Below are 43,740 nucleotides of genomic sequence, written 5' to 3'. Positions count from 1 at the left end.
GGGTTAGGTCAGTGAGACCCAGAAAGTGAACCTAGAAAGTGAACACTAGTAGATGTAGATCCGGTCGCCGACGTTCAGTGCGTTGAAGAAGTTCTGAGCGTGCGGGGCAGCGAGGTGGATGCAGCCGTGGGACATCACGTTCGGGGAGCCCTGGTGGAAGGCGTGGCCGTTGTTGGTGAAGTACACGGAGTATGGCATCGGGGCGTTGCCGTAGGTACGGGAGACCTCGTTCTTCACCTTGCGGGTGATGACGTGCCAGCCCTTCGGGGTCTCGTAGCCACGCTTACCGGTGGAGACCTTCACCGGGCCGTAGCTGGTCTTGCCGCCGCGCTGCAGCCAAGCGGTCTGGTCGCGCAGGCTCACGCAACCGCGGGCGTTAGCTGGGCAGGGGTTGTTGCGAGGAGCCGGTGCGGGGCGCTTCTTCGGCGGAGCTGGACGGGGAGCGGGCTTGTTTGCGCGCTCGCGGGCTGCTAGAGCGCCGGGAGCCAGGAAGTTGGTAGCGTCATCCGCTGCGCGGTTGATGGAGCCACGGATGGGCTCAGGCAGGCCGCGGGTTCCGTTGTGAATGCTGTCGTGTGCGCCCAGTACGACCCTGTTGATGTCCTGTTGGGAGGAGCCGAGCGGGGCAGCGGAGGCAGCGCCGGTGCCCAGGGAAGCGGCCATCATGGTTGCGGCGCCGAGCGCGACGAAGCGACGGCGAAGGGAGCGAGAGTGAGAATTAGAGTTCGTCATAGGCACAGCTTAATGGGTGTAAAGCAAAAATGGTGCACTGAGTCACGATTTAATTCGCATGTCGCATTGCACACTGGCAGGTTGGGTTCCTGTTGAGGGCTTGTTGCGGTAGCGGCAATCCTCGAGGGGGTTCACAGCTAACACCCAGCTATCATGCAGATAGACGCCAACACTATGCAGCACAATGAGGTGCATGACCATGCCAAATGCCCAACCGGTGAAGGTACTCGTTGTTGATGACGAGGCCAATATCTCAGACCTCCTTAAAGTCAGCCTGAAGTTCCAAGGCTTCGACGTTGAAACGGCAGACAACGGCCAGGACGCGCTGGCTCTGGCGGATACCTACAAGCCGGATGCTTTCATCCTGGACGTCATGATGCCCAGCATGGACGGCTTCACCCTGCTAAATAAGCTCCGCGCCGCTGGGCACGAGGCGCCAGTTCTCTTCCTGACCGCCAAGGACGGCGTGGAGGATCGCATTCACGGACTGACCATCGGTGCCGATGATTATGTGACGAAGCCCTTTAGCCTGGAGGAAGTTATTACCCGCCTGCGGGTAATCCTGCGCCGCGTTACCCCGGAAGAAGAGCAGGAATCCAGCCTGATTACCTATGAGGACATCACCCTCGACGACGACATGCACGAAGTCACCAAAGCCGGTGAAGTTGTCGAACTATCGCCCACTGAGTTCAAGCTGCTCCGCTATTTGCTGGTCAACGCAGAGGTCGTGTTGAGCAAGTCCAAGATTCTGGACCACGTGTGGAACTACGACTTCGGTGGCGACGGCAACGTCGTTGAATCCTACGTCTCCTACCTGCGCCGCAAGATCGACAAGGAAGAGCCTCATCTGATCCAGACCGTTCGCGGTGTGGGGTATGTACTGCGCAAGCCCCGCGTTTAACCTCGCGTGAGCCACATTTCCGTCTATGTTTCCTTCCGCCTCGTCACCGTCGTCGCCTAATCAGACCCCGCCGTCTGTGTCTGCACAGCGCGAGCCCGAACAGCTCGAGCAGCCCGAACCGCCGGTGAAATCGAATGATGCCCACGGATCCGCAGTCGCCGTCACAACGAGCCATCCGGGGCACTTTCTTTCCCACTATCCGCTGCGGGTTTCCCTGGTCGTGGTCATTGCGGTGCTGGTGGCCATGGGATTGTCCGTATCTGGCGTATCCGTCACCACCACTCTGCAGCGCTTCCTGATCCAGCGCGTGGACGAACAACTGGATGAGGCAACCAATGGCTGGGCCCACCGCTCGGGCTTGGTCGATGGCACTCAGAACGATGGCGATGATTCCGGTTCCGGAGGTTTGAGTGGTTCCTCCGACACTCTTGGGCTAAGTGGCCTAGACGTGCTAGGTAAGCAGCAGCCACCGAACCCTGTCACCGGTGTCACGCGCCCACCCAGCGACTTCTATGTTCTGGTGGTCGACGAGCAGATCTCCTACGAGTACTTCAACTCGCCCATGACTGCCCGCCCGGAGATCCGCGGCTTGGGCAAGCCGACCTTGCCCGTCACCGTCGGCTCTCGGGAAGGCTCGGGTGCGAACATTAGCTGGCGTGCCACCAGCTTCCGCAATGACGATGGCACGATCACCATCGTTGCGTTGCCTTTGGAGGAAGAAGAGCACATCATTTCGCGCCTTGTCCTCCTCCAAGTCATTATTGGCCTGACGGTCGTCGGGCTCGTCATTCTGGCATCGATGTATCTGGTTCGTCGTGCGTTGCGCCCGTTGAATGAGGTGGAGCTGACGGCGTCCAAAATTTCGAACGGCGACCTGGGGCAGCGCGTGCCGAACTGGCGGCCCAATACCGAGGTCGGTCGACTGTCGTTGGCGCTCAACAAGATGCTGGCGCAGATCCAATCGGCCTTCGTCGCTATCGGTGCCTCGGAGAGGCAAGCGCGCAGGTCGGAAGCGTCAATGCGCCGCTTCATCGGAGATGCTTCGCACGAGCTGCGCACGCCGTTGACCTCTGTGCGCGGCTATGCGGAGCTGTACCAATCGGGTGCTACTGATGACGCCCCCATGGTCATCGACCGCATTTCTGAAGAGGCCAGTCGCATGAGTCTGCTGGTCGAGGACCTCCTAGCCCTGGTCCGCATGGACGAGGGGCGCCCGCTGGCGAAGAAGCGTGTCGACATGCTGGAGCTGGTGCTGGAATCGGCAGAGTCGGCGCGCGCCGGGTTCCCGAATCGCACGGTGCAGGTCGTAAACGAAACCGGTGAGGTGCCGATCGTCGTCGGAGATGTGAACCGCCTGCACCAGGTCTTTAGCAATCTGCTGACCAATGCTCTGCGACACGCCGGCGATGACGCAGAGGTGACCCTGCGCCTAGACAAGACCGACGACCGAGTGATCGTGGACGTGGAGGACAACGGCCAAGGGATCCCGGCCAAGGACCTGCCGCACCTGTTTGAGAGGTTCTACCGCCCGGATGTCTCGCGTTCGCGCATGTCCGGCGGCTCCGGGCTGGGGCTATCGATTGTGAAGGGGCTGGTGGAGGCCCACGGGGGTTCCATTTCAGTGCACAGCGTGGAAGGCGAGGGGACGCGTTTCCGGATCGAACTGCCGGAGGCATCCGAAACGGAGTAGCTCGGGGCAAGCGTGGTCAGGCCCACGAGCTGACGCGCTAGACCTCCGTATCGTGCTCTTCCAGCCCATCCAACAGCGCTAGGTGGACTATGTCCTGGACGTCGGGGTTCGTCGGCAACTCCTCGTGCTTGCACTTGGATACGCCAAGGTCCTGCAGGAAGTAATTGGTGACGATCGCCTCGCCCGAGTCGCCGTCCGAAGTGCTGTCGGCAAGGCGTTCCCCCTCGTCGTCGCCGGGAATCAACGGCTTGCGGTCACCGAGGAAAGCGTTTTCATGGGGCACCACCGTCGCATCATTGCGGGTTGCGTAGCAGGTGTAGCGGATGTGGTTACGGGTTTCGGGGGAGGCTGCCAGGGTTTCCAGAAGTGGCGAGCCGATCACCTGCTGCATACCGGCCGCGCCGAACACTCGGCGGATCGTGGCGGCTGCCACCCGTTGGCTCATGTCCGTGGTGAGCATGCTGCCGAGCATGCCCAGCAGCGTGGTGCCCTGGTGCGGGGTTCCCAGGGTGATGAGGTGATGGACGTAATCCTCGCCGCCGAGTTCATTGATCCAATAGCGCGCCAGCAACCCGCCCTGGGAGTGACCGACGATGTCCACGGCCTCCGCGCCAGTCGCGGCCAGCACTTGCTCGATATAAGCGCCGATATCCTGGGCCGAAGTCGGGATGTCCTGCGTGCCGTGTACGCCGTAGTCGGGGCTGAATACTACGAAATCGTCCTCGCGCAGACGCAGCACCAGGTTCTGCCATACGTTCTTTGAGCTGATCGTGCCGTGGATCAGGATCACCGGATACGGCCGATCGATGGTGGGGCGCGCCTGCCACAGGTCGTCGGCGTAGCCGGGGGAGACCTGGCGGGCGCCGAGAGGCGGATCGGGGATTGCCCCGCGTAGCTGCGGCATTTGGGGGCGGCTGACACGCGACGGTATATCCCACAGGAAGCGACCGGTGCTGGAGATTCCGCTGGAGATTCCGCTGGCCATCCCGCTGCCCAAGCGGCTAAGCCAACCGCGGGAGTCGGGCGCACCACCGATGACGTCGCCCGCGTTGGCGGGGTCGTATGGTTCTTCTGCTAGTTCTTCTTCCACGGCCGTGCCCGCCGGAGGGTCGACCTCCGCGAGCTCGTCCAGCTCAAGTTCCATCGGATCTAATTTGTCGTTGTCCACTGTTCAGAAACGTCCACTGATCTGAGATCGGATAGGTGCTTGCAGGTGGTGACCTGAGAGGGGCTTTTAGGCGTTGGGAACCTTCGCCTCATCGACCCCTTGCTTCAGAAGCGCCGCGCGGATCTTCGCGGCGGAATCGTCCATCTTTTCCGGATCGGTCTCGTCCATACGCATTACGTTCTGCAGGCTGAAGCCGGACATATCGGATGCGGGGAATACGTGGATGTGAGCGTGCGGCACCTCGAATCCACCGATCAGGTAGCCGGCGCGTGGGGCGTCAAAAGTATCGACGATAGCCTTGCCGACCAGTTGGGCGACCTCGTTGCAGTGAGCCCACGTCGCCGGATCCATGTCCGTCCAACGGTCGACTTCCTCGATGGGAACGACCAGCGTGTGGCCGTATGCAGCAGGTTCGATGGTCAGAAACGCCACTACCTTTTCGTCGCGGTAGACGAAGCGCCCCGGGATCTCGCCGTTGATGATTTTCGTGAATACCGTAGCCATGGTGCCGATGTTAGCGCGTTAAACGTTGCTGTTGTGGGGGCTTGGGATGCAGGCTGCCGGTGGTGGTCTGTGGCTTCGCTAGACTGGGGAACCATGCGCATTCTTGTTATCGGCAGCGGTGCTCGTGAGCACGCATTGGCCTATTCCCTGTCCCAGGATCCGACCGTCGAGCAGGTTCACGTCAGCCCGGGCAACGCCGGCATGGCGGCCGTGGCTACCCTCCACCCGGATGGTGATCCGGTGGCGCTGGCCCAGGAGGTCCAGGCGGACCTGGTTGTGATTGGCCCGGAGATTCCCCTGGTGGCGGGCGTTGCCGATGAGCTGCGCGCCGCTGGCTTCGCCGTGTTCGGCCCGTCTGCAGCAGCGGCCCAGATTGAGGGTTCGAAGGCCTTCGCCAAGGACATCATGGCCAAGGCAAAGGTCCGCACAGCAGAGGCCGTCGCTGTTCCTGTCGGGTCTAGCGATTCTTTTATTGACGCCACCCTCGACAAATTCGGTCCCACCTACGTTGTCAAAGACGATGGTCTGGCTGGCGGCAAGGGCGTGGTGGTCACGGCCGACCGCGCAGAAGCTCTGGAGCACATCCACGCCGTGCACGCCGGCGGCAACCCAGTGCTGCTGGAAAGCTTCCTGGACGGCCCCGAGGTTTCCCTGTTCTGCCTAGTGGATGGGGAGACGGTGGTTCCGCTGCTGCCCGCGCAGGATCACAAGCGAGTGGACGACAACGACGAAGGGCCGAACACCGGCGGTATGGGCGCATACACCCCGCTGCCCTGGCTGCCAGAAGACGGAGTGCAGCGAATCGTCGAGGACGTTGTGAAGCCGGTGGCTCAGCAGATGGTAGCCGAGGGCGTGCCTTTCAATGGCCTGCTGTACGCGGGCCTGGCATGGAGTAGCGAAGGTCCGGCGGTGGTGGAGTTCAACTGCCGCTTCGGCGACCCGGAGACCCAGGCCGTGCTGCGCCTGCTGAAGACCCCGCTGGGTGGGGTGCTGAACGCCGTGGCTACCGGCACCCTGGATCAGCTGCCGCCGCTGGAGTGGGAGGACGGCTATGCGCTGACCGTCGTCCTGGCTGCCGAGAACTACCCGGCCAGCCCCGTCACCGGCCAGCCGATCACCGGCGCGGAGCCAGGCAGCGAGGCTCGCGGCATCCTGGCCGCGGGTGTGGCGGACAAGGACGGCCAGCTGGTCAGCGCTGGTGGGCGCGTACTGAACGTCATCGGCTCCGGGGCTACGCTGGCGGAGGCTCGCGAACAGGCCTATGCGACCCTGCAGGGAATCGAGCTGGAGGGCTCGCACTACCGCTCCGACATTGCCCTTCGCGCAGTTGAGGGGCGCATCTCCATTTAGTTTCCGGCGCAGCAGTGTGAGCCAAAACTCGGGTGTCAAGATTGTGTAAGGGTTTCGCATAAGGAGCAAGAGGTTTAAGGTAACCCCTTGTGATTGCACACTCAGGCGAACGTCGCCAGCGAAGCCGGCAAGGCTTCAGCCCTGCGCAGCTGGTGTCCGTGAGCTTCCTGTTACTTATCCTCGCCGGTACTGCGCTGCTGCTGTTGCCGTTTTCTCGCAGCGGGCCGGAGAGCCCGGAGTTTACTACCGCCCTGTTCACCGCTACCTCGGCCACGTGCCTGACCGGCCTTACTGTCGTGGATACCGCGACCTACTGGTCTCATTTCGGGCAGGTCGTCATCATGCTGCTGATTCAGGTCGGAGGCCTTGGCATCATGACGCTCGCCACGGTGGTGAGCTTTGTTCTGGCTGGACAGATGGGCGTCAAAGGGCGCCTGCGAGCTGCCGCGGAACAACGCGGAAGGGACCTGGGCGAGATCCGCACCATCATCTTCGGCACCATCGGCTTCTCGCTGGCGACCGAGCTGGTCATCGCGATCGTGCTGACCTTCCGCTTCGCTGCGGAATACGGCTACGGTTTCCTGCCTGCCGTGTGGGAGGGAGTATTCCACTCCATTTCGGCGTTCAACAACGCGGGCTTCGGCCTGCGCTCCAACAACCTGGTGCCCTACGTCAACGATGCGGGGATCATCCTGCCGATCGCACTCGGCATTATCGTCGGTGGCCTGGGCTTCCCCGTGCTGCTGGAACTGCGGGCGAGGTGGCGATCGAAGGTGAAGCACCCACCGTCGCTGACGTTGATCTTCACCCTCGTAGGAACCTCGATCCTGCTGGCGGTGGGCACTATCGGCTTCGCCCTGATGGAGTGGACCAACACGCTGCGGGACCTATCGCCATGGTCGGCCGTTCAGGCGGCGTTTTTCCACTCCGTGTCCTCGCGCACCGCGGGGTTCAACTCGGTGGATCTTTCGGACTTGCGGCCATCATCCCTGATGCTGACGGACTTCCTGATGTTCATCGGCGGTGGCTCGGGCGGCACAGCGGGTGGCGTGAAGGTCACCACCGCCGCGGTGCTAGTTGCCGTTTTGATCGCGGAGGTGCGTGGCGATGAACAGCTGCTGGTCGCGGGCAGGCGCATCCCGGGGCGCATCGTGCGCCAGGCGATGGCTGTGTTCATGATGGCTTTCCTCATCGTCGGCGGTTCTATCATGGCGCTGCAGCTGTTGCTGCCGCAGTTCCACTCCCACCAGATCGCCTTCGAAACCATCTCCGCGTTCGCCACCGTCGGCCTGACCACCGGCATCACCCCGGAGCTGCCCGATTTCGCCCGCATATGGCTGGTGGTGCTGATGTACCTCGGCCGTATTGGCCCCATCACCGTGGTGGCGGCGTTGGCCGCCCGTACTAATCGACGCCTCTATTCCTTCCCAGTAGAAAGGCCGTTCATTGGCTAAGTTCTTTTCCCACCCGACCAATCCTCCCGTCGTCATCATCGGCCTGGGCCGTTTCGGCATGGCGCTAGGCGAAGAGCTCGTGCAGTCCGGAGTGGAAGTTCTGGGTATCGACGTGGATGAAGTAGTGGTGGCCAAGGCCGCCCCGCTGCTGACCCACGCAGTGATCGCGGAAACCACGGACCAGGACGTGCTGCGCCAGCTTGGTGTACAGGATGCACACCGTGTTGTGATCGGTATCGGCTCCGACATGGGGGCGTCACTGCTTACTGCCTCAGCCGTGATGGATCTCGGGGTGCCCAACGTCTGGGCAAAGGCCGACAACCAGCAGCACGCGAAGATCCTCACGCAGATCGGCGTGCACCACGTGGTGCGGCCAGAGCGCGATACGGGACGGCGCGTGGCGCACCTTATCGCAGGTCACGTGCAGGAATACATCGAGTTCGACCGCGACTTCGCCATGGCGAAGCTGGCGCCTCCGCTGCACATGCACGGGCGGAAGGTGGAGGAAACCCCGCGGGGGATCGCGATCGTAGCGGTGCGCTCCGCGGAGGGGCACTTCTCCACACCACCAGCGGGGTACGTGATCCGCTCTGGCGACCTGGTGATTGCAGCGGGGCGGATTAAGGACTTGGATAAGTTCGCAGATTCCTAAAAGCCAGCGCTGCGCATAAACTCGGGGGCGTGCCTGCTAAGAAAAATATTTCCAACGTCCTTGCCAACCGCTACGCCTCCCCGGAGATGACCGCCATCTGGTCGCCGGAGGACAAGATCATTATGGAGCGCAAGCTCTGGATCTCTGTGATGAAGGCCCAGGCCGCCCTAGGGGTGGATGTGCCCGCCGAGGCCATCGAGGCCTACGAAAAGGTCATCGAGAACGTCAATCTGGATTCCATCGCTGAGCGCGAAAAGGTCACGCGCCACGACGTGAAGGCCCGCATCGAGGAATTCAATGCGTTGGCTGGTCAGGAGCACATTCACAAGGGGATGACCTCCCGCGACCTGACGGAGAACGTGGAGCAGCTGCAGATCTTTAGCTCCCTGCAGTTGGCTCGCGATAAGGCCGTTGCCGTGCTGGCGCGCATCGGTCGCCGTGCGGCGGAGAACCAGTCGCTAGTGATGGCCGGGCGTTCCCACAACGTTGCCGCCCAGGCCACGACGTTGGGCAAGCGCTTTGCCTCCGCCGCCGACGAGCTGCTGGTGGGACTGGAGCGCATCGAGGATCTGTTGGGCCGCTACCCGCTGCGCGGCATCAAGGGGCCGATGGGCACCAGCCAGGACATGCTGGATCTGGTCGGCGGCGACGAGTCCAAGCTGGCGGAGCTGGAGAACACGATCGCGGAGAACCTGGGCTTCTCCCGCGTCTTTGACTCCGTCGGCCAGGTTTATCCGCGCAGCCTGGATATGGATGCGCTGAGTGCCCTGGTGCAGGTGGGTGCCGCGTTGTCTTCGCTGTCGATGACGATCCGCCTCATGGCGGGCAACGAGACCGTGACCGAGGGCTTCAAGGAAGGCCAGGTCGGTTCCTCCGCCATGCCGCACAAGATGAACGCCCGCTCCTGCGAGCGCGTCGGCGGCATGCAGATCCTGCTGCGCGGCTACCTGACCATGGCCGCGGATCTGGCGGGTGCGCAGTGGAACGAGGGCGACGTGTTCTGCTCTGTGGTTCGTCGCGTTGCTCTTCCGGACGCCTTCTTCACCTTCGACGGCATGTGTGAGACCTTCCTGACCGTCCTGGACGAGTTCGGGGTTTTCCCGGCGATGATCGACCGAGAGTTGGAACGCTACTTGCCGTTCCTGGCCACCACCCGCATCCTGATGGCGGCCGTGCGCGCCGGGGTAGGGCGCGAGACCGCCCACGAGCTGATCAAGGAGCACGCCGTGGCGGTGGCGCTGAACATGCGCGAGAACGGCGGCGATCAGGATCTGGTTCAGCGTCTGGCCGGCGACGACCGCTTCCCGCTGGACGAGGCACAGCTGAAGGAGGCCTTGGCAGACCGTCACGCCTTCATCGGCGCGGCCGAGTCCCAGGTTTCCCGGGTACTGGAGCGCATCGAGGGCGTCACCAGCCGTCACGCGGAGGCCGCTGCCTACGCGCCGGGCGAGATTCTGTAGTGCCCCAGTGATTCTGTAGTACCCCAGCACCGCGGTCGTGAGGTGGGTCACGACCGCGGTTTAGCAGCGCAAACACAATAATCTCGCAGGGCTTTCGTCATGAATAGTCAAAAGCCGGGGACAGGGCTACACTAGCTACTCATGCGTCCAGAACTGTGCGAGTACGAGCATCATTCCGCAGGAAAAGTGCGGGAGATCTACGAGGTCGACGAAGACAACCTGTTGATGGTTGTCAGTGACCGGATTAGTGCTTATGACTACGTCCTTGATACGGAGATCCCAGACAAGGGTCGAGTGCTCACTGCCGTGAGCGCCTTTTTCTTTGACGAGATCGACTTTCCCAACCACCTGGCCGGTGCGCTGGACGATGAGCGGATCCCCGAGTACGTCCTCGGCCGCGCCATGCTGTGCAAGAAGCTGGACATGATCCCGTTCGAGTGCGTGGCCCGTGGCTACCTGACGGGCTCCGGCTTGAAGGAATACGAGGAGACCGGCAGCGTGTGTGGCGTGGAGCTGCCCGAGGGGCTGGTTGAGGCTTCCCGCCTGCCAGAGCCGATCTTCACCCCGGCGACCAAGGCTGAGTTGGGCGATCACGACGAGAATGTGAGCTTCGACGTGGTTGTCGAGGAACTGGGGGAGGAGCTCGCCAACAAGCTGCGCGATGCCACCCTGGCCATCTACAAAAAGGCCGCTGCCATCGCCGAGGAAAAGGGCCTGATCCTGGCCGATACCAAGTTCGAGTTCGGGCTGGATGCAGACGGCACCCTAGTGCTGGCCGACGAGGTGCTGACCCCGGATTCCTCCCGCTACTGGCCCGCCGAGGGCTACGAGGAGGGCAAGGTGCAGCCCAGCTTCGATAAGCAGTACGTGCGCAACTGGCTGACCGGCCCGAAGTCCGGCTGGGACAAGTCCGAGGGCACGCCCCCGCCGCCGCTGCCGGGTTCCGTGGTGGAGGCCACCCGTTCCCGCTACATTGAGGCCTACGAGAAGCTATCCGGCAAGCGCTTCTCCGACTGGATCGGCCAGTGCGTCTAGGGACTGTCTGCCCCAAGCATTAGGTCTTAGTAGCATGGCGCGTATGCCTAATAACGACGCGCCCCAGACAGCCAACAACCCGATTGCGGCTCCGCCGACTGCGAAGAAGGTGCCGCACACACGCACCTTCCACGGTCGCGAATTCGTTGATAACTACGAGTGGCTGCGCGACAAAGACAACTCCGAGGTGCGCCAGCACCTAGAGGCGGAGAACGCCTGGACCCTCCAGCAGACGGAGCACCTCAAGCCCCTGCAGGAACGCCTCTTCGAGGAAGTTAAGGCACGCGTGCAGGAAACGGACATGTCCCTGCCCGTCCGCTCCGAGGGCTGGTGGTACTTCTCCCGCACCGAGGAAGGCAAAAGCTACGGCACAATGTGCCGCCTGCCCATCGCCAACGAGGACGACTGGACCCCGCCGACCATCGAACCCGGCACCCCCGCACCGGGCGAAGAGACCTTCCTGGACTGCAACGCTTTAGCCGAAGGCAAGGAGTTTTTCAGCCTAGGCGCGGCCAGCGTGACCCAGGACGGCACGCGGCTGGCGTATTCGGTGGACGAGACCGGCTCGGAGCGCTTCACCCTGCGCATCCGCGACCTCACCACGGGGGAGGACCTGGAGGATGTCATCGAGGACGTCTTCTACGGCGCCACCTGGGTCGGCAGGAATACCGTGTACTACCAGCGCGTGGATGAAGCATGGCGACCGCACGAGGTCTGGCGCCACACAGTCGGTGAGGGCGTCGATAAAGACGAGCTGGTGTACCGCGAAGACGACGAGCGCTTTTGGGCGGGCGTGGCGACGACCCGTTCGGAGCGTTACCTGTTGATCCACACGGGCTCGAAGGTGACCAGCGAGGTATGGTACCTCGATCTGGAGGATCCGAATGCCGAGCTGACCTGTGTAATCCCGCGCGAGGCCAATGTGGAATACGGGGTGGATCACGCTGTTGTGGGCGGCCAGGACCTGTGGCTGGTGCTGCACAACAAGACAGGTGTAAACAGCGAGCTGGGCTACCACCCGACCGGCCAGATCGCCGCGTGGGACGATGTGCAGGCGCTGGTACCGCACCGCGACGACGTGCGCCTGGAGGGTGTGGATGTTTTCAGCGACCACATTGTCCTCGAAGCTCGGGAGAATGCGCTGGAGACCAGTTACATCATGAAGCTTGGGGACGCCGACACGTCGGCCGGAACCGCTTCCGCCCCGGCCTTCGGCGAGTTCGAGCGGATCGAGTTCCCCGGGGAGCTTTGCGGGGTCGGCGCCGTCGGCAACAGCGAGTGGGACAGCCCGGTTCTGCGGGTGGCCTACAGTGCCTTCACCACCCCGCCGCGGATCTATGACATCGACCTGGCGACGGGGGAGAAGATCCTGCGCAAGGAGCAGCAGGTGCTGCCCGACCCGGACGGCCGGGAGTTCGACCCCGCTTTGTACACCTCGCAGCGGCTATGGGTGACAGCCGAGGACGGGGCGCGGATTCCGGTTTCCCTGATTCACCGCACCGACGTGGACATCACGCAGGCAAACCCGGTGCTGCTGTACGGCTACGGTTCCTATGAAAACTGCATCGACCCGGGCTTTTCCCTGTTCCGTCTGTCCATGCTGGACCGTGGCGTGGTGTACGCCATCGCGCACGTCCGCGGCGGCGGCGAGATGGGCCGACTGTGGTACGACCACGGCAAGGGGCTGGAAAAACGCAACACGTTCACGGACTTCGTGGCAGTGGCCGACCACCTGCTGCGCGAAGGCATGACTACCCGCGAGCAGATGGTGGCCGAGGGCGGCTCCGCCGGTGGAATGCTAATGGGGGCGGTGGCTAACATGGCGGGCGATCGTTTCGCAGGCATTGAGGCAGTGGTTCCCTTCGTCGACCCGCTGACCAGCATGCTGATGCCGGAGCTACCGCTGACCGTGACCGAGTGGGACGAGTGGGGCGACCCCTTCCACGACCCGGAGGTCTACGACTACATGGCCAGCTACGCGCCCTATGAGAATGTCTCCGCCGACTTGAACTACCCGCCGATTCTGGCAGTGACCAGCCTGAACGACACGCGTGTGCTGTACGTGGAGCCTGCGAAGTGGGTGGCCAAGCTGCGCGAGGTCGGCACGGACAACACGCTGCTGCGCATCGACATGGAGGCCGGGCACGGCGGTGTATCCGGCCGCTACGCGAAGTGGCGCCAGGCGGCTTTTGAAACCGCGTGGGAGCTCGACAAGATGGGGGCCACTGAGCTGCTGTAACACGGCCGGGGCTTGCCGGGAGGGTCTTGCCGTAGCTTTTAACAAGTAGACAGCCAGAAGTCGGCCAAAAGTCGGCCGGGCGTTACCTGCCGTTCACCTGCGTGGGGCAGTGTACTCAGGTATGAGTCCCGCACAGTCCACCCCCGGCACGCAGCGCGCCCCCCGAATGCTGTTGACCATCACGGGGTTGCGCCAGGGCACGGTAACGGCGGCTGAGAAGATGCGCGATGCAGCCCGGGCGTTGGATATCCATGCGGGTCTGGTGCTCACGGTTCAGGGACCGGATTGGCGGTTGAAGGACGACCGGGCGACGTTGGAGCTGGTCCACGATTCCGCTGCACGCGGGCACGAGCTCCTGCTCGGCGGGCTCGGGCCCCTGGGCGGAACGCACGGCAAGGGGGAGTTCCACCGGCTCGGCCGGCACGAGGCTACGCTGCGCCTCTCCGCAGCCACCCGTCAGCTGGACGCGCTGGGATTGGCGCCGAAGGTGTTCGCGCCGACCCGCTGGTTGGCGTCGGAAGACGCTCTAGAAGCTGCCGCCAAGGTTGGCCTGGAGGTGGCGGCGGATGCCTACACCATCCGTGACCTCACTAATGACAACCGCCACCAGGTGCGCGTGCTCGCTTTTGGGGATGGGTTTGGTTCGGTGAAGTGGTGGCGTCGTAACGTACTCAACAGCGTGCGACGGGGCGCGGCGAAGGGCAAAGACATCCGCTTGTCGATCAGCGCAGCAAAGGCAGATAAGGACGACGTAGCGGGCGATATGCTGCGCATTCTCGAGCTGCTGCGGGACAGTGGCTACCAGCCAGCGAACTACTGTGACTACGTCGATCGGCAGCAGGTATCTGTGGCTTAAAAACCTGCCACTTCGCAGTGTTACCATGGGGCGGTAAATACCTTCCGAAAAATACCGTAAAGCTGGGAGAATATAGAAGCCATGGCTCGTGTAGTCGTCAACGTCATGCCCAAGAAGGAAATCCTCGACCCGCAGGGTCAGGCCGTTGTCCGTGCGCTGGGTCGCATCGGTATCAGTGGGGTAGAGGACGTGCGCCAGGGGAAGCGCTTTGAGCTGGAGGTCAGCGAGGCTGTCTCGCGCGAAGACCTGGAAAAGATCGCCTCCGACCTGCTGGCCAACACCGTGATCGAGGACTACGAGGTAGTCGTAGAGGGTGCAGAAGCCGTGGCAGGCGGCGCGGATGTGGAGGCAAAGTAAGTGACCAGCCGCATCGGAGTAATCACCTTCCCTGGCACCTTGGATGACGTCGATGCCGTGCGCGCCGTGCGCCTGGCGGGGGCGGAGCCAGTGGAGCTGTGGCACGCTGACGAGGATCTGAAGAACGTTGACGCCGTAGTCGTACCCGGCGGTTTTTCCTACGGCGACTACCTGCGCGCCGGCGCCATCGCTTCCATCGCCCCGGCCATGAAGTCCGTAGTGGCTGCCGCGGAGCGGGGCACCCCAGTGCTGGGCATCTGCAATGGCTTCCAGATTCTGCAGGAAGCCGGCCTGCTGCCCGGCGCCCTGACTCGTAACGAGGGCCTGCACTTTGTGTGCCGCGATGTTTACCTAGAGGTCGAAAACACTTCCACCGCGTGGACCAACCAGTTCGCCGAGGGATCCAAGATCCTGGTGCCGTCTAAGCACGGCGAGGGGCGCTTCCAGGCCAGCGAGGAGACCCTGGAGCGCCTCGAAGGCGAAGGTCGCGTGGTGTTCCGCTACGCCGTGAACCACAACGGATCCCGCAACTCGATCGCCGGTGTGTGCAGCGAAAACGGCCGCGTAGTTGGCCTGATGCCACACCCAGAGCACGCAGTGGAAACGCTGACGGGCCCGTCCCTTGACGGACTGGGTCTGTTCCAGTCGGTTCTGTCCACGCTCGTTTCCTAAATTTTCTTCTTACAAGGAGCACCCGATCCCCATGATTCACAACGACACGGTCGCCGACGCTAAGGCCAACCCGGATCTGGAGCAGCCGTACCACGAGCTGGGCCTGAAGGACGACGAGTACGCACGCATCAAGGAACTCTTGGGCCGTCGCCCAACCGATGCGGAGCTGGCGATGTATTCCGTGATGTGGTCCGAGCACTGTTCGTACAAGTCCTCGAAGACGCACCTGCGCTACTTCGGCGAGACCACGACGGACGAGATGAAGTCCAAGATGCTCGCCGGCATCGGCGAGAACGCCGGCGTGATCGACATCGGCGATGGCCACGCCGTGACCTTCAAGGTCGAATCCCACAACCACCCGTCCTACGTGGAGCCCTACCAAGGCGCAGCCACCGGCGTGGGCGGCATCGTCCGCGACATCATGGCAATGGGCGCGCGCCCGGTGGCCGTGATGGATCAGCTGCGCTTCGGCCCGGCCGACCTGCCGGATACTCAGCGCGTGCTGCCCGGCGTGGTCGCGGGTGTGGGTGGTTACGGCAACTCTCTGGGGCTGCCGAACATCGGCGGTGAGACTGTTTTTGACGCCACCTACGCGGGTAACCCGCTGGTCAATGCACTGTGCGTGGGCACTTTGAAGACCGAAGATCTGAAGTTGGCCTTCGCCTCTGGCAAGGGCAACCGAGTGATTCTTTTCGGCTCCCGCACGGGCCTGGATGGCATCGGTGGCGTATCCGTGCTGGCCTCCGACACCTTCGAGGAGGGTGCGGAGCGCAAGCTGCCCGCCGTGCAGGTGGGCGACCCCTTCGCGGAGAAGGTACTGATTGAGTGCTGCCTGGACCTGTACCGCGCTGGCGTGGTCGTCGGCATTCAGGATCTCGGTGGCGCTGGTCTTTCCTGCGCCACTGCAGAGCTGGCCTCCGCCGGTGACGGCGGCATGCACATCAACCTGGACAACGTTCACCTGCGCGCCGAGGGCATGACCGCCGCGGAGATCCTGTCTTCCGAGTCCCAGGAGCGCATGTGCGCCGTCGTGACCCCGGAGAACGTGGATGCGTTCATGGAGATCTGCCGCAAGTGGGACGTCCTGGCCTCCGACATCGGCTGCGTGACCGACGGCGAGCACCTGGTCATCGAGCACCGTGGCGAGATTGTGGTGGACGCGTCCGCGCACACCATGGCCGAGGAGGGCCCGGTATACGAGCGCCCCTACGAGCGCCCGGCCGAGCAGGATCAATTGAACGAAACCCGCGGTGTGGACTTGCCGGAGACCGCACAGGAAGTGCGTAGCCAGATCCTGGATCTGGCGGCCTCCCCGGCGCTGTGCTCCCGCGAGTTCATCACCGAGCAGTACGACCGCTACGTACGCGGCAACACTGTCTCCGCCAAGGATGCGGACGCAGGCGTGCTGCGCATCGACGAGGAGACCGGGCGCGGCATCGCCGTGTCTACTGACGCCTCCGGCCGTTACACCCGCCTGGACCCGCGCACCGGCGCACAGTTGGCGCTGGCCGAGGCATACCGCAATGTCTCCGTCACGGGTGCGACCCCCGTGGCGGTCTCCAACTGCCTGAACTTCGGCTCCCCGGAGGACCCGGGCGTGATGTGGCAGTTCCGTGAGGCTGTGCATGGCTTGGCCGATGGCTGTAAGGAAATGGGCATCCCGGTGACGGGCGGCAACGTTTCGTTCTACAACCAGACCGGCGATACCGCTATCCTGCCGACCCCGGTTATCGCAGTGCTGGGCACCATCGACGATTGTGCTCGCCGCATCCCGCAGCAGCTGCCGAAGCAGGCTGGTGCTGGCGCCGAGGCCGGCGGCGACGAGAGCCAGGAACAGTACCACCTGGTTCTGGTGGGCGCGGAGACCCGCGAGGAGCTCGGCGGTTCCATCTGGCAGCAGGTTGTTCACGACGAGCTGGCCGGCCTGCCCCCGCAGGTTGACCTGTCCGTGGAACAGCGCCTGGGCGCCTTCATCACTGACCAGCGCGACAAGATAGTCGCCGCCCACGACCTTTCCGAGGGCGGCTTGTCGCAGGCCGTTGTGGAGCTGGCAATCCAGTCCGGTCGGGGAATGGCTGTGAACCCGATGCTCAGCCAGCACGAATCTGCTGTCGCGCAGGGCCGCACGCTGGCACAGCAGGCGGCGGTTGGCCTGTTCTCCGAGACCGCGTCCCGCGTCCTGCTGGCCGTGCGCAGCGAGGACTACGGCGATCTGATGCGCGACCTGGCCGAGACCGGCCTGACCGGCGGGTGGATCGGCCTGACCGGTGTCAGTGACGCAGCTGGTCAGCCGATCATCCGTTTCGGCTCCGGCGTGTACCCGGTGCTGCCGTTCGGCGGGGAGATCGAGCTCGACCCGGCCAAGCAGCATGATGATGACTTCGACATCGTCATCTCGCTGGAAGAGGCCGAGACGGCGTGGAAGTCCACCCTGCCCACGTTGTTTAGCCACGCGGCCGGCAACAATTCTGTGATCTAGGTAGCCGCGACAAGTAATCAAGGGGCCCACGACCAAATGGTTGCGGGCCCCTTGACTTGTGCTGTGGCGTTTTGCCGCCGCGCTTTACTCTACGAAGCGGAAGTCGCGGTTGCTGGGGCTCACCAGCGGTCGCGGCAGGAATTCCTTACGCAGGTTGCGCAGCGTTGCTGCGTGCTCCTCCAGGCGCTTGTCCTCGTTGGTTACCGGCGTGTACTGGCGGGCCTGCAGAGGGTTTCCGTCCAGGTCGATCGCGATATACGTCATAGAGGCGTGGATGGCGACCGGCAGGTTGCCCTTGCCCTCGCGCGGATCGCCTGCACGCAGGTGCACCATCACCGTCATGGAGCGTTCGTCGGTTCGCACCAGGCGCGCGTCCACTTCCACGAGGTCGCCGATGTGCACGGGACGGTAGAAGCGAATGCCGCCGGCGTAGACCGCGGTGGTGCGCTCGCCCGTCCACTGCATGGTGCAGGCCGTGGCGGCTTCGTCGATCCACTCCATTGCCGTGCCACCGTGGACGTTGCCGCCCCAGTTCACGTCGGTCGGCTTGGCCAGGAAGCGGTTCACCAGCTCCGGCGCAGTCGACTTGTCGGTGTAGGTCTGGCGCAGCATTTCCTCTTCGATGGCCTTGCGCAGCTGAATGCGGGACAGCGCAGCGTCTTCCACACGCTTTTCTTCGTCGGTGGTGGGAACGTAGGTGGGGATCTGCTTGGACTTGCCGTTTTCGTCCAGCGCCACGAAGATCACCAGGCAGTCGCAGGCGCGGGTGAATACGCCTTCGCGCGGGTCCGCGGACAGCACCTCGTTGACGATGTGCATGGAGCTACGACCGGTGTAGGCGATACGGCTGCGCACCTCCACCATGTGGCCCGAGGGGATCGGACGGGTGAAGTGAATGTGCCCCACGTAAGCGGTCACGCAGTAGGACTGTGCCCAGCCCACGGCGCACGCATAGGCTGCCTTATCGATCCACTCCAGCACGCGACCACCGTGCACGCCCATGGCGCCGGCCATCAGCACGTCTGTCGGGGCGGCTAGGAAGCGCAGCGTCACCTTTGGGCTGCGCTCTTGTGGTGCCTCTGCCGTGTTGTCCGTGCTGTTCGTGCTATCCGTCACGTCGCTACCTTCCTCTTGTTCCTTTGGTTCCTCGCGCTGCGCGGCCATGTCCAACGACCAATACTAACGTGCGCCTTAGCTTGGTGTTTTATCGAACACTACAATTCTTTTGTATGAAGCACCTACACGGCCCGGAATTGTCCGCCGAGGCTCGACATGGCGTCGAAAAAGTAGCCCCGTGGGTACGCTCTCCCGACGATCAGCCCCGACCGCCCCGCGCCGATGTGGCGGCGGCTGTGCGCCTGTCTCTGAAGGTGCTGGAGGAGCTTGTGCCCGGCCATTCCGTCGAAGTGCGCGTCCCTCCTTTCGGTGCGATTCAATGCATCGCCGGGCTGGAGCATCGCCGCGGTACCCCTCCCAATGTTGTGCAGTGCTCGCCGTTGACGTGGCTGCGCCTGGTTGTTGGGGAAGAGGATCTTTTTGGTTCGGACGCCGACACCTCCGGAACTCGGGCATCCAGCATCGCGGAGCACCTTCCGCTGTTTCGAATCTGAAGATGAAACCCCATCCCTTTGGGTTAGCGCCCATGGGCTAGTAATGTCGGGATAGTGGCAAACATTCACGGCCAAGAATTTCAATCAGAGGCAGAAGCGTTGCTGAGTCCATTCGACGACCGGGGCGAAACTGAGCCCCGGGAAGAATGCGGCGTATTCGGAGTATGGGCGCCGGGGGAGGACGTTTCTAAGCTGACCTACTACGGCCTCTATGCCTTGCAGCATCGTGGCCAGGAGGCCGCAGGTATCGCAGTGGGCGATGGCGACCAGATCGTTGTGTTCAAGGATCTGGGGCTTGTCAGCCAGGTCTTCGACGAACAGTCGCTGGAGGCCCTGAAGGGGCACATCGGCTTGGGGCATAACCGCTACACCACCGCCGGTGGAAATAGCTGGGAAAATGCGCAGCCTATGTTCCGCATGGCCCCCGACGGCACGGACGTCGCGCTGGGGCACAACGGCAACCTGGTGAATCACCGGGAGCTGACCCAGGAGGCCGCCCGTCTGGGACTGGTGGATCCAAAGGAAAACCCCTCCGATTCCCTGGTGATGTGTGCCCTGCTGGCTGCCGACACGCGCGAAGGTCACGGGGTGGAGGAAGCAGCGATGGAGCTGTTCCCCAAGGTCAAGGGTGCATTCTGTGTACTGTTCACCGACGGCGACACGCTGTATGCGGCGCGCGACCCGCAGGGCGTGCGGCCGCTGTCCATCGGCCAGCTGGCAGGTGGCGGCTGGGTTGTGGCTTCTGAAACCGCGGCGCTGGACATCGTGGGTGCGCGTTTCGTCCGCGATGTGGAGCCGGGCGAGCTGGTGATCGTCGACGGCGATGGCGTGCGCTCCCGCCGCTTCGACGAGACCGCCCACAAGGGCTGCGTGTTTGAGTACGTTTACCTGGCGCGCCCCGATTCCGTGATCCGCGGCCGCTCGGTCAATGGCGCGCGTCTGCAGATCGGCCGGAAGCTGGCGGAGGAAGCCCCGGCGGACGGCGACCTGGTCATCCCCGTTCCGGAATCCGGCACCCCGGCGGCGGTGGGATACGCCCAGGCTTCGCGCATCCCCTTCGGCCAGGGGCTGATGAAGAACGCCTATGTGGGGCGCACCTTTATCCAGCCTTCGCAGACGATCCGTCAGCTGGGCATTCGCTTGAAGCTCAACCCGCTGCGCGAGGTTATCGAGGGCAAGCGCCTGGTCGTTGTCGACGATTCGATCGTGCGTGGCAACACCCAGCGCGCTCTCATCAAGATGCTGCGTGAAGCGGGGGCGAAGGAAGTTCACGTCCGCATTGCATCGCCGCCGGTGAAGTGGCCGTGCTTCTACGGCATCGACTTTGCCTCGCCCACCGAGCTCATTGCGAATAACGTTGACGCCGCAGACCCGGTGGAAGGGATCCGCAAGGAAATCGATGCGGATTCCCTAGCCTTCGTCTCGACCGAGGCGATGATAGAGGCGTCACAACAAAGCAGCGACGAGCTGTGCGCGGCGTGCTTCGATGGCGTGTTCCCCCTAGGCATGCCGAGCGACAACCCGAATTCAGCGCTGGTCGAAACAATGCTGAAGCAACAGGCTAAGAAAGCGAGTACTAAGCCATGAGTGAGCAACCAGAGAACACCCCTGCACAGGCGGCAGGTGCGTCCTACGCCGCCGCAGGTGTGGATATTGAGGCCGGCGATCGTGCGGTAGAGCTCTTTGCTCCGCTGGCGAAGAAGGCCACCCGCCCTGAGGTCCGCGGCGGCCTTGGCGGATTTGCCGGACTGTTCGCCCTGGGGAATTACGAAAAGCCTTTGCTGGCTGCATCCTCCGACGGCGTGGGCACCAAGCTGGCCGTCGCCCAGGCGATGGACAAGCACGACACGATCGGCCGCGACTTGGTGGCTATGTGCGTGGACGACCTGGTTGTGTGCGGTGCCGAGCCACTGTTCCTGCAGGATTACATCGCCATCGGCAAGGTAGTCCCCGAGCACGTCGCCAGTATCGTTTCGGGCATCGCGGCGGGCTGCGAGGAAGCCGGCTGCGCCCTGCTGGGTGGCGAGACCGCCGAGCACCCGGGCGTGATGGAGCCTAATGAGTACGACGTCTCCGCCACCTCCGTCGGCGTGGTCGAAGAGGCCAACCTGCTGGGACCGGACCGTGTGCGTCCGGGCGACGTGGTGATCGCCATGGCCTCGTCCGGCCTGCACTCCAACGGCTACTCTCTGGCGCGCCACGTGCTTCTGGATACCAAGAAGCTGCCGCTGGACGGTCACATCGACTCCCTCGGTCGCACCCTGGGGGAGGAGCTGCTGGAGCCCACCCGCATCTACGCCCTCGACTGCCTGAAGTTGGCCAGCGAGTGCGATGTGCATACCTTCGCCCACATCACGGGCGGCGGCCTGGCAGCTAACCTGGCCCGTGTGATTCCTGAGGGCCTGGTCGCGGAATTGGAGCGTTCCTCCTGGACCCCGGGTCCGATCTTCCGACTGATCCAGGAGGAAGGCCAGGTTTCGCAGGAGGAGATGGAAAAGACCTTCAACATGGGTGTGGGCATGGTCGCCGTCGTCGCCGAAGACGATGCCGAACGTGCCATGGCTATGCTGACCGCCCGCCACATCGACGCATGGCGACTTGGCGAAGTACGCCCGGCAGAAGAAGGCAAGTCCGGCGCGGTACTTTCCGGCGAGTACCGCACCCCGGTGCAGGGCTAAAAGCTAACTACGCGGGTTGCCCTGGTGCGGGCCGGGGTTGGGGCAACTCGCCCATGAAAAGCTCCCATGTGAAAAAGCTCCCGCCCCTCCACCTTCTAGGTGTGGAGGGGCGGGAGCTTTGCGGAGGATAGGCTAGTTATTTCCGAGAGTCGTCGGAGTAGCCATCCTCGTAATCGTTGGCATACTCATCGTCGTAGTCGTCGTACGCTTCAGCGTATTCGCTGTAGTCATCCTCGTAGTCGTCGTAGCTATCGCCGCCGCGGGAACCGGAACCCCGGTTTTGCGACTGGCCCGAGAGTTCCCTCTGCAGGCTCTCCAGATCCATCTCCGGAGCGTTGTACTTCAACTGACGAGCAACCTTGGCTTGCTTTGCCTTGGCACGGCCGCGACCCATGGCCTGACCCCCTTGCGGTGTCCTCGAGTGGCGCGGGAGTTCGGCCACCCTTTTCGTTTACATGTTAAGTTTCTTCCTGCCCTACACCATAGCGGTTTGCGATCAGTTTTTCCCAAAAGATCACTACTCTATTGCGCGCCCGCGGGTGCTGGCGGCAACATAAACACCCTGTGACCTGCGCCATTGTCGTGTGAGCTAGGGGGTTAACCAGCCAATTGGGATCCTAGTTTCGTCCGCGCAGCCGGTTGATCGCCGCGCGCCCCGGTCGGATCGAGTCGTCGCCCGCTGCCGCCGCCAGGTCACTGGGGTCGATCGATGCGTCGATCCCATCGGCTAGAAGCGGGGGAACTTTGCTATTTTTGGACGCCACCTTCTCCACCACATTCCGCTTCACCAAAGCAAGGGCGACGGGGCCGTAGTCGCAGTCGTGCACGCTGGATCCGACCCGGCCGATCGCGCGGCCACCCGCAGTGAGGTCCGCGCCAACTTTCGGTAGCCGGTTGGCGGATCCGTCGAGGTGCAACAGCACCAGAACGCGCGGGGATTTTCCCAGGTTGTGGACTCGGGAGACCGTCTCCTGGCCCCGGTAACAGCCTTTGTTGAGGTGCACGGCTGCCTCGGTGGGACCCGCAGCTACGTCGTCCAGCTGGGTGGCGCCGCTGATTCCCTTGCCGATGAAAGCAGGTACCTCGTGGGGGATGGCGCGCTCGTCGGTATCCACGCCCAGGATCGGCAGGCGCGCCTGGATTCGGAAGGCGTCGTAGGCCATACGTCCCGCGGGGGTCGCAACATCTGTGAGCAGATCCCAGGTATCGACGAAGCTATCCCTAGATACCCACAGATCAAGCGTCTGCATCTCCCCGATAGTCCCGAAACGCCACAATTGCAGGTCCAGATCGTCTGGAATGTCGATTTTCAAATGATCTGGTAGCGCGGCGGGAGACGTGGCGTCATTAAGAGACAGCGAGGAATCCGCGACGAGGCCCGTGCCGATGACGGTGAGTCGTGCCCACGGCAGGCGTTCGACGGTGACCTGCGACCAGAAGACCATCTTGCGGAGGTAGTCCTCGAGCGCGTCGGCGTGGGTGGCTGGGGTGTCGAGGGTCAGAGCGTCGTCGGTGGCGAGGATGCCAAAGAAATGCTCGATGTGCCCCTTGACGTCGAGGATCAGGCCGAAGGTGGCCTGGCCGGGGGCGATGGCGTTGACCTTTTGAGAGATCAGGTTGTTCAGCCAATCGCGGCGCTCCGGGCCGGAAATGCGGATGGCCACGCGATCCCAGAAGTCCACGAGGCCTGGCTTGTCATCGTTGATACGGGACTGTTCGGTGAGGGGATTGCCGTAGTGCCAGGCGGTGGCGCCGATCTGGGGTTCGGCTTGGTTCCCTTCTTGGGCACCCTGCACCTCCGAACCTTCGGTGGACTCGCTGCCAGTCAGCGCGCTGGCATTGGGAACGTGGTCAAGGATCGGGCTATGAGTCAGGTCAAACACGCCACCCATCGTAGGGCGGAGTGCGCGCGGCCTGCCAGTAACATCACATTTATGGGTAACTGGAACGCAGAGTTCGTGGTCGTCGATGTGTTGGGAACCAACGAAGGGGCAGAGCCGCAGGTCCGGGACGTGAGCGTTCCGATGATCTACGCGGACGACCTGGCGGCGGTGCGTGGCGACGGCGTATTCGAGACGTTTATGCTGCGTGGCGGAAATGTCCGCAACCGCGAGCGCCACGCCACACGTTTTATTAACAGCTCCGCCATGCTGGATCTGCCGGAGCCGGATCTGGAGCGTTGGTATCGTGCCACCGACATTGCCGTGGCCGACTTCGAGGAAAAGAACGGTCCGGGGCAGGAGGCCGCACTGCGCTGGGTCTACTCGCGCGGGCGGGAATCCACGGGGCAGCCGACGGGCTGGGTCACGGTGGCGCCGGTCAGCGAGCACGTGCTGCACGACCGGGCGCACGGAGTGCGGGTGATGACTGCCGAGCGGGGCTTCCGCATCGACTTGTCAGAGCGCTCTCCATGGGCGCTGATCGGCGCGAAGACGTTGTCTTATGCCGCGAATATGGCGGCCCTGCGCAGCGCTAAGAAGCGCGGGGTGGACGACGTGATCTTCCTATCCGACGAGGGGCTCGTGTTGGAAGGTCCGACCTCGACGGTTGTTGCTGCGGAGGTGGATCCGGCAACGGGGGAGAAGAAGCTCGTCACCCCGCCGACCCACGTGGGCATTCTGAAGGGAACCTCGCAGGCCGCATTATTTAAGCTGGCGGAGCAGCGTGGGTGGACCACGGAGGAGCGCGTCTTAAGAGTCGAGGACCTGCAGGCGGCAGCCGGCGTGTGGCTGGTCTCCTCTGTGCGCGTGCAGGCGCGGGTGACGGAGCTGGACGGGGTGGACAGGCCCCGCCCGGAGCTCGCCGACGAGGTAGAGGAAATGGCCTGGGAAGCCGTGACCGGGTAGCCAGCTTGTTGGCCACCCGTCTAACTGGTTAACCGACCACGCGGGACAGCTGCGCGGACTGCCATGGCACCATCTCGCCGTCAATGAGGCGCTCGTCGACCCAGCCGAGGTCGTTGTTCGGCATCAGGCCGTAAAGGCGCTTGCCCGGACCCAGGTTCGTCGGGCCGGTAGCCGTCGCCATGGTCGAGGCGCTTTCCAGCTGCCACGCGCGCTCGTTCAGCGGGCTGCCGTAAAGGATCTCCACCATCCCATCGGAGTGTGTGAGGATCATTTCGATCTCATCGTCATCGTTGATGCGCAGGAAGCCGGACTCGCGGCGGTCGGGGATCTCGGTCGGCTTTCCGTCGTCGTCCATGCGCCACGTGCGGGAGTCGTAGCTGATGCGGTTCTCGCCATCGTGGGCGAAGACAACCTGCTGGCCGAAGGTGAATTCCTCTTCGCCGGGAGGTGCAGCCTGTCCCTGCCCGCGCCACACACCGATCAGCGGCAGCAGCGCCAGCAACCCGTCGTGCAGATTAGGCCCCTTGCGCAGGTTGGCTGTGTCGTCGGGGATGGGCATATCGCCGAATTCCGGCAGGTTCTTGTCGCTGGTGGACTTGGACTGTTCGGCGGCCAGGTTCACTGCGTCGTTGGCATTGACCTTGAACTTCTTGTTTTCTTCTTCAGCCATGCCCCTAAGCCTATAGCCTGGGCTGTTCCTCTTCACTCAAGGGGCGGGAACGCGGGGCCAGATCCGACAAGCTGATCTTGGTGTATACCTGTTCCGTTTCGACGAACAGCGAGCCGCCGGAAACATAGACGCGCTCGGGGTCGCCCGGCATCGGCAATTGCTTGCCGGGGATGCTTAGGCTGAAGGCCTCGTTGATCCGCCGGACAATGTCCTTGTCCATGCTGCCCTCATCCGTCACGTCTTTGGCTTTGATGTCTAGGCCGTCGGGGGCAGAAAGGATTTTGATTGGGGTGATCTTCATGGTGCCCGCAACAATCCGCAGCTTCACTTCGACCTTTGCAGGTTTGGCGAAGCCCTCCGGCTTGCCTTCGAACACGGCCTCGGTTTCCCATCCGCCGCGAGGCGAGATGTCGTCCAGGTTCTGGATCTGCAGCGCTTCGATGTTCATGCGGTCGCCGAGCAGCACTCCGTCTAACTGGAGGCGGGTAAACACCTTACGCGCCGGGGCATTTTCGATCTTTCCGTTGAATACGTCGTCGGCGGAGACCGTGATGTATTGCGCGGAGGTGTGCACGCTCATTAGTCCAAATCCCGGTACATCAACGTCGCTGGCGGTGACCGTGACGGCCTGTATTTCGTGGCTGAGCGCAGCGCGTGTGTAGGGGAATCCCGCAACCTGCACCTTCGGCGGGTTCGCTAGGTTCGAGTCGGCGTACAACGCTTCGGAGATCTTGTGTTCCGCGCGGGCGGCGATCACGTTGTCGGTGATGAGCGCCACGATCAGGAGGACGACAAAGACGACCGCGCCACGGATTGCGATCTTCTTCACCTTGCCGGCCACCTTTCTGGAGTCTGATTCTGTTCCCTTCAGGTTACTAGGTACCCTTGTTCTTTCTTTTGGACGCCACACTCCAGCCGCCCCAATCCCAGCCATGGGTAAAGAAACCTGTTAAAACGCTCCCATAGATTCCGAAAGTGGGGGACAATCGGGGACATGGCTATTACCTACGACACATATGAAGACCTGTGGGAGCACTCCGAGGTGCTGGAGGGGGTCCACGAGGTGTTGCAAGAGGTCGCTGAGGCCGATGGTGTGGCTGCGATTAGCGAAGCCTTCGTGCGGGGGATCGACGAGGACTTTGGCCACAAGCATGTAGTAGCGGTCAGCGATGAGCGCACTGCGGAAGGCGCACGGGGCGAACAGCGCGACCGGGTGGTTGGTGTGCTGGCTATGGATCCAGATCGAGTTATTGAGCTGGCGGTGTCTCCGGAAGGGCGCCACCGCGGAGTAGGGGTCGGGTTGTTTGAGGCCCTGCGGGATCAACTGGGAGTCAGCGGTGCAATTGATGTGTGGGCCCATGGTGATTCCGCCGGCGCGCAGCGTTTCGTTGAATCTTTGAATGCTCGCCGTACCCGTGAGCTCCTGAAGATGTCGCTGGATTGCCTGCCTGCGACGAAATCGGCCAGGAACATTGAGGCTAAGAGCACCGAGGCTGCGGATCTCTGTGTAGAGCAGGGGATTGAGGTGCTGACGTATAGCGAATCAATCGAGCGCTTCGACGCAGACTCTGTGGACGCGGAATGGGTGCGCGTTAACAATGAGGCTTTTGCGTGGCACCCAGAGCAGGGTGGCTGGGATAGCGAGCGTCTGCGCGCTGCCCGCGATACGAACTGGTTTGAGCCCGACGGTGTGCTGATGCTGTGGGTGCGTGACCAAAATTCCGCGGCGGAGCGCGTGGGCATTCCCTGTGCGTCCGAGGGGGGTGAAAGTGGCGAGGGTACCGGCTGTGATGATGTGTTCCGTCTAGCCGGATTCCACTGGACCAAAATTCCACTGGAGGAAAAAGAAAAGGACTCCGGGCAACGTACGGGCGAGGTGTATGTTGTCTGCCTGTCCGACGATGCGCGTGGCAGGGGGCTGGGGCAAGCAATTACGCTGCTGGGCATGAAGCTGCTGCTGGATCGCGGATGTGGCTGCATTGAGCTCTACGTTGAGGGGGACAACGCGCCGGCTGTGTCTACGTACAAGCGCCTTGGTTTTGAGGTGGTCCACACCGACGTTGTCTATCGCGGTCGCCTCTAAGTCTGACCAAAGTTACCGGACACACCCAAAGATAAGAAAAAACTTAAGATTTACGTAACGAGGTTTAGCTTTCGTCAGGGTGTCGCGTGGTCTAGGGGCTGCACTGACGATCGCATGGTTAACGCGAGGTGAACTCGGGTATCTTTTCTTCACGCGGGGGTAGTGGCTAGGTGTGTATTTCGGTGGCTTTATCGGTGGGTAAAACGGGGGTAAACCGGTTGTTACCTGGGGAGATGAGATAGTTCACCTAGAGTTAACTTCTAGCATTCTTTAATTCCATAAGCGCCGATTAACTTTTCTGATGAAGCAAGAGTGGCTCCCACAACTGCGGGCTATTCCTGTACGACACTTTCTGTACTTCTGACAATTTTCGGAGGAGAACCTCGTGAAGTTCACCATGAAGCGCACCAGCGCCGCAGCCGCAACCCTGTTTGCTGGTTCCCTGATCCTGACCGCTTGCTCCAACGCTGACAACAACGACAACGGTGGCAGCAACGGTGCCGAGAGCACCCGTGAGATGGAGGAGGCCACCGGCGAGCTGCGCGGTGAGGGCGCTTCCTCTCAGGACAACGCAATCCAGAACATCTTCGGCCCGGCTTTCTCTAACACCGGCGCTACCCTGGCATACACCGCTTCCGGTTCCGGTGACGGCCAGAAGAAGTTCATCGCTGGCCAGGCTGACTTCGCTGGTTCCGACTCCCCGCTGAAGGATGACCAGATCGCAGACGCTAAGAAGCGCTGCGAGGGCAACGATGCATGGCACCTGCCGATGGTTATCGGCCCGGTTGCTATCGCCTACCACCTGGAGGGTGTGGACACCCTGAACTTGTCCACCAAGACCGTCGCCAAGATCTTCAAGGGCGAGATCAAGAAGTGGGACGACGAGGCCATCAAGTCCGAGAACGAGGGCGTGGATCTGCCGTCCAAGCCGATCGAGGTTGTTTACCGCTCTGACGAGTCCGGTACCTCCGACAACTTCCAGAAGTTCCTGGCCGCTTCCACCGGCGAGTGGGACTCCGAGGGCAAGCAGTTCCCGACCAAGGTCGGCACTGGTGCTCCGAAGTCTAAGGGTGTCGCTGACCAGGTTGCTCAAACCGACGGTGCAATCACCTACGTTGAGTCCGGCTTCGCTGAGGAGCTGGACAAGGTCAACGTCGCAAACATCGACTTCGGTGCTGGCCCGGTTGAGCTGAACAAGGAGAACGTCAACAAGGCTCTGAACGCTGCTGAGTTCAAGGGCGAGGGCAACGACCTGGTTGTTGACTCCAAGAAGCTGTACTCCCTGAAGGGCGAGGGCGAGTACCCGCTGGTTCTGACCACCTACGAGATCGTCTGCTCCGCTGGCTACGACGAGAACACCGGCAAGCTGGTCAAGAACTTCCTCTACACCATCCTGGACAACCAGAACGATGACCTGGCTGACCAGGGCTACATCCCGCTGGACGGCGAGTTCAAGTCCAAGCTGGAGAAGGCCGTCGATGCTCTGAAGTAGTCCACGACTGCTTTGAATAGTGGTTTTCTTCAATTGAGAAAGCCATAGCTGCCTAACAGACAGCGACTTAACCCCCGCTCGTTTTTCGATCGGGGGTTGCGGTCTGAATGAGGCGGCAGTAGTGACGCGAAACACGTTCGCAAAAAATTCTCGTAATACATAACGACCTTTTAAGGATTCCTCATGGCAAACGCCAATAAGGTTGAGGTCGCCAAGTCCACAGAGGCAGAGGGCGACGCTCCTCAGCCGACGCAGGATCACCAGTTGGCAGACAACAGTCAGCGCTCCGGCGGTGGCAACGTTAAGCGCCCTGGCGATGTTGTTTTTGAAACGCTGGCAAAGACCTCCTCAATCCTGATCACCGTGATCATCGCGCTGATCGGCCTGTTCCTGATCTTGCAGGCAGTTCCCGCAATGGGCCGCCTGCGCGACGGTATTTTCAGCTTCTTCACCTACGGCGAGCGCTGGAACACCGACTACACCACCAACGACGGTGGATGGATGCAGTTCGGTATCCCGAACCTGTTCTTCACCACTGTCCTGGTTTCGCTCGTCGCCCTGGTACTGGCAATGCCGGTCGCCCTGGGAATCGCGATCTTCCTGTCCAACTACTGCCCGAAGTCTCTGGTGAAGCCCCTGGGCTTCATGGTCGACCTGCTGGCTGCAGTGCCTTCCATCGTGTTCGGTATCTGGGGTGCTTACGTCCTCGGCCCGGCACTGGGTGACTTCTTCGAGTGGCTGTCCGGTTGGGCTGGCGGATTCTTCCTCTTCAACCACCAGCAGGGTAGCTCCCCACCATTCTCCACCTCCCGAAATATCTTCACCGGTGGCATCGTTCTGGCAATCATGATTCTGCCTGTGATTGCCGCAACCACCCGTGAGGTCTTCGTTCAGACCCCGAAGGGGCACGTCGAGGCTGCTCTGGCACTGGGTGCAACCCGCTGGGAAGTTGTTCGTATGACTGTGCTGCCGTTCGGTCTGTCCGGATACATCTCCGGCGCGATGCTGGGTCTGGGTCGCGCACTGGGCGAGACCATGGCGCTGTACATGGTTATCGCTAGCTCCGCTGGCTTCCGTGGCTCCCTGATGGACGGTGGTACGACCTTCGCGACCGCCATCGCGGCTGCTGCGCCGGAATTCAACGACGAGCTGAAGGCGGGTGCCTACATTTCCGCCGGCCTCGTGCTGTTCCTGTTGACCTTCCTGGTTAACGCTGCCGCCCGCGCCGTTGTGTCGAAGAAGTAGGAGACGTAAAAACAATGACTGATGCAGTAGCTGTAGAAAACAAGAAGTCCTCTTCGTCCTCTGCCCTCTTCACCCAGATCTCCGGCAAGCGTAAGGCTGCGGATAAGGCCGCCACCGTCATCATCTACCTGGCGATGGCTCTGGCTCTAGTTCCTCTGCTGTGGGTTCTGGTCAAGGTCCTCAGCGACGGCTTGCCCGCGATCCTCAACCCCGACTGGTGGATGTACGACATGGTCGGCCAGCCCCGTAACAAGGCCGGTGGCGGTGCAGTTCACGCCATCATCGGTACCCTGATACAGGTTCTGGTTACCTCCGCGCTCTCCGTCCCGATCGGTGTGTTCACCGCCATCTACCTGGTGGAGTACTCCCGCGGAAACTTCCTCGGCCGAATCACGACCTTCATGGTCGACATTCTGACCGGTGTTCCTTCCATCGTTGCCGCCCTGTTCGTCTACGCAATGTGGATCACCACCTTCGGCTTCGAGCGATCTGGCTTCGCCGTCTCGATTGCGCTGGTGCTGCTGATGGTTCCGATCATCGTGCGTAACGCGGAAGAGATGCTGCGCGTGGTTCCGATGGATCTGCGCGAGGCCTCCTACGCACTGGGCGTGCCGAAGTGGAAGACCATCGTCAAGATCGTCCTGCCGACCGCACTGTCCGGCATCGTTACCGGCATCATGCTGGCCGTTGCCCGCGTGATGGGTGAGTCCGCACCGGTGCTGATCTTGGTTGGTTCCACCACCAAGATCAACTGGAACCCGTTCGAGGGTGGCCAGCAATCCCTGCCGCTGTACATGGTTGACCTGTACAGCGCCGGCAGTAACGAGTTCGTGCTGGAGCGTCTGTGGGGCTCCGCACTGACCCTGGTGCTGCTGGTTGCCATCCTGATGATTGGCGCCCGTCTGATCTCGAAGCGCTATTCGGTGAAGGCCTAAGGCTTAGCCCAAGCCCTTAGACCCCGCCGGGACCGAAAACCAAACAAAGCCTTTTCACTTGCACAGAACGACGACCGTCCCATACAAAAGGGCGGTCACCCTAGGACCCTAGGAGAACAACACAATGGCTAAGCGCCTAGACCTCAACGACGTCAACATTTATTACGGTGACTTCCACGCCGTACAGGACGTCAACCTACACATCCCGCCGAAGGCAGTGACCGCCTTCATCGGCCCGTCCGGCTGCGGTAAGTCCACCGTGCTGCGCACCCTGAACCGTATGCACGAGGTTATCCCCGGTGCCCACGTCAAGGGTGAGATCCTGCTCGACGGCGAAGACATTTACGGCCCGAAGATCGACCCGGTGGCTGTCCGCAACACCATCGGCATGGTGTTCCAGAAGGCTAACCCCTTCCCGACGATGTCCATCGAGGAGAACGTCGTGGCTGGCCTGAAGCTGGCCGGCGAGAAGAACAAGAAGAAGCTCCGCGAGGTTGCGGAGCGCGCACTGCGTGGCTCCAACCTGTGGGACGAAGTTAAGGATCGTCTGGACAAGCCGGGTGGCGGCCTGTCCGGTGGTCAGCAGCAGCGTCTGTGCATCGCCCGCGCTATCGCGGTCGAGCCGGAAGTCCTGCTGATGGACGAGCCCTGCTCCGCCCTGGACCCGATCTCCACCCTGGCTGTCGAGGACCTGATCCACGAGCTGAAGGAAGAGTTCACCATCGTCATCGTGACCCACAACATGCAGCAGGCAGCCCGTGTGTCCGATCAGACCGCCTTCTACTCCCTGGAAGCTACTGGCAAGCCCGGCCAGCTGGTTGAGGTTGGCCCGACCAAGCAGATTTTCGAAAACCCGACCAAGAAGGAGACCGAGGACTACATCTCCGGCCGCTTCGGCTAAAGATCCCTCGCCTCCCTCCCAGCGCGGAGGGAAGAATTAAGAAAGTGTCTGTACGGCGGAGCTTCACAGAGCCCGCCACCCACTAGCGGGGTTCCGGTAAACACCGGAACCCCGCTTTTGGCGTCAATAGTAAAAATAAAACGGCATACTAGAGGCAGCGACGGGCATTGCAGACAGAAAGGAGCCAACATGTCTAGCTCAGAGACTCCGGCAACCCTCCACGTAGTAGTGATGGGGGTGAGTGGCAGCGGCAAAACCACCCTGGCGCGCGCCATGGCCGAGAAGACCGGCTGGAAGCTACAGGAGGCCGACGATCTGCACCCCGAAGGCGCACTTGAGATCCTGCAGGACGGCAAGCTCCCGCCAGAGTCGGGCCGCCGTAAGTGGCTGGGAATCGTGCGCGATTGGATCGCGGACGAGGCTGCACAGGGTAACAACACCGTTACCGCATGCACTGCGCTGCGTATCGATCATCGCGAGATCCTCAACGATGTGGGCGAGAATGCGACCGTGTTCTACGTGCACCTCTACGGCACCGAGGACGTGCTCGCGGAGCGTATGAGGAACCGCGTGGGAGACGCGGATATGCCACGCGAGCTGCTGACCGCGCAGTTGGACGACCTGCAGCGCCTCACGCCGGGGGAGAAGGGTATCCAGCTGGACGTCAGCCGTACGCCGGAACAGCTACTTGACGATGCCCTGAACGCGGCGATGTTCGCCCAGAAGGCCTACAGCAGTTAGTAGTCGAAGTTCCTGTCGTAGCGGTAGCGCATCTCGTCGAACTCTTCGCGGAAGCGTCGCTGGACTTCTTCGTCTTCCTGCTTGCGCTGGTATTCGTCCGGGGTTAGGCCCGTTGCGATGAAGATGATGCGGCTGCCGATCGTCACAGCGTGATCGGAAAAGCGCTCCAAGTAGCGGGACAGCAGCGTGAGGTCAACGGCCTCGCGTACAGAGTGAGGCCACTCGCGCATCGTAGTCAGCTGGAAGAGGTGCCGGTGGATATCGTCGACCGCGTCGTCGTCTTCGATGAGCTCAAGTGCGGTCTGAACGTCCAAGTGACGGAGCAGCTCCTGCACCTTCATCGCCGAGTTGTCGCACTGCCGCGCCATCTCTTCGATAAACGGACGGATGGCCTCGGGTACGGCATTTTCTGGATGACGCCGCCGCGCCACCTTCGCCACATGCACCGCAAGCGCGCCCATGCGGGTGAAATCCTCGACAATGTGCTGGCCCGCGACCACCACGCGCAGGTCCCTGGCCACGGGAGCCTCTAGCGCCAGTAGCTGGAATGCGGCCTTTTCCGACGTGACGCGCAGATCTTCCAGGGTATCCACGCTGCCGAGGATCTTTTCCGCCAATGCTAGATCAGCGTTGAGCAGGGCACGGGTGGCAGAATCCAGCGCTGTGCGCGTGAAATCCGCCATCAGGGAAATATCGTGTCTGAATTCCCGGAGTTGGTCTCTATATACCCTTCGCATGAAAGGCAACTATAGTCGCCGAGGGTCTACGGCGCTCGGGCAGCAGCCCCCAGAATTTAGCCCCGTGTAACTATTGGCAGCTACGCGGATCCGGCCTAGCCTCCGCTATTCTCGATATCAGCGCCGTCCGGCACAGCCTCGTCCCAGGGATCGTCCAGCCAGCCTTCCGGGAGGGCAACTTTCGCAGGGGAGCCTTGGCGCCCGCGGGCGCCGTCTGCGTCCTCGGCCAACGCGGGGGAATCCCACACCTCCGCGAGGGCGGACTTCAGCTCCTCAAAGCTGCTTACGCGGGAAAGGCTGCGGCGGAGCTCGCCGCCGGCGGGGAATCCCCGCAGGTACCACGTCATGTGCTTGCGCAGGTCGCGGCATGCCTTCTGTTCGCCATCGTGGGCAGCCAACAACTCCGCGTGGCGCAGGATGATGCGGGCGACCTCGCCCAGTGTTGGCTGTGCGGGGATCGGAAGCCCCCGAAGCTCAGCGGAGAGCTCTGCGAACAGCCACGGACGTCCCAGGCAGCCTCGCCCAACGACCACTCCGTCGCAGCCGGTTTGTTCCATCATTGCCCGCGCGTCCGTGGCCTTGAAGATATCGCCGTTGCCCAGCACCGGGATGCCGGTGTGAGCCAGGTGCTGCTTCAGGCGCGCGATCTCGTTCCAATCTGCCTGGCCGGAGTAGCGCTGCGCTGCCGTACGGCCGTGCAGGGCGACTGCGGCGGCGCCTTCCTCGACGGCAATGCGACCCGCGTCCAGGTGTGTGTGGTGCGCATCGTCGATGCCTACGCGCATTTTCACGGTGACGGGAATATCCGTTCCCTCGGTGGCCTTTACTGCAGCGGCCACGATGTTGCCGAAGAGCTTGCGCTTGTAAGGCAGGGCAGAGCCGCCGCCACGGCGGGTTACCTTCGGCACCGGGCAACCGAAGTTCATGTCGATGTGGTCGGCCAGGTTCTCGTCGACGATCATCTTCGCCGCCTTGTAGGTGTACTCCGGGTCGGTGGTGTACAGCTGCAGGCTTCGCGGGTCTTCGTCGGGTGCGAAGGTGGTCATGTGCAGCGTCTTTGGGTTGCGCTCGACCAGCGCCCGCGCGGTGACCATTTCGCAGACGTAGAGCCCAGCGACCGAGCCCATGCGCTCGCGCTCCTGCTCGCGGCACAGGCTACGGAAGGCGACGTTTGTCACGCCCGCCATCGGCGCCAGAACAACGGGGGAGTCCAGCTTCAGGGGTCCGATCTGGAGTCCCTGGGGAGTCGATGAGGTAGGGACGGAGGATTCTGTGGTGGGGGTGGGGGTTGCGGTCGATGTAGTCACAGGCACCATTTTCACACTCTAAAGGGGCGAATACCAAAGGGCGTCAATAAGAAAGAACGAAAGAAGAAAAGGATAAGGGGGAGGTGGCAGTAGCAACAAAGATTGTTCAACAATAGGCTAGAGGGTGAGCGCGAGCTAAGTCACATTTATGTAGGCTGAGGAAATGAAAGCGGAAAACCGCTGCATAGCTATATAGGAGGAAGCGATGTCTGAGCGCATCTCAAACGAGTTTTACAAGTCCAAGGTCATGTCCGCGGACGAGGCGGCACAGTTCATCAACCACGGCGACAAGATCGGCATGTCCGGCTTCACCGGCGCCGGATACCCTAAGGCTCTACCAACCGCCATCGCCAACAAGGCCAACGAGCTGCACAGCCGTGGCGAGGACTTTCAGATCGACCTCTTCACCGGAGCTTCCACCGCACCCGACTGCGACGGCGTGCTGGCGGAGGCATCCGCTGTGCGCTACCGCACCCCCTACGCTTCCGACCCGGTGATGCGCAAGAAGATCAACGCCGGTGAAATCAAATACCAGGACATCCACCTTTCCCACCTGGGGCAGCAGGTAGAGGAGGGCTTCTTCGGCAACCTCGACGTAGCCGTGGTGGAAGCCGTGCGCATCGACGAGGCGGGCAACATCATCCCGTCGTCGGCCGTGGGCAACAACGTGGAGTACCTGAACTCCGCCCGTAAGATCATCATCGAGGTCAACGAGTGGCAGTCGCTTGACCTAGAGGGCATGCACGACATCTACAAGATCCAGGATCTGCCCAACCGCACCCCGATCCCGATCAACCATGCCGGCGACCGCATCGGCACCCCCTACATTCCGGTTGATCAGAACAAGGTCGTGGCCGTCGTCAAGACCAACGCCGCGGACCGCAATGCGCCCTTTAAGCCGACCGACGAGATCTCCGAGAAGATCGCCGGCCACTTCCTGGATCTGCTGGAAGGCGAGGTACAGGCGGGTCGCCTGACCTACGACGGCTACGTCATGCAGTCCGGCGTGGGTAACGTGCCGAACGCCGTGATGGCAGGCCTGCTGGATTCTAAGTTCGAGAACATCCAGGCCTACACCGAGGTTATCCAGGACGGCATGCTGGACCTGATCGATAGTGGCAAGATGACCGTCGCCTCCGCTACCTCCTTCGCCCTGTCGCCGGAATACGCAGAGAAGATGAACACAGAGGCAAAGCGCTACCGCGAACACATCGTGCTGCGCCCGCAGCAGATCTCCAACCATCCGGAGGTCATCCGCCGCACCGGCTTGATCGCCTCCAACGGCATGATCGGCTGCGATATCTACGGCAACGTGAACTCCACCAACGTCGCTGGCTCGCGCATCATGAACGGCATCGGTGGCTCTGGCGACTTCACCCGCAATGCCTTCCTATCCACCTTCATTTCCCCGTCCACGGCGAAGGATGGCGATATTTCGGCGATCGTGCCTTTCGCTACCCACATCGACCACACCGAGCACGACACGATGGTTGTGATCACCGAGTACGGCTACGCTGACCTGCGCGGCCTTGCCCCGCGTGACCGCGTTCCGAAGCTTATCGCCGTCGCGCACCCGGACTACCGCCCGTTGCTGGAGGAATACTACGAACGCGCCTGCTCCGAGGGGCACTTCCTGCACACCCCGCACGACCTGAAGACCGCCTTCGATTTCCACATCAACCTGGCGGAGAAGGGCTCCATGAAGGGCTAGTGCTCGGCTGAATAGGTAGTGACTGATTGCCGTCCATGCGGGGGCAATTTTCTGCTTCGCTTCGGCGTTAGATAGAATGCTTCCCGTTGGGCCTTTAGCTCAGTTGGTAGAGCTACGGACTTTTAATCCGCAGGTCGTGGGTTCGAGCCCCACAGGGCCCACTTTTTGATTTCCCCCGGTTGTCGAAACCGGGGGTTTGTCTTTTTTTGAGGGGACGGGACCGCGAATGGGCCGGTCGGGCACATGGGGTTCTACCGCTCGAAGTGTCGGGATCTGTGGCCGGGGGTTGCCGAGTGGCTGGAGTCGAAGCTCGAGGTCTTGCGTCGCGGGACAGGCAATTTGGTTGTTGTGCGGGGAGCAGGTTAGACTAAGCGAGCTGTTTGAGACGCGGAAGCGTTACAAACATGCTCCCATCGTCTAGAGGCCTAGGACCCCGCCCTTTCACGGCGGTAACACGGGTTCGAATCCCGTTGGGAGTACGGCCCTGTGGCGCAGTTGGTTAGCGCGCCGCCCTGTCACGGCGGAGGTCGCGGGTTCAAGTCCCGTCAGGGTCGCCATAGCTAGAGCTTTTCCAGTGCTTTTCGCGCCGGGAGGCTCTTTTCTTTTTACCTTTTTATGGACGCCCACTTTTCCGCCCAGTTAGGTCTCAAAAACGCGGCGCAGGGGTGCTGTGGAAATAGCGTTTGAACAGCTGATTTGCTTAAGAAGTTCGCCACTGTGTAGAGTCTATTCTCGTGCAACGGACGGCTTAGACAAGTTGTTGTCTGGTCGTTTTATTTAGTTGCGCAGGCATTATTGGCCCTGTGGCGCAGTTGGTTAGCGCGCCGCCCTGTCACGGCGGAGGTCGCGGGTTCAAGTCCCGTCAGGGTCGCTTCGATGTTCGAATCGGAAGCGATCGGGCAACGAAGGCCAGATAGCTCAGTTGGTAGAGCGTTCGCCTGAAAAGTGAAAGGTCGCCGGTTCGATCCCGGCTCTGGCCACATCCCAACCCCGGTAGCGATAAAGCTACCGGGGTTTTGCCGTTGGGGGAGTGGCATGTGCGGCTACGTAGACTGGGGGTTAGATCCTGCATAGAGGCAGGGCAAAGACATAGAAGAGCAAGAGTCAGTGAAGGAGCCCCCAAGCACCATGTCAGGCGCCAAGAGCATTGTCCACGATCAAGCCCAGAGCCGCTTTGTCATCTATGTGGATGACCAGGAGGCCGGCTTTGCCGAGTACGTCCAGGATGGCAGCGTGCGCGATTTCAACCACACGGTCGTCTCTGGTGAGTTTCGTGGCCAAGGCCTATCCAAGCCCCTGATCTGCGAGGCCTTGATGGCTACCAAGGAAGCGGGGCTAAAGGTAAAGGCCAGCTGCTCCGCAGTCGAGGCCTTCGTGGAGAAGAACCCGGACTTCAAGGAGCTGCTGGCCTAGTTGGTCGCGCGTTCGCGCGCCTATATGTTGTTCTGGATGTCGTCGACCCACTTCACCGCATCCACCAGTGGGGTGTTCTGCTCGGGCTTACGGGGGCGAATCTTTGCCGGAATGCCCGTCAGGATGGAGTTCGGAGGCGCAGACTTGGTGACCACCGCGTTGGCGCCGACCGCGGAGCCTTCGCCGATGGTGATCGGTCCCAGCACCTTGGCGCCGGCGCCGATCATCACGCCGTTGCCGATGGTGGGGTGACGTTTGCGCTGCACCAGCTCGGAGCCGCCCAGGGTTACGCCGTGGTACAGCATTACATCGTCGCCGATCTCCGCGGTTTCACCGATAACCACACCCATGCCGTGGTCGATAAAGAACCTCCGGCCGATGGTGGCTCCAGGGTGAATCTCGATGCCCGTCAGCCCGCGGGTGATCTGGCTAATGACGCGCGCAATGCCTCTATGGCCACGCGTCCACAGCGCATGGGATACCCGGTGCGCCCAGATGGCATGCAGGCCTGAATATACGATGGCGTTTTCCACGTCCCCGCGTGCCGCTGGGTCGTGTTCGCGGGCATTGGCGAGGTCTTCGCGGATGCGTCCAAGAATGCTCAAAGGTGTGGTCTTTCGATTGAGGGGGAGGTTCGGCTAAAAATCTTTTGCAGCCACTATAACGAGAAGGCGCTGCCGCCTATTCCACTGCAAGGTGGAAAGGTGGTAGCGCCTATTTCTGGCTACTGGAGGTAGCTGGAGGCCAGCGGCATTCTAGTCGCGCAGGTCGTCGAACAGCAGGGTGGAGACGTAGCGCTCGCCGAAGTCGGGGACGATAACCACGATGGTCTTGCCCTCGTTCTCGTCCTTCTTGGCCTCTTCCAGGGCTGCCCAGACGGCAGCGCCGGAGGAAATGCCGGCGAGGATGCCCTCGGCCTTAGCTAGCTCGCGGGCGGTCTTGGTTGCGTTCTCCAGCGGAGCGTCGATGACGCGATCCAGGATGTCCTTGTTCAGGTTCTCTGGGAAGAAGTTGGTGCCCAGACCCTGGATCTTGTGCGGACCGAAGCGTCCCTCGGTCAGCAGCGGGGAGTCCGCCGGCTCCACACCGACAACCTCGATCTTGTCGTTCTTTTCCTTCAGGTACTTCGCTGCACCGGAGATGGTGCCGCCGGTGCCGACACCTGCGACGAAGATGTCTACCTCACCATCGGTGTCTTCCCAGATCTCCGGGCCGGTGGTGTTGTAGTGGATCTCTGGGTTGGCCGGGTTGGCGAACTGGCGGGCCAGGATGGCGTTCTCCGTGGTCTCGACGATTTCGTTGGCCTTGTCGACCGCGCCCTGCATGCCGCCTGGGCCGGGGGTCAGGACTAGCTCTGCGCCCAGAGCGCGCAGCATGATGCGGCGCTCGTTGGACATGGTCTCCGGCATGGTCAGGACGACCTTGTAGCCCTTGGCGGCGCCGACCATTGCCAGCGCGATACCGGTGTTGCCGGAGGTGGCCTCGACGATGGTGCCGCCCGGCTTTAGGGTGCCGTCCTTTTCGGCTGCCTCGATGATGGCCTTGCCGATGCGGTCCTTCACGGAGTTAGCCGGGTTGAAAGCTTCCAGCTTCAGCAGGACGTTGGCCTTCAGTCCTTCGCCGAATGCGCCCAGCTTGACCAGGGGGGTACCGCCGATGAGGTCGGTGATGTTGTTGTAAATCTTCGCCATGGGGGCGATCCTTTCATTCTAGACTGATCGGTCTATACTGGGTAGTCTACACGACACCTTTCTTGCGCACCACTGCTGTCTTGGTCATCCTTTTTGACGCCCCTACCGTCCCCGGGCTTTGGTGGATTCTCAGTCACGGCAGCGGGGGATTTGGTTCAATGGCAACCATGACTTCCAACACCCAGACTTCCTTTGATCCCGCGAACCCCGACAAGCCCTACGAGACCATTCAGGTGGCCGTGGAGGGCGCGGTCGCCACTATCACTCTCGACCGCCCGAAGGCCCTGAATGCGTTGAACAGCCAGGTTCTCGCTGAGATTGTTCCGGCTGCAGAGGCACTGGATGCAGACCCGGCCATCGGCGCCATCGTCATCACCGGCAGCGAGAAGGCTTTCGCGGCGGGTGCCGATATCAAGGAGATGAAGGACGAGGTCTACCCGGAGGTAGCGGAAAAGCGCCTGTTCGCCGACTGGGAGAAGCTGGCGCAGTTGAAGACCCCGTTGATCACCGCGGTCTCCGGCTTTGCCCTGGGTGGCGGCTGCGAGGTGGCGATGCTGGGCGACATCCTGCTGGCCAGCGAGTCGGCAAAGTTCGGCCAGCCGGAAATTACCCTCGGTATCATCCCGGGAATGGGTGGCACTCAGCGCCTGACCCGCGCAGTGGGCAAGTACAAGGCGATGGACCTGATCCTGACCGGCCGCATGATGGATGCGGAGGAAGCCGAACGCAGCGGCTTGGTCTCCCGCGTGCTCCCGGCGGAAGGCTTCGCTGAGGAAGTGCAGAAGATCGCCGCCAAGGTGGCAAGCATGTCCCAGGTCGCGCTCGCCGCGGCGACGGAGATGGTTGACGAGGCCTACAGGTCCACGCTGGAAGACGGCGTGGAGGCCGAGCGCCAGCAGTTCTGGCGCCTCTTCGACACCGCTGATCAAAAGGAAGGCATGGCCGCCTTCGTAGAGAAGCGCAAGCCGGAGTGGCAGCACCGCTAGGTGCTTCATGCTCGAGATAGTCGCTCTACGCCCGCAGTCGAAGAGCTAAACCTGGCACAATTGCGGATATGTCGCATTCCAAGCATGTCAACCGCACGATCGACCTCTCCGTCCAACAGGTCTACGAGGTCGTGTCCAGCGAAACCTTCCTGCTGACCGATGAGGGAATGGTGGAGAAGACCGACGCTCGAATCATCGAGGCAGAGCGGAAAGACCTCCCCGATGGTCGGGTGTGGGCGCGGGTTGGAGTGAGGGCGTCACAAAAAGAGCTAGAAGAGCTTTCCGACAACGGCGAGAAACCTGTCTCCTTCCAAGAGACCTACGTATCGAGGCCCGACGCGTCGGGCGCGTTTGAGGTCACGGCGACGATGGAGCTGCCGATGGGGATGGGCACCATGCAGACACAATTTGTTTATGCGCCGGTGGCAGGACAGACGGCGTGTGAAGCGACCCTGACCGCGGATGTCGGAGTCCCACTGATCGCAGGCAAGCTGGAAAAGCACTTGCTGAAGACCTCCGACACAATCGTGGACAACAGTCTGGCGCGAATTACCAGGCTGAGCCACCGTTAGCCCCGATTGGGTTTGAGCATTGCGTTCGCTTGTAGCGAATAAAAGCACGGGGGCAGTTTTGGGGGTAGCTAGGGGGTGAACTATACTCCCTAGTCACACGGCGCCTGTATCCCGTAGGCGGTGGGCGCCAGAGGTCAAGTTTGAGGAGTGAACAGGTGGACCAGCAGCGGCAACGCGATGACGAAGACGTCATCATCTCTGCGCTGAATTCCCTAAAAAACGCGACCGGAATCCCGGTGACCATGTACGCCGCAGGGGCGGCTGATGGCAGGCTGCGGATCTCCAAGTGGGTAGGGCTTCGCACTCCGGCGTTGCACAACCTGGAGATCGCCCCGGGTGCTGGCGTTGGTGGCCGCGTGATGACCACCCGTCGTCCAGTGGGTGTGTCTGATTACACTCGGGCAAAGTCCATCAGCCACGACTTCGACCGTCACATCCGCGACGAGGGGCTGCACTCCGTAGTTGCGGTGCCGGTGATCGTGAAGCGCGAGGTGCGAGGCGTGCTTTACGCAGGCGTGCACTCCCGCGCCCGCATGGGGGACAAGGTGTTGGAAGAAGTCACTATGACTGCCCGCTGCCTGGAGCAGGACTTCGCTGTGAACGAGGCCATGCGTGAAACGGAGGCCGGGGGTGGCGCTGCCACGGGGGCGTCGTCCACCAAACAGGTTCGTTCGATGTCCGGTGCGGAGTGGGAGCAGGTCCGGGCCACCCACAGCAAGCTCCGCATGCTGGCCAACCGCGTAGAGGATGAAGAGCTGCGCCGCGACCTCGAGGTGCTATGCGACCAGATGGTTTCGCCCGTGCGCGTAAAACAGACCACCAAGCTGTCCGCGCGCGAGCTCGACGTGTTGGCCTGCGTGGCGCTGGGCCACACGAACGTGGAGGCTGCAGCCGAGATGGGTATCGGCGCGGAGACTGTGAAGAGCTACCTACGCTCCGTCATGCGTAAGCTCGGCGCGCACACCCGCTATGAGGCTGTGAACGCCGCTCGCCGTATTGGCGCGCTGCCCTGATTCAGCCTTCTCGAGGCGCTGCCTAGTGGTGGCCTCGGCTCCGTCTGCCCATCGCTCCGCAAAGCGCGGGGCGATTTTTTGTAGGCTGGGTGGCGTGAAAGACAGCTTCGTAGTGACAGGTGGAACCAAACTGCAGGGCGCCATCAAGGTTTCTGGCGCGAAAAACAGTGTGCTTAAGCTGATGTCAGCCGCACTGTTGGCACCGGGGACGACGACCCTGACCAACTGCCCCGAGATCGCCGACGTACCTTATATGGCAGAGGTACTACGTGGCCTGGGGTGCGAGGTCGAGCTCGATGGCTCCGTCGTACGCATTACCACGCCGGAGGAAATCGAGTACAACGCGGACTTTGAAGCGGTCCGGCAATTCCGCGCTTCTGTTGCCGTACTGGGGCCGTTGACTTCGCGTTGTCTGAAGGCGCGGGTTGCTCTTCCTGGTGGTGACGCCATCGGTTCCCGCCCCCTCGACATGCACCAGTCCGGCCTGGAGCTGCTGGGTGCAACCACCAAAATTGAACACGGTTGCCTAGTCGCCGAGGCAGAAGAACTGCATGGTGCGAACATCAAGTTGGACTTCCCCTCGGTCGGGGCGACCGAGAACATCCTGACCGCCGCCGTGCTGGCCGAGGGCACGACGGTGCTGGATAACGCTGCGCGCGAACCCGAGATCGTGGATCTGTGCAACATGCTGACCGAGATGGGCGCGAAGATCAGCGGAGCCGGATCGAACACCATCACCGTCGAGGGCGTAGAGCGCCTGCACCCGGTGGACCACGAGGTTGTGGGCGACCGCATTGTGGCAGGCACCTGGGCATATGCAGCGTCGATGACGATGGGGGACATCACTGTAGGCGGAATTGATCCGCAGCATCTGCACCTGGTGTTGGAGAAGCTAAAGCTGGCGGGGGCGCACGTGGAGACCTATCCGACCGGATTTAGAGTCCAGCAGCCGGAGCGCCCCAAGGCTGTGGACTACCAGACGCTGCCTTTCCCGGGATTCCCGACCGACTTGCAGCCAATGGCTATCGCACTGTGCACGGTCAGTGAAGGAATGAGCGTGATTACGGAGAACATCTTCGAGTCGCGCTTCCGATTTGTGGACGAGATGATGCGCCTGGGCGCAGATGCCAGCATCGATGGCCACCACGTGGTGATCCGCGGGACGGATCAGCTTTCCTCAGCACCCGTTTGGAGTTCGGACATTCGCGCCGGCGCCGGCCTGGTGCTGGCCGGGTTGGTGGCAGATGGTGAGACTGAGATCCACGATGTGTACCACATCGACCGTGGCTACCCGGACTTCCCGGAGCAGCTGCGCTCGTTGGGTGCGAAGATCGAACGGGTGCAGCGCTAGAGCAAGGCGTTAGAGCACAGGCGCTAGAACTAGACGCTGGTGCAAATCTCTAGTGCACAACAGTGCGCAAACCAGTGCACGAAAATGGCTCCTACCCTGCGGGTTTGTGTTTGTTGTGGGGTGTGTGTACATTAATTCGAGTCAGCGCGACACGGCGCCGGGAGTTACGGACTCTCAGTGTGTCTTGTAGAGCGTGTCTGGCTAATCAC

40 protein-coding genes and 5 tRNA genes are annotated in these 43,740 nt (G+C 62.1%); 33 read left to right on the top strand and 12 right to left on the bottom strand.

Annotated features, from left to right (window positions below; genetic code table 11):
• Nucleotides 1–45 precede the first annotated feature (45 nt).
• Nucleotides 46–732 carry a L,D-transpeptidase gene (locus tag CRD15_RS09785; protein ID WP_187402427.1) on the bottom strand — a complete coding sequence of 229 codons (687 nt, stop codon included), beginning with the start codon at nucleotides 730–732 and terminating at the stop codon, nucleotides 46–48.
• Between the two features lie 193 nt (nucleotides 733–925).
• Here CRD15_RS09785 and CRD15_RS09780 point away from each other — a divergent pair, with 193 nt between their 5' ends.
• Together CRD15_RS09780 and CRD15_RS09775 are read left to right on the top strand one after the other, a co-directional pair.
• Nucleotides 926–1,633, top strand: coding sequence for a response regulator transcription factor (locus CRD15_RS09780; protein WP_034966402.1), 708 nt, complete (start codon nucleotides 926–928; stop codon nucleotides 1,631–1,633).
• Between the two features lie 25 nt (nucleotides 1,634–1,658).
• Nucleotides 1,659–3,323, top strand: a complete 1,665-nt coding sequence (locus tag CRD15_RS09775; protein WP_187402426.1) for a cell wall metabolism sensor histidine kinase WalK — start codon at nucleotides 1,659–1,661, stop codon at nucleotides 3,321–3,323.
• 37 nt (nucleotides 3,324–3,360) lie between these two features.
• On the opposite strand, the gene CRD15_RS09770 is transcribed toward CRD15_RS09775, so the two are convergent.
• Both CRD15_RS09770 and CRD15_RS09765 read right to left on the bottom strand, forming a co-directional pair.
• Entirely contained in the window at nucleotides 3,361–4,467 is a 1,107-nt protein-coding gene (locus CRD15_RS09770; protein ID WP_051891476.1) for a triacylglycerol lipase, read from the bottom strand.
• Nucleotides 4,468–4,557: 90 nt separating this feature from the next.
• A complete protein-coding gene (locus tag CRD15_RS09765) occupies nucleotides 4,558–4,995 on the bottom strand; it encodes an HIT family protein (protein ID WP_187402425.1) in 438 nt (145 codons plus the stop codon).
• A 93-nt stretch (nucleotides 4,996–5,088) separates the two neighbouring features.
• On the opposite strand from CRD15_RS09765, the gene purD reads away from it, so the two are divergent.
• The 10 genes from purD (at nucleotide 5,089) to purL (ending at nucleotide 17,549) form a co-directional block, all read left to right on the top strand.
• Nucleotides 5,089–6,345, top strand: coding sequence for a phosphoribosylamine--glycine ligase (gene purD / locus CRD15_RS09760; protein WP_187402424.1), 1,257 nt, complete (start codon nucleotides 5,089–5,091; stop codon nucleotides 6,343–6,345).
• Nucleotides 6,346–6,434: 89 nt separating this feature from the next.
• Nucleotides 6,435–7,799, top strand: a complete 1,365-nt coding sequence (locus CRD15_RS09755; protein WP_187402423.1) for a potassium transporter TrkG — start codon at nucleotides 6,435–6,437, stop codon at nucleotides 7,797–7,799.
• Nucleotides 7,792–8,451: a TrkA family potassium uptake protein gene (locus tag CRD15_RS09750; protein ID WP_034992220.1), complete on the top strand. Its 660-nt coding sequence runs from the start codon at nucleotides 7,792–7,794 to the stop codon at nucleotides 8,449–8,451. Before CRD15_RS09755 ends, CRD15_RS09750 begins: the two co-directional genes overlap by 8 nt.
• Nucleotides 8,452–8,480: 29 nt before the next feature.
• Entirely contained in the window at nucleotides 8,481–9,911 is a 1,431-nt protein-coding gene (gene purB / locus CRD15_RS09745; protein ID WP_034992222.1) for an adenylosuccinate lyase, read from the top strand.
• Nucleotides 9,912–10,052: 141 nt separating this feature from the next.
• Nucleotides 10,053–10,946, top strand: coding sequence for a phosphoribosylaminoimidazolesuccinocarboxamide synthase (locus tag CRD15_RS09740; RefSeq protein WP_034980899.1), 894 nt, complete (start codon nucleotides 10,053–10,055; stop codon nucleotides 10,944–10,946).
• A 34-nt stretch (nucleotides 10,947–10,980) separates the two neighbouring features.
• Nucleotides 10,981–13,185, top strand: coding sequence for a S9 family peptidase (locus CRD15_RS09735; protein WP_034992224.1), 2,205 nt, complete (start codon nucleotides 10,981–10,983; stop codon nucleotides 13,183–13,185).
• Nucleotides 13,186–13,306: 121 nt separating this feature from the next.
• Nucleotides 13,307–14,041, top strand: a complete 735-nt coding sequence (locus CRD15_RS09730; protein ID WP_034966376.1) for a DUF2334 domain-containing protein — start codon at nucleotides 13,307–13,309, stop codon at nucleotides 14,039–14,041.
• Between the two features lie 81 nt (nucleotides 14,042–14,122).
• Entirely contained in the window at nucleotides 14,123–14,398 is a 276-nt protein-coding gene (gene purS / locus CRD15_RS09725; protein WP_034966374.1) for a phosphoribosylformylglycinamidine synthase subunit PurS, read from the top strand.
• Nucleotides 14,399–15,070 carry a phosphoribosylformylglycinamidine synthase subunit PurQ gene (purQ, locus tag CRD15_RS09720; RefSeq protein WP_005296661.1) on the top strand — a complete coding sequence of 224 codons (672 nt, stop codon included), beginning with the start codon at nucleotides 14,399–14,401 and terminating at the stop codon, nucleotides 15,068–15,070.
• Nucleotides 15,071–15,101: 31 nt separating this feature from the next.
• On the top strand, nucleotides 15,102–17,549 hold the full coding sequence (gene purL, locus CRD15_RS09715) for a phosphoribosylformylglycinamidine synthase subunit PurL (protein ID WP_187402422.1): 2,448 nt from the start codon (nucleotides 15,102–15,104) through the stop codon (nucleotides 17,547–17,549).
• A gap of 84 nt (nucleotides 17,550–17,633) precedes the next feature.
• Here the strand turns inward: purL and CRD15_RS09710 are convergent, their stop codons facing one another.
• Nucleotides 17,634–18,713 carry an acyl-CoA thioesterase gene (locus CRD15_RS09710; protein ID WP_080561488.1) on the bottom strand — a complete coding sequence of 360 codons (1,080 nt, stop codon included), beginning with the start codon at nucleotides 18,711–18,713 and terminating at the stop codon, nucleotides 17,634–17,636.
• Nucleotides 18,714–18,778: 65 nt separating this feature from the next.
• Between CRD15_RS09710 and CRD15_RS09705 the strand changes: the two genes are divergently transcribed.
• The 3 genes from CRD15_RS09705 to purM all read left to right on the top strand — a co-directional run bounded on the left by CRD15_RS09705 (nucleotide 18,779) and on the right by purM (nucleotide 21,837).
• Nucleotides 18,779–19,159 carry a sterol carrier family protein gene (locus CRD15_RS09705; RefSeq protein ID WP_080716644.1) on the top strand — a complete coding sequence of 127 codons (381 nt, stop codon included), beginning with the start codon at nucleotides 18,779–18,781 and terminating at the stop codon, nucleotides 19,157–19,159.
• 99 nt (nucleotides 19,160–19,258) lie between these two features.
• Entirely contained in the window at nucleotides 19,259–20,746 is a 1,488-nt protein-coding gene (purF, locus tag CRD15_RS09700; RefSeq protein ID WP_141746988.1) for an amidophosphoribosyltransferase, read from the top strand.
• Nucleotides 20,743–21,837: a phosphoribosylformylglycinamidine cyclo-ligase gene (gene purM / locus CRD15_RS09695; RefSeq protein WP_034980905.1), complete on the top strand. Its 1,095-nt coding sequence runs from the start codon at nucleotides 20,743–20,745 to the stop codon at nucleotides 21,835–21,837. Before purF ends, purM begins: the two co-directional genes overlap by 4 nt.
• A gap of 136 nt (nucleotides 21,838–21,973) precedes the next feature.
• Here the strand turns inward: purM and CRD15_RS09690 are convergent, their stop codons facing one another.
• On the bottom strand, nucleotides 21,974–22,231 hold the full coding sequence (locus CRD15_RS09690; RefSeq protein WP_034980907.1) for a DUF3073 domain-containing protein: 258 nt from the start codon (nucleotides 22,229–22,231) through the stop codon (nucleotides 21,974–21,976).
• Nucleotides 22,232–22,454: 223 nt separating this feature from the next.
• Entirely contained in the window at nucleotides 22,455–23,729 is a 1,275-nt protein-coding gene (locus tag CRD15_RS09685; protein ID WP_034980909.1) for a folate-binding protein YgfZ, read from the bottom strand.
• A 42-nt stretch (nucleotides 23,730–23,771) separates the two neighbouring features.
• On the opposite strand from CRD15_RS09685, the gene CRD15_RS09680 reads away from it, so the two are divergent.
• Nucleotides 23,772–24,683 (top strand): aminodeoxychorismate lyase, encoded by a 912-nt coding sequence (locus tag CRD15_RS09680; protein ID WP_034966360.1) that lies wholly within the window; start codon nucleotides 23,772–23,774, stop codon nucleotides 24,681–24,683.
• A gap of 28 nt (nucleotides 24,684–24,711) precedes the next feature.
• Here the strand turns inward: CRD15_RS09680 and CRD15_RS09675 are convergent, their stop codons facing one another.
• Complete coding sequence (locus CRD15_RS09675) at nucleotides 24,712–25,353, bottom strand: FABP family protein (protein ID WP_011273076.1); 642 nt, start codon at nucleotides 25,351–25,353, stop codon at nucleotides 24,712–24,714.
• 10 nt (nucleotides 25,354–25,363) lie between these two features.
• Nucleotides 25,364–26,182 carry a DUF2993 domain-containing protein gene (locus tag CRD15_RS09670; RefSeq protein WP_034975951.1) on the bottom strand — a complete coding sequence of 273 codons (819 nt, stop codon included), beginning with the start codon at nucleotides 26,180–26,182 and terminating at the stop codon, nucleotides 25,364–25,366.
• A gap of 165 nt (nucleotides 26,183–26,347) precedes the next feature.
• Here CRD15_RS09670 and CRD15_RS09665 point away from each other — a divergent pair, with 165 nt between their 5' ends.
• The 6 genes from CRD15_RS09665 (at nucleotide 26,348) to CRD15_RS09640 (ending at nucleotide 32,750) form a co-directional block, all read left to right on the top strand.
• Complete coding sequence (locus tag CRD15_RS09665; protein WP_043015036.1) at nucleotides 26,348–27,436, top strand: GNAT family N-acetyltransferase; 1,089 nt, start codon at nucleotides 26,348–26,350, stop codon at nucleotides 27,434–27,436.
• A gap of 385 nt (nucleotides 27,437–27,821) precedes the next feature.
• Nucleotides 27,822–28,928 (top strand): phosphate ABC transporter substrate-binding protein PstS, encoded by a 1,107-nt coding sequence (pstS, locus tag CRD15_RS09660; RefSeq protein ID WP_370547015.1) that lies wholly within the window; start codon nucleotides 27,822–27,824, stop codon nucleotides 28,926–28,928.
• 183 nt (nucleotides 28,929–29,111) lie between these two features.
• Nucleotides 29,112–30,173, top strand: coding sequence for a phosphate ABC transporter permease subunit PstC (pstC, locus tag CRD15_RS09655; RefSeq protein WP_035001780.1), 1,062 nt, complete (start codon nucleotides 29,112–29,114; stop codon nucleotides 30,171–30,173).
• Between the two features lie 14 nt (nucleotides 30,174–30,187).
• Nucleotides 30,188–31,108, top strand: a complete 921-nt coding sequence (gene pstA, locus CRD15_RS09650; protein WP_034966354.1) for a phosphate ABC transporter permease PstA — start codon at nucleotides 30,188–30,190, stop codon at nucleotides 31,106–31,108.
• Nucleotides 31,109–31,232: 124 nt separating this feature from the next.
• Nucleotides 31,233–32,009, top strand: coding sequence for a phosphate ABC transporter ATP-binding protein PstB (gene pstB, locus CRD15_RS09645; protein WP_034966347.1), 777 nt, complete (start codon nucleotides 31,233–31,235; stop codon nucleotides 32,007–32,009).
• Nucleotides 32,010–32,198: 189 nt separating this feature from the next.
• Nucleotides 32,199–32,750, top strand: coding sequence for a gluconokinase (locus CRD15_RS09640; protein ID WP_034980914.1), 552 nt, complete (start codon nucleotides 32,199–32,201; stop codon nucleotides 32,748–32,750).
• On the opposite strand, the gene phoU is transcribed toward CRD15_RS09640, so the two are convergent.
• Both phoU and dusB read right to left on the bottom strand, forming a co-directional pair.
• Nucleotides 32,747–33,487 (bottom strand): phosphate signaling complex protein PhoU, encoded by a 741-nt coding sequence (gene phoU, locus CRD15_RS09635; RefSeq protein WP_034966344.1) that lies wholly within the window; start codon nucleotides 33,485–33,487, stop codon nucleotides 32,747–32,749. The genes CRD15_RS09640 and phoU overlap by 4 nt on opposite strands.
• A gap of 95 nt (nucleotides 33,488–33,582) precedes the next feature.
• Nucleotides 33,583–34,716: a tRNA dihydrouridine synthase DusB gene (dusB, locus tag CRD15_RS09630; protein ID WP_043015042.1), complete on the bottom strand. Its 1,134-nt coding sequence runs from the start codon at nucleotides 34,714–34,716 to the stop codon at nucleotides 33,583–33,585.
• Nucleotides 34,717–34,999: 283 nt separating this feature from the next.
• Between dusB and CRD15_RS09625 the strand changes: the two genes are divergently transcribed.
• The 7 genes from CRD15_RS09625 to CRD15_RS09595 all read left to right on the top strand — a co-directional run bounded on the left by CRD15_RS09625 (nucleotide 35,000) and on the right by CRD15_RS09595 (nucleotide 37,918).
• Nucleotides 35,000–36,505 (top strand): acetyl-CoA hydrolase/transferase family protein, encoded by a 1,506-nt coding sequence (locus CRD15_RS09625; RefSeq protein ID WP_043015038.1) that lies wholly within the window; start codon nucleotides 35,000–35,002, stop codon nucleotides 36,503–36,505.
• Between the two features lie 88 nt (nucleotides 36,506–36,593).
• A tRNA-Lys gene (locus tag CRD15_RS09620) sits at nucleotides 36,594–36,666 on the top strand.
• A gap of 245 nt (nucleotides 36,667–36,911) precedes the next feature.
• Nucleotides 36,912–36,984 (top strand) — tRNA-Glu (locus CRD15_RS09615).
• Nucleotide 36,985: 1 nt separating this feature from the next.
• A tRNA-Asp gene (locus CRD15_RS09610) sits at nucleotides 36,986–37,062 on the top strand.
• Between the two features lie 240 nt (nucleotides 37,063–37,302).
• Nucleotides 37,303–37,376, top strand: a tRNA-Asp gene (locus CRD15_RS09605).
• Between the two features lie 36 nt (nucleotides 37,377–37,412).
• A tRNA-Phe gene (locus tag CRD15_RS09600) sits at nucleotides 37,413–37,485 on the top strand.
• Nucleotides 37,486–37,633: 148 nt separating this feature from the next.
• Nucleotides 37,634–37,918, top strand: a complete 285-nt coding sequence (locus CRD15_RS09595) for a GNAT family N-acetyltransferase (RefSeq protein WP_034966341.1) — start codon at nucleotides 37,634–37,636, stop codon at nucleotides 37,916–37,918.
• Between the two features lie 20 nt (nucleotides 37,919–37,938).
• On the opposite strand, the gene epsC is transcribed toward CRD15_RS09595, so the two are convergent.
• Nucleotides 37,939–38,523, bottom strand: a complete 585-nt coding sequence (epsC, locus tag CRD15_RS09590) for a serine O-acetyltransferase EpsC (protein WP_034966339.1) — start codon at nucleotides 38,521–38,523, stop codon at nucleotides 37,939–37,941.
• 150 nt (nucleotides 38,524–38,673) lie between these two features.
• Nucleotides 38,674–39,609: a cysteine synthase A gene (gene cysK, locus CRD15_RS09585; RefSeq protein ID WP_034966337.1), complete on the bottom strand. Its 936-nt coding sequence runs from the start codon at nucleotides 39,607–39,609 to the stop codon at nucleotides 38,674–38,676.
• 158 nt (nucleotides 39,610–39,767) lie between these two features.
• On the opposite strand from cysK, the gene CRD15_RS09580 reads away from it, so the two are divergent.
• The 4 genes from CRD15_RS09580 to murA all read left to right on the top strand — a co-directional run bounded on the left by CRD15_RS09580 (nucleotide 39,768) and on the right by murA (nucleotide 43,531).
• Complete coding sequence (locus tag CRD15_RS09580; RefSeq protein WP_034980918.1) at nucleotides 39,768–40,595, top strand: enoyl-CoA hydratase-related protein; 828 nt, start codon at nucleotides 39,768–39,770, stop codon at nucleotides 40,593–40,595.
• A gap of 68 nt (nucleotides 40,596–40,663) precedes the next feature.
• Complete coding sequence (locus tag CRD15_RS09575) at nucleotides 40,664–41,167, top strand: DUF2505 family protein (protein ID WP_034980921.1); 504 nt, start codon at nucleotides 40,664–40,666, stop codon at nucleotides 41,165–41,167.
• Between the two features lie 155 nt (nucleotides 41,168–41,322).
• On the top strand, nucleotides 41,323–42,180 hold the full coding sequence (ramA, locus tag CRD15_RS09570; RefSeq protein ID WP_034966332.1) for an acetate metabolism transcriptional regulator RamA: 858 nt from the start codon (nucleotides 41,323–41,325) through the stop codon (nucleotides 42,178–42,180).
• Between the two features lie 94 nt (nucleotides 42,181–42,274).
• Nucleotides 42,275–43,531: a UDP-N-acetylglucosamine 1-carboxyvinyltransferase gene (murA, locus tag CRD15_RS09565; protein WP_034966331.1), complete on the top strand. Its 1,257-nt coding sequence runs from the start codon at nucleotides 42,275–42,277 to the stop codon at nucleotides 43,529–43,531.
• Nucleotides 43,532–43,740 lie beyond the last annotated feature (209 nt).

Source organism: Corynebacterium sp. LK28, assembly GCF_014335105.1.
GTDB classification, from domain to species: domain Bacteria; phylum Actinomycetota; class Actinomycetes; order Mycobacteriales; family Mycobacteriaceae; genus Corynebacterium; species Corynebacterium macclintockiae.
Note: the sequence above shows the minus strand (reverse complement) of the source record. Positions and strands in the feature narration are given on the sequence as shown.

Bases quoted from the DNA above. Each gene is read 5' to 3' on its own strand.
- CRD15_RS09675 (WP_011273076.1), bottom strand. From the start codon at position 25,353: ATGGCTGAAGAAGAAAACAAGAAGTTCAAGGTCAATGCCAACGACGCA.
- pstA (WP_034966354.1), top strand. From the start codon at position 30,188: ATGACTGATGCAGTAGCTGTAGAAAACAAGAAGTCCTCTTCGTCCTCT.
- CRD15_RS09680 (WP_034966360.1), top strand. From the start codon at position 23,772: ATGGGTAACTGGAACGCAGAGTTCGTGGTCGTCGATGTGTTGGGAACC.
- CRD15_RS09785 (WP_187402427.1), bottom strand. From the start codon at position 732: ATGACGAACTCTAATTCTCACTCTCGCTCCCTTCGCCGTCGCTTCGTC.
- phoU (WP_034966344.1), bottom strand. From the start codon at position 33,487: ATGCGAAGGGTATATAGAGACCAACTCCGGGAATTCAGACACGATATT.
- CRD15_RS09705 (WP_080716644.1), top strand. From the start codon at position 18,779: ATGAAGCACCTACACGGCCCGGAATTGTCCGCCGAGGCTCGACATGGC.
- purM (WP_034980905.1), top strand. From the start codon at position 20,743: ATGAGTGAGCAACCAGAGAACACCCCTGCACAGGCGGCAGGTGCGTCC.
- CRD15_RS09765 (WP_187402425.1), bottom strand. From the start codon at position 4,995: ATGGCTACGGTATTCACGAAAATCATCAACGGCGAGATCCCGGGGCGC.
- cysK (WP_034966337.1), bottom strand. From the start codon at position 39,609: ATGGCGAAGATTTACAACAACATCACCGACCTCATCGGCGGTACCCCC.
- CRD15_RS09780 (WP_034966402.1), top strand. From the start codon at position 926: ATGACCATGCCAAATGCCCAACCGGTGAAGGTACTCGTTGTTGATGAC.
- CRD15_RS09625 (WP_043015038.1), top strand. From the start codon at position 35,000: ATGTCTGAGCGCATCTCAAACGAGTTTTACAAGTCCAAGGTCATGTCC.
- CRD15_RS09690 (WP_034980907.1), bottom strand. From the start codon at position 22,231: ATGGGTCGCGGCCGTGCCAAGGCAAAGCAAGCCAAGGTTGCTCGTCAG.
- CRD15_RS09730 (WP_034966376.1), top strand. From the start codon at position 13,307: ATGAGTCCCGCACAGTCCACCCCCGGCACGCAGCGCGCCCCCCGAATG.
- CRD15_RS09740 (WP_034980899.1), top strand. From the start codon at position 10,053: ATGCGTCCAGAACTGTGCGAGTACGAGCATCATTCCGCAGGAAAAGTG.
- pstC (WP_035001780.1), top strand. From the start codon at position 29,112: ATGGCAAACGCCAATAAGGTTGAGGTCGCCAAGTCCACAGAGGCAGAG.
- CRD15_RS09710 (WP_080561488.1), bottom strand. From the start codon at position 18,713: ATGGCCGCGCAGCGCGAGGAACCAAAGGAACAAGAGGAAGGTAGCGAC.
- CRD15_RS09580 (WP_034980918.1), top strand. From the start codon at position 39,768: ATGGCAACCATGACTTCCAACACCCAGACTTCCTTTGATCCCGCGAAC.
- CRD15_RS09735 (WP_034992224.1), top strand. From the start codon at position 10,981: ATGGCGCGTATGCCTAATAACGACGCGCCCCAGACAGCCAACAACCCG.
- purS (WP_034966374.1), top strand. From the start codon at position 14,123: ATGGCTCGTGTAGTCGTCAACGTCATGCCCAAGAAGGAAATCCTCGAC.
- CRD15_RS09640 (WP_034980914.1), top strand. From the start codon at position 32,199: ATGTCTAGCTCAGAGACTCCGGCAACCCTCCACGTAGTAGTGATGGGG.
- pstB (WP_034966347.1), top strand. From the start codon at position 31,233: ATGGCTAAGCGCCTAGACCTCAACGACGTCAACATTTATTACGGTGAC.
- CRD15_RS09575 (WP_034980921.1), top strand. From the start codon at position 40,664: ATGTCGCATTCCAAGCATGTCAACCGCACGATCGACCTCTCCGTCCAA.
- CRD15_RS09665 (WP_043015036.1), top strand. From the start codon at position 26,348: ATGGCTATTACCTACGACACATATGAAGACCTGTGGGAGCACTCCGAG.
- purL (WP_187402422.1), top strand. From the start codon at position 15,102: ATGATTCACAACGACACGGTCGCCGACGCTAAGGCCAACCCGGATCTG.
- CRD15_RS09770 (WP_051891476.1), bottom strand. From the start codon at position 4,467: ATGGAACTTGAGCTGGACGAGCTCGCGGAGGTCGACCCTCCGGCGGGC.
- CRD15_RS09595 (WP_034966341.1), top strand. From the start codon at position 37,634: ATGTCAGGCGCCAAGAGCATTGTCCACGATCAAGCCCAGAGCCGCTTT.
- purD (WP_187402424.1), top strand. From the start codon at position 5,089: ATGCGCATTCTTGTTATCGGCAGCGGTGCTCGTGAGCACGCATTGGCC.
- CRD15_RS09775 (WP_187402426.1), top strand. From the start codon at position 1,659: ATGTTTCCTTCCGCCTCGTCACCGTCGTCGCCTAATCAGACCCCGCCG.
- CRD15_RS09685 (WP_034980909.1), bottom strand. From the start codon at position 23,729: ATGGGTGGCGTGTTTGACCTGACTCATAGCCCGATCCTTGACCACGTT.